The sequence below is a fragment of the Cellulomonas sp. NTE-D12 genome (assembly GCF_027923705.1).
Lineage (GTDB): Bacteria > Actinomycetota > Actinomycetes > Actinomycetales > Cellulomonadaceae > Cellulomonas.
In genome coordinates, this window is the sequence record NZ_AP026442.1 from 114,431 (window position 1) to 171,697 (window position 57,267).

Annotated in this window: 49 protein-coding genes, 1 tRNA gene and 1 pseudogene (1 of these 51 running past the window's edge); 36 read left to right on the plus strand and 15 right to left on the minus strand. The window is 72.0% G+C overall.

Features of this window, described 5'->3' with window-relative positions; genetic code table 11:
• From QMF98_RS00500 to QMF98_RS00515, 4 genes are all read left to right on the plus strand, one after another.
• Positions 1 to 53, plus strand: partial view of a dipeptide ABC transporter ATP-binding protein gene (locus QMF98_RS00500; protein ID WP_337974156.1) — the final stretch only. Its footprint begins 1,672 nt before the window's first position; only the last 53 of its 1,725 coding nucleotides appear in the window; its start codon lies off the left edge, out of view; it ends in the stop codon at positions 51 to 53.
• Positions 54 to 324: 271 nt separating this feature from the next.
• Positions 325 to 1,347, plus strand: a complete 1,023-nt coding sequence (locus QMF98_RS00505; RefSeq protein ID WP_490715675.1) for an iron-containing redox enzyme family protein — start codon at positions 325 to 327, stop codon at positions 1,345 to 1,347.
• On the plus strand, positions 1,344 to 1,598 hold the full coding sequence (locus tag QMF98_RS00510; RefSeq protein ID WP_337974158.1) for a CDGSH iron-sulfur domain-containing protein: 255 nt from the start codon (positions 1,344 to 1,346) through the stop codon (positions 1,596 to 1,598). The genes QMF98_RS00505 and QMF98_RS00510 overlap by 4 nt, the downstream gene beginning before the upstream one ends.
• Positions 1,599 to 1,656: 58 nt before the next feature.
• Positions 1,657 to 2,094, plus strand: a complete 438-nt coding sequence (locus QMF98_RS00515) for an SRPBCC family protein (RefSeq protein WP_337974159.1) — start codon at positions 1,657 to 1,659, stop codon at positions 2,092 to 2,094.
• A gap of 35 nt (positions 2,095 to 2,129) precedes the next feature.
• Here the strand turns inward: QMF98_RS00515 and QMF98_RS00520 are convergent, their stop codons facing one another.
• Together QMF98_RS00520 and QMF98_RS00525 are read right to left on the minus strand one after the other, a co-directional pair.
• Entirely contained in the window at positions 2,130 to 3,725 is a 1,596-nt protein-coding gene (locus tag QMF98_RS00520; protein WP_337974160.1) for a phytoene desaturase family protein, read from the minus strand.
• Between the two features lie 139 nt (positions 3,726 to 3,864).
• Positions 3,865 to 4,086, minus strand: a complete 222-nt coding sequence (locus tag QMF98_RS00525; protein ID WP_337974161.1) for a hypothetical protein — start codon at positions 4,084 to 4,086, stop codon at positions 3,865 to 3,867.
• 342 nt (positions 4,087 to 4,428) lie between these two features.
• Here QMF98_RS00525 and QMF98_RS00530 point away from each other — a divergent pair, with 342 nt between their 5' ends.
• The 5 genes from QMF98_RS00530 to QMF98_RS00550 all read left to right on the plus strand — a co-directional run bounded on the left by QMF98_RS00530 (position 4,429) and on the right by QMF98_RS00550 (position 10,790).
• Positions 4,429 to 4,647, plus strand: coding sequence for a hypothetical protein (locus QMF98_RS00530; protein WP_337974162.1), 219 nt, complete (start codon positions 4,429 to 4,431; stop codon positions 4,645 to 4,647).
• Positions 4,648 to 4,713: 66 nt separating this feature from the next.
• The gene (locus tag QMF98_RS00535) at positions 4,714 to 6,783 is read left to right on the plus strand and encodes a bifunctional copper resistance protein CopD/cytochrome c oxidase assembly protein (protein ID WP_337974163.1); all 2,070 of its coding nucleotides are present in this window, start codon (positions 4,714 to 4,716) and stop codon (positions 6,781 to 6,783) included.
• A complete protein-coding gene (locus QMF98_RS00540; protein ID WP_337974164.1) occupies positions 6,780 to 8,876 on the plus strand; it encodes a S9 family peptidase in 2,097 nt (698 codons plus the stop codon). The genes QMF98_RS00535 and QMF98_RS00540 overlap by 4 nt, the downstream gene beginning before the upstream one ends.
• Positions 8,877 to 8,999: 123 nt before the next feature.
• On the plus strand, positions 9,000 to 9,224 hold the full coding sequence (locus tag QMF98_RS00545) for a DUF6458 family protein (protein ID WP_263731948.1): 225 nt from the start codon (positions 9,000 to 9,002) through the stop codon (positions 9,222 to 9,224).
• A 144-nt stretch (positions 9,225 to 9,368) separates the two neighbouring features.
• On the plus strand, positions 9,369 to 10,790 hold the full coding sequence (locus QMF98_RS00550; protein WP_337974165.1) for a GGDEF domain-containing protein: 1,422 nt from the start codon (positions 9,369 to 9,371) through the stop codon (positions 10,788 to 10,790).
• 15 nt (positions 10,791 to 10,805) lie between these two features.
• Here the strand turns inward: QMF98_RS00550 and QMF98_RS00555 are convergent, their stop codons facing one another.
• Positions 10,806 to 12,719 carry an NHL domain-containing thioredoxin family protein gene (locus QMF98_RS00555; RefSeq protein ID WP_337974166.1) on the minus strand — a complete coding sequence of 638 codons (1,914 nt, stop codon included), beginning with the start codon at positions 12,717 to 12,719 and terminating at the stop codon, positions 10,806 to 10,808.
• A gap of 448 nt (positions 12,720 to 13,167) precedes the next feature.
• On the opposite strand from QMF98_RS00555, the gene QMF98_RS00560 reads away from it, so the two are divergent.
• The 4 genes from QMF98_RS00560 to QMF98_RS00575 all read left to right on the plus strand — a co-directional run bounded on the left by QMF98_RS00560 (position 13,168) and on the right by QMF98_RS00575 (position 17,796).
• Positions 13,168 to 14,505, plus strand: coding sequence for a helix-turn-helix domain-containing protein (locus QMF98_RS00560; protein ID WP_337974167.1), 1,338 nt, complete (start codon positions 13,168 to 13,170; stop codon positions 14,503 to 14,505).
• A 162-nt stretch (positions 14,506 to 14,667) separates the two neighbouring features.
• Positions 14,668 to 16,191, plus strand: coding sequence for an aldehyde dehydrogenase (gene adh / locus QMF98_RS00565; RefSeq protein WP_337974168.1), 1,524 nt, complete (start codon positions 14,668 to 14,670; stop codon positions 16,189 to 16,191).
• 160 nt (positions 16,192 to 16,351) lie between these two features.
• The gene (locus tag QMF98_RS00570) at positions 16,352 to 16,807 is read left to right on the plus strand and encodes a DUF779 domain-containing protein (protein WP_337974169.1); all 456 of its coding nucleotides are present in this window, start codon (positions 16,352 to 16,354) and stop codon (positions 16,805 to 16,807) included.
• Positions 16,808 to 17,094: 287 nt separating this feature from the next.
• The gene (locus QMF98_RS00575; protein ID WP_337974170.1) at positions 17,095 to 17,796 is read left to right on the plus strand and encodes a hypothetical protein; all 702 of its coding nucleotides are present in this window, start codon (positions 17,095 to 17,097) and stop codon (positions 17,794 to 17,796) included.
• A 90-nt stretch (positions 17,797 to 17,886) separates the two neighbouring features.
• On the opposite strand, the gene QMF98_RS00580 is transcribed toward QMF98_RS00575, so the two are convergent.
• The 3 genes from QMF98_RS00580 to QMF98_RS00590 form a co-directional block, all read right to left on the minus strand.
• Positions 17,887 to 18,783 (minus strand): alpha/beta hydrolase, encoded by an 897-nt coding sequence (locus QMF98_RS00580; protein ID WP_337974171.1) that lies wholly within the window; start codon positions 18,781 to 18,783, stop codon positions 17,887 to 17,889.
• A gap of 32 nt (positions 18,784 to 18,815) precedes the next feature.
• On the minus strand, positions 18,816 to 19,829 hold the full coding sequence (locus tag QMF98_RS00585; RefSeq protein WP_337974172.1) for a TRM11 family SAM-dependent methyltransferase: 1,014 nt from the start codon (positions 19,827 to 19,829) through the stop codon (positions 18,816 to 18,818).
• A gap of 265 nt (positions 19,830 to 20,094) precedes the next feature.
• On the minus strand, positions 20,095 to 20,697 hold the full coding sequence (locus QMF98_RS00590) for a TetR/AcrR family transcriptional regulator (protein ID WP_337974173.1): 603 nt from the start codon (positions 20,695 to 20,697) through the stop codon (positions 20,095 to 20,097).
• Between the two features lie 129 nt (positions 20,698 to 20,826).
• Here QMF98_RS00590 and QMF98_RS00595 point away from each other — a divergent pair, with 129 nt between their 5' ends.
• Positions 20,827 to 21,351, plus strand: a complete 525-nt coding sequence (locus tag QMF98_RS00595; RefSeq protein ID WP_337974174.1) for a DinB family protein — start codon at positions 20,827 to 20,829, stop codon at positions 21,349 to 21,351.
• 10 nt (positions 21,352 to 21,361) lie between these two features.
• On the opposite strand, the gene QMF98_RS00600 is transcribed toward QMF98_RS00595, so the two are convergent.
• Both QMF98_RS00600 and QMF98_RS00605 read right to left on the minus strand, forming a co-directional pair.
• Complete coding sequence (locus tag QMF98_RS00600; RefSeq protein WP_337974175.1) at positions 21,362 to 23,575, minus strand: SpoIIE family protein phosphatase; 2,214 nt, start codon at positions 23,573 to 23,575, stop codon at positions 21,362 to 21,364.
• 54 nt (positions 23,576 to 23,629) lie between these two features.
• Positions 23,630 to 23,875, minus strand: a pseudogene (locus tag QMF98_RS00605) (glutathione-dependent formaldehyde dehydrogenase); the annotation flags it as partial.
• A gap of 310 nt (positions 23,876 to 24,185) precedes the next feature.
• Between QMF98_RS00605 and QMF98_RS00610 the strand changes: the two are divergent.
• The 8 genes from QMF98_RS00610 to QMF98_RS00645 all read left to right on the plus strand — a co-directional run bounded on the left by QMF98_RS00610 (position 24,186) and on the right by QMF98_RS00645 (position 31,959).
• The gene (locus QMF98_RS00610; RefSeq protein WP_337974176.1) at positions 24,186 to 24,422 is read left to right on the plus strand and encodes a hypothetical protein; all 237 of its coding nucleotides are present in this window, start codon (positions 24,186 to 24,188) and stop codon (positions 24,420 to 24,422) included.
• A gap of 100 nt (positions 24,423 to 24,522) precedes the next feature.
• The gene (locus QMF98_RS00615) at positions 24,523 to 25,218 is read left to right on the plus strand and encodes a TetR/AcrR family transcriptional regulator (RefSeq protein ID WP_337974177.1); all 696 of its coding nucleotides are present in this window, start codon (positions 24,523 to 24,525) and stop codon (positions 25,216 to 25,218) included.
• An 87-nt stretch (positions 25,219 to 25,305) separates the two neighbouring features.
• Entirely contained in the window at positions 25,306 to 26,256 is a 951-nt protein-coding gene (locus QMF98_RS00620; RefSeq protein WP_337974178.1) for an ABC transporter ATP-binding protein, read from the plus strand.
• Positions 26,253 to 27,911 (plus strand): ABC transporter permease, encoded by a 1,659-nt coding sequence (locus QMF98_RS00625; RefSeq protein WP_337974179.1) that lies wholly within the window; start codon positions 26,253 to 26,255, stop codon positions 27,909 to 27,911. Before QMF98_RS00620 ends, QMF98_RS00625 begins: the two co-directional genes overlap by 4 nt.
• A 131-nt stretch (positions 27,912 to 28,042) precedes the next feature.
• A complete protein-coding gene (locus QMF98_RS00630) occupies positions 28,043 to 29,632 on the plus strand; it encodes a DHA2 family efflux MFS transporter permease subunit (RefSeq protein ID WP_337974180.1) in 1,590 nt (529 codons plus the stop codon).
• 60 nt (positions 29,633 to 29,692) lie between these two features.
• Positions 29,693 to 30,301, plus strand: coding sequence for a TetR/AcrR family transcriptional regulator (locus QMF98_RS00635; RefSeq protein WP_337974181.1), 609 nt, complete (start codon positions 29,693 to 29,695; stop codon positions 30,299 to 30,301).
• A 118-nt stretch (positions 30,302 to 30,419) separates the two neighbouring features.
• Positions 30,420 to 30,490: transfer RNA gene (locus QMF98_RS00640), tRNA-Gly, on the plus strand.
• A gap of 140 nt (positions 30,491 to 30,630) precedes the next feature.
• Positions 30,631 to 31,959, plus strand: coding sequence for a site-specific integrase (locus QMF98_RS00645; protein WP_337974182.1), 1,329 nt, complete (start codon positions 30,631 to 30,633; stop codon positions 31,957 to 31,959).
• A 130-nt stretch (positions 31,960 to 32,089) separates the two neighbouring features.
• Here QMF98_RS00645 and QMF98_RS00650 read toward each other — a convergent pair whose 3' ends face one another.
• A complete protein-coding gene (locus QMF98_RS00650) occupies positions 32,090 to 32,944 on the minus strand; it encodes a DUF2971 domain-containing protein (RefSeq protein WP_337974183.1) in 855 nt (284 codons plus the stop codon).
• A 366-nt stretch (positions 32,945 to 33,310) separates the two neighbouring features.
• On the opposite strand from QMF98_RS00650, the gene QMF98_RS00655 reads away from it, so the two are divergent.
• The 3 genes from QMF98_RS00655 (at position 33,311) to QMF98_RS00665 (ending at position 37,940) form a co-directional block, all read left to right on the plus strand.
• The gene (locus tag QMF98_RS00655; protein WP_337974184.1) at positions 33,311 to 34,231 is read left to right on the plus strand and encodes an HNH endonuclease; all 921 of its coding nucleotides are present in this window, start codon (positions 33,311 to 33,313) and stop codon (positions 34,229 to 34,231) included.
• Positions 34,232 to 34,282: 51 nt separating this feature from the next.
• Positions 34,283 to 36,793, plus strand: a complete 2,511-nt coding sequence (locus QMF98_RS00660; RefSeq protein ID WP_337974185.1) for a UvrD-helicase domain-containing protein — start codon at positions 34,283 to 34,285, stop codon at positions 36,791 to 36,793.
• Positions 36,794 to 37,214: 421 nt separating this feature from the next.
• Positions 37,215 to 37,940, plus strand: a complete 726-nt coding sequence (locus QMF98_RS00665; RefSeq protein ID WP_337974186.1) for a DnaB-like helicase C-terminal domain-containing protein — start codon at positions 37,215 to 37,217, stop codon at positions 37,938 to 37,940.
• Positions 37,941 to 37,957: 17 nt separating this feature from the next.
• On the opposite strand, the gene QMF98_RS00670 is transcribed toward QMF98_RS00665, so the two are convergent.
• The gene (locus QMF98_RS00670) at positions 37,958 to 38,644 is read right to left on the minus strand and encodes a DUF6308 family protein (RefSeq protein WP_337974187.1); all 687 of its coding nucleotides are present in this window, start codon (positions 38,642 to 38,644) and stop codon (positions 37,958 to 37,960) included.
• Between the two features lie 397 nt (positions 38,645 to 39,041).
• Between QMF98_RS00670 and mobF the strand changes: the two genes are divergently transcribed.
• Positions 39,042 to 41,954, plus strand: a complete 2,913-nt coding sequence (gene mobF, locus QMF98_RS00675) for a MobF family relaxase (RefSeq protein WP_337974188.1) — start codon at positions 39,042 to 39,044, stop codon at positions 41,952 to 41,954.
• Between the two features lie 61 nt (positions 41,955 to 42,015).
• Positions 42,016 to 42,234, plus strand: coding sequence for a helix-turn-helix domain-containing protein (locus QMF98_RS00680; RefSeq protein WP_337974189.1), 219 nt, complete (start codon positions 42,016 to 42,018; stop codon positions 42,232 to 42,234).
• Positions 42,235 to 42,254: 20 nt separating this feature from the next.
• Here QMF98_RS00680 and QMF98_RS00685 read toward each other — a convergent pair whose 3' ends face one another.
• The gene (locus QMF98_RS00685) at positions 42,255 to 42,926 is read right to left on the minus strand and encodes a hypothetical protein (protein ID WP_337974190.1); all 672 of its coding nucleotides are present in this window, start codon (positions 42,924 to 42,926) and stop codon (positions 42,255 to 42,257) included.
• A 205-nt stretch (positions 42,927 to 43,131) separates the two neighbouring features.
• Positions 43,132 to 43,641 (minus strand): helix-turn-helix domain-containing protein, encoded by a 510-nt coding sequence (locus QMF98_RS00690; RefSeq protein ID WP_337974191.1) that lies wholly within the window; start codon positions 43,639 to 43,641, stop codon positions 43,132 to 43,134.
• 176 nt (positions 43,642 to 43,817) lie between these two features.
• Here QMF98_RS00690 and QMF98_RS00695 point away from each other — a divergent pair, with 176 nt between their 5' ends.
• The 4 genes from QMF98_RS00695 (at position 43,818) to QMF98_RS00710 (ending at position 46,557) form a co-directional block, all read left to right on the plus strand.
• Positions 43,818 to 44,345 (plus strand): hypothetical protein, encoded by a 528-nt coding sequence (locus tag QMF98_RS00695; RefSeq protein WP_337974192.1) that lies wholly within the window; start codon positions 43,818 to 43,820, stop codon positions 44,343 to 44,345.
• A gap of 162 nt (positions 44,346 to 44,507) precedes the next feature.
• The gene (locus tag QMF98_RS00700) at positions 44,508 to 45,749 is read left to right on the plus strand and encodes an ATP-binding protein (protein WP_337974193.1); all 1,242 of its coding nucleotides are present in this window, start codon (positions 44,508 to 44,510) and stop codon (positions 45,747 to 45,749) included.
• 182 nt (positions 45,750 to 45,931) lie between these two features.
• A complete protein-coding gene (locus tag QMF98_RS00705) occupies positions 45,932 to 46,288 on the plus strand; it encodes a hypothetical protein (RefSeq protein WP_337974194.1) in 357 nt (118 codons plus the stop codon).
• A gap of 2 nt (positions 46,289 to 46,290) precedes the next feature.
• Positions 46,291 to 46,557: a hypothetical protein gene (locus QMF98_RS00710; RefSeq protein ID WP_337974195.1), complete on the plus strand. Its 267-nt coding sequence runs from the start codon at positions 46,291 to 46,293 to the stop codon at positions 46,555 to 46,557.
• Positions 46,558 to 47,411: 854 nt separating this feature from the next.
• Here the strand turns inward: QMF98_RS00710 and QMF98_RS00715 are convergent.
• A complete protein-coding gene (locus QMF98_RS00715; protein ID WP_337974196.1) occupies positions 47,412 to 48,098 on the minus strand; it encodes a DUF4304 domain-containing protein in 687 nt (228 codons plus the stop codon).
• Between the two features lie 78 nt (positions 48,099 to 48,176).
• Between QMF98_RS00715 and QMF98_RS00720 the strand changes: the two genes are divergently transcribed.
• Positions 48,177 to 49,085 carry a DUF4238 domain-containing protein gene (locus QMF98_RS00720; RefSeq protein WP_337974197.1) on the plus strand — a complete coding sequence of 303 codons (909 nt, stop codon included), beginning with the start codon at positions 48,177 to 48,179 and terminating at the stop codon, positions 49,083 to 49,085.
• Positions 49,086 to 49,402: 317 nt separating this feature from the next.
• Here the strand turns inward: QMF98_RS00720 and QMF98_RS00725 are convergent, their stop codons facing one another.
• Positions 49,403 to 51,388 (minus strand): SPFH domain-containing protein, encoded by a 1,986-nt coding sequence (locus tag QMF98_RS00725; protein WP_337974198.1) that lies wholly within the window; start codon positions 51,386 to 51,388, stop codon positions 49,403 to 49,405.
• Between the two features lie 455 nt (positions 51,389 to 51,843).
• Here QMF98_RS00725 and QMF98_RS00730 point away from each other — a divergent pair, with 455 nt between their 5' ends.
• On the plus strand, positions 51,844 to 52,911 hold the full coding sequence (locus tag QMF98_RS00730; RefSeq protein ID WP_337974199.1) for a PH domain-containing protein: 1,068 nt from the start codon (positions 51,844 to 51,846) through the stop codon (positions 52,909 to 52,911).
• Positions 52,912 to 53,454: 543 nt separating this feature from the next.
• Here QMF98_RS00730 and QMF98_RS00735 read toward each other — a convergent pair.
• A complete protein-coding gene (locus QMF98_RS00735) occupies positions 53,455 to 54,726 on the minus strand; it encodes an ATP-binding protein (RefSeq protein WP_337974200.1) in 1,272 nt (423 codons plus the stop codon).
• Positions 54,727 to 55,035: 309 nt separating this feature from the next.
• On the opposite strand from QMF98_RS00735, the gene QMF98_RS00740 reads away from it, so the two are divergent.
• The 3 genes from QMF98_RS00740 (at position 55,036) to QMF98_RS00750 (ending at position 57,222) form a co-directional block, all read left to right on the plus strand.
• Positions 55,036 to 55,815 carry an ABC transporter ATP-binding protein gene (locus QMF98_RS00740; protein WP_337974201.1) on the plus strand — a complete coding sequence of 260 codons (780 nt, stop codon included), beginning with the start codon at positions 55,036 to 55,038 and terminating at the stop codon, positions 55,813 to 55,815.
• Positions 55,808 to 56,578 carry an ABC transporter permease gene (locus tag QMF98_RS00745; RefSeq protein ID WP_337974202.1) on the plus strand — a complete coding sequence of 257 codons (771 nt, stop codon included), beginning with the start codon at positions 55,808 to 55,810 and terminating at the stop codon, positions 56,576 to 56,578. Before QMF98_RS00740 ends, QMF98_RS00745 begins: the two co-directional genes overlap by 8 nt.
• A 263-nt stretch (positions 56,579 to 56,841) precedes the next feature.
• Complete coding sequence (locus QMF98_RS00750) at positions 56,842 to 57,222, plus strand: ATP-binding protein (RefSeq protein ID WP_337974203.1); 381 nt, start codon at positions 56,842 to 56,844, stop codon at positions 57,220 to 57,222.
• The last annotated feature ends 45 nt before the right edge of the window (positions 57,223 to 57,267 follow it).

Genomic DNA, 57,267 nt, shown 5'->3' on the forward strand with positions numbered 1-57,267 from the left:
ACACCGCCGAGCTGGTCGCCGCAGCGCCGCGGCTGCGGACCGCGGGCGCCTGAGCTCCGGGGGTCGCTCCCGGCGCGGTCGCGGCTCGTCCGGGCCGCGCGCACGATGGACCGCATGCCACCCGTCGAGGCTCCGACGACGACGCCGTCCACCGGCGTCGCCGCCTCCGTCGAGCCCTCCTCGGGGATGGCACCCTCGGTCGAGCCGTCGTCGGGCGCCGCACCCACACCCGCTGGCGAGGCCTCGTCGAGCGTCGCACCCACACCCGCTGGCGAGGCCTCGTCGAGCGTCGCACCCACGTTGCCGTCCCGGGCGGCCGTCCCCCTGCCCCGGCCGGCGCCGCGCGGCCCGATCAGCACCGCCCTGCTCGCCGCGCTGAGCCGCTCGCCCGGGGCCGTCGACCTGGGCCCGCTGCGCGCCGCCGTCACCGCCCGGCTCACCGATCCCACCGACTGGCGGACCGACGAGGACGTGCAGCTCGCCCTGCTGTGCCTCTACGAGCTGCACTACCGCGGCATCGCAGGCGTCGACGACGACTGGGAGTGGGACCCGGACCTGCTGGCCGTCCGCGCCGAGCTCGAGGGGCCGTTCGAGGCCGAGCTGCGCCGCACGGTCCCGGTGCCGGAGTGCGACCGCCGCGACCGGACCGGTGTCGCCGAGCGGCTGTTCGCCCTGACCGCCGCCGACGGTGGCCCGAGCCTGTCCCGGTACGTCGCCCGCAAGGCCACCGAGCCGCAGCTGCGCGAGCTGCTGGTGCACTGTTCGATCTACCAGCTCAAGGAGGCCGACCCGCACACCTGGGCGATCCCGCGGCTGGCCGGCGGACCCAAGGCGGCGCTGGTGGAGATCCAGGCCGACGAGTACGGCGACGGCGACCCGCACCGCATGCACGCCGAGCTGTTCGCCCTGGCCATGCGGGCGTTCGGGCTCGACGACACGTACGGCGCCTACGTGGACCACGTGCCGGCGGCGACGCTGGCCTCCCTGAACGCGATGTCCCTGTTCGGGCTGCACCGGCGGTTGCGCGGAGCGATCGTCGGGCACCTGGCGGCCTTCGAGATGACGTCCTCGCTGCCGAGCCGGCTGTACGGCAACGGGGTGCGGCGGCTGGGTCACGACGACGTGGCCGCGACCTGGTACTTCGACGAGCACGTCGCGGCCGACGCGGTGCACGAGCAGATCGCCGGTCGCGACCTGGCCGGGGCTCTGGCCGAGCAGGAGCCGGAGCTGGTGGACGACATCCTGTTCGGCGCCGCCTGCTGCCTCGCGCTCGACGGTGGCGCTGCCGCCCGGATGATGCAGGCCTGGGGCGCCGGTGAGACGGCGCTGCTGCGGCCGTTGCCGTGACGACGACCAGCCGGGGGCACGCGGCTGCCCCTGACGGCACTGCCCGTGAGCTGCCGCCTCGCGGAGCGAGCATCGTCGCGTGCCCTGACGGCCCCCTGCTGGTGCGTGGTGACGTCGATGTGCTCGACGCCGAGGGCCAACCGCTGGACAAGGGTCGACGCACCGTGGCGCTGTGCCGCTGCGGGGGCTCGTCGATCAAGCCGTGGTGCGACGGGACCCACAAGGTGAACGGGTTCTCGTCGTCCACCTGACGGCCGGGTGCCGCACGCTGCCCGCGCGGGCCGGGCGGACCGATGCGACGCTGAGGCGATGTCCGTCGTCTCGCGTGACCTGCCCTGCCCTCCCGAGGACGTGCTCCGCGTGCTCGCCGACGGGTGGAACTACGCCACGTGGGTGGTGGGGACCAGCCGCATCCGCGGTGTCGACGCCGAGTGGCCGGCGCCGGGTTCGCGCATCGCGCACTCGGCCGGCCTGTGGCCGATGGTGCTGCAGGACGTGAGCGTCAGCCGCCGCTGGGACCCCGAGCGGGGCATCGAGCTGGAGGCGAAGGGCTCGTTCGTCGGCGACGCCAACGTCGCGATCTCCGTGGTCCCGACGGACGGCGGCTGCCGGGTCCGCATCGCGGAGGACGCGGTGCGCGGGCCGGCCAGGCTGGTGCCCGAGCCGCTGCGCGACGCGCTGATCTCCTGGCGCAACCGCGAGACGCTCTACCGCCTGGGCGCGCTGGCCTGCCGCCCGTCGACCTGACGGGCCGAAGCGGCCGCCCGGCGGAAGACCCGCGCTCAGCGCTCGGGGAGCACCCGGTCCCACGCGGTGCGCACCAGCGCCCGCCGCAGGGCGCCCGTCGGACCTGCCTGACCGAGCGCCGCGCGCGCCGCGTTCCAGCCGCAGGCGCCGTGCACGCCACCGCCCGGGTGCGCACCGGCGCTCGCCAGGTACAGGCCCGTGACCGGCGTCTCCGGCCGACCCAGCCCGGTGGTGGGCCGGAACACCAGCTGCTGGTGGATCGACGCCGTGCCGCCGTTGGTCGCCCCGTCGACGAGGTTCGCGTCGGCCGCCTCGATGTCCGTCGGGCTCTGCACGTACCGGCCGACGATGTGCGACGTGAACCCCGGCGCCGCCCGCTCAACGGCCGCCTCGACCCGTCGCACCTGCGCGTCGACCGCCTGCGCGTCCCACACGATGCCGTGCGGCACGTGGGTGTACGCCCACGCCGACTCGGTTCCGGCCGGGGAGCGGCTCGGGTCCGACGTCGTCATCTGGCCGAACAGCAGGAACGGTCGCTCCGGGATGCGGTCCATCGACAGGTCGGCGGCCATCTGCACGAACCCGTGGTCGTCCACCCCGAGGTGCACCGTGCCGGCGCCGCGGGCGCCGTCGGCGTTCCACGGCACCAGCCCGTCCAGCGCCCAGTCCAGCTTGAACGTCGAGTAGTCCCACTGGAACGTCTCCATCCGACGCCGCAGCGCCGCCGGCACGTTCCGCTGGTGCAGCAGCCGGCCGAACAGCGCAGGCGCCGAGACGTCGGCCAGCACGGCCCGTCGGACGCCGACCTCCAGCCCACCGGCGGTCCGCACCCCGACCGCCCGGCCGGCCCGCACCTCGACGTGCGTCACCTCGGCGCCCGTCAGCACCTCGCCGCCGGCCGCCTCGAACCTCCGCCGCATCGCCTCGGCCAGCTCACCGGCACCGCCCTCCGGCACCGGGAAGCCGACGTCCTGACCGAGCATCACCAGCAGCCATCCGTACAGCCCGCTGCCGGCGGCGTCCGGCGGGATGTCCGCGTGCAGCGCGTTGCCGGTCAGCAGCAGCCTGCCGCCCTCGCCCCGGAACGTCTCCTGGCCCAGCCGGCGCACCGGCAGCGCGGCCAGCCGGGCGACCTCCAGGGCACCCGCCGCTCGGGTGCGGGCGAGGATCCGCGCCAGCGCCCGCACCGGCGGGATCGGGGTGAACAGGGCATCCAGCAGCGGGTCCCGCAACCGGCGGTAGCCGTCGACCATCCGGCGCCACGCGTCACCGTCGCCGACGGCCCACTCGTCGAGCCCGGCCGCGGTGTCGTCGACGTCGTGGTGCAGCACCGCCGCCCGGCCGTCGTCCAACGCGTGCGCCAGCACCGCGGGCGCGTGCAGCCAGCGCAACCCGTACCGCTCGAGCTCGAGCGCGCGGATCGCCGGCGACGCCGCCGCGAGCGGGTAGAAGGCGCTGAACAGGTCGCTGCGGAAGCCCGGCACCGTCACCTCGGCGCTGCGGACCGCCCCGCCGACCTCGTCGTTCGCCTCGAGCAGCAGCACGTCCCAGCCCGCGTCGGCCAGTGCGTTGGCCGCGACCAGGCCGTTGGGACCGGCCCCGACGACGACGGCGTCCACGGTGCGGCGCATGGGGCTCCCCGGGTCGACGATGTCCGATCGAGCATCGCAGCGACCGCGCGGCCCTGCCATCCGGGGTCGTGGTGCGCCGAGCCGCGCGCGCCCCACCAGCCAGGGTGTGCGGGCGGCCGGCGGGTGTCGCGGAGACGGGTCAGGCGCGGCCGCGCCGCGCGCGGAACTCGTCGGCAAGCTGCCGCGCCTGCAGGCTGATGAGGGCGCGGTAGTACTCGAACAGGAGGGCGACACGTTCGGGTGGCACGTCCGCGTCGGCGTCCCGTGCCGCGAGCCAGTCGTACCTGGCCGCGTGGATCTCGTCGTCGGAGATGAACAACGGCGGGTTCACCGCCATCGAGTGCTCGTCGCCCGCGTCCATCCTCGGAGTCTTGCGGTGCGGCCCGGCGAGCGTGGCGGGCCCGAAGTCTTCACCCGCTGTGACCTGCGGTCCGAGGTGGAGTCACGGTCGACCGATTCGGCGGCACCTGTCCGAGTTGCCGTCCCTCGGGCAGGTGGCGCATCGGTCGCGCCGCTGTCACGACGGGTCGTGGTGACTTCACCCGCGGCAGGCGTAGCCGTGCCGCGGACAGCCGTGCAGGCGCAGTGGCGCCAGCGCTGTGCCGCGCGGGAATCGGCGCGGTCGGGTGCCCGTTGAGCGGTCGGGGGCGCCGCAGCCACACGCTGAGCGGTGCGGACGCACCAGACGGGACGAGGGACACGGATGACGACGACGGCGGGCACCACGACGGCGGCGGGCACGACAGACGGCACCCTCCGCTGGCAGGACCCGCGGGAGCTGACGGACGTCGGCGTGCTCCTGACGAACGGCCGACTCGCCCCCCGACGGTTCGCCAGTCTCGCGGAGGCGCAGGCGTGGGCTCGGCCGGACGCCGGGGAGCAGGTGGTGGAGCTCAACACGGTCTGCCAGTGCGATCTGTGACCGGCGGTGTCTGAGGGGCTGGACCAGCCGCCAGCCGTGCCCGGCACCGCCGCCTAGGCTGGACGGATGCTGACGCGTCGCCCAGTCGTCGCCGTGCGCGGGCTCGCGGTGCTGGGCGCCGTCGCGGTGGTGGCCGTGCTGGTCGCGGTCTCGTTCAGCGGTGCCGCGGCGGCCACCGCGCTGGCAGATCCGGGTGCGGCGGTCCGCTGGGGGCTGCCGGTGGTGGACGTGCTCACCGACCTGGCGGTGGCGGTGACGCTCGGCGCGCTGGCCCTGGTGATCGGCATCGTGCCGCGGCGGGCGGCGGTGGAGGCGCACCCGGAGCGCCGGTCGACCGCGCCCGGCGGCACGGCAGCGGTCGGTGCCGCCTGGCCGGCCGGGACCACGGTGACCGCTGTCGCCGCCGGCGTGTGGACGGTGCTGGCCGTGGTGCGCGTCGTGCTGACGTACGCGCAGGTGTCCGGCAGCCCGGTGGATCTCGGCTCCTCGGGCGCGCAGCTGTGGCTGTTCGTCACGCAGGTGGACCTCGGACGGGCGTATGCCGGCATCGTGCTGGTCGCCGCCGCGGTCACCGCCCTGGCGCTGGTGGTCGGCACCCCGACAGGCGCCGGCTGGACCGGCGCGTTGGCGCTCGTGGCGCTGTGGATGCAGTCCGGCACCGGCCACGCGTCCGGCGCCGCCCACCACGAGGTGGCCACCGAGGCGCTGCTGCTGCACCTGCTGGGCGCCGCCGTCTGGATCGGGGCGCTCGCCGCACTGGCCCTGCTCGCGCGCAGGCTCGGCACCGACCTGCCGGTGGCGGTGCGCCGCTACTCGGTCGTCGCGGGCTGGTGCCTGGCGGCGGTGGGTGTGTCCGGCCTGGTCAACGGCTTCATCCGGGTGGGCGGCTGGTCCGACCTGGGTACCCGGTACGGGCTGCTGCTGATCACCAAGGCGGTGCTGCTGGTCGCGCTCGGCGCGCTGGGGCTGGCGCACCGTCGGGCGACCATCCCGCACCTGAGCGCCGGAGCCGGCGCCGCCTTCGCCCGGCTGGTGCTGGTCGAGCTCGCCGTGATGGGGGCCGTGTCCGGCGTCGCCGTCGCGCTGTCGTCGTCCGCGCCGCCCGTCCCCAACGTCCCCGTGGCGGACACGTCGCCCGCGTTCCGGGTGATCGGCCACTCGCTGCCGCCGGAGCTGACCGGCGCCCGCTGGTTCACGGTGTGGAACTGGGACGTGGTGATGGCCGCCGCCGCAGCCGCCGGCCTGGTGGTGTACCTGCGCTGGGTGTGGCGGCTGCGCCGGCGCGGCGACCGCTGGCCCGTCGGTCGGACCGCCGCCTGGGTCACCGCGATGGTCGTCTTCGTCTGGACGACGTCCGGCGGCCCGAACGCCTACGGGCACGTGCTGTTCAGCGCGCACATGGTGCAGCACATGGTCCTGGCGACGGTGGTGCCGGTGTTCCTGGCCCTGTCGGCGCCGGTGTCGCTCGCGTTGCGCGCGCTGCCGGCCCGGTCCACCCGGCTCGCCGGCGACACGTCCCGCGGTCCCCGCGAGTGGATCCTGGTGCTGGTGCACAGCCGGGTCGGCCGGTTCTTCGCGAACCCGGTGGTCGCGGCGGCGAACTTCGTCGCCTCGATGATCGTCTTCTACTACAGCGGCGTGTTCGAGTGGTCGCTGCGGACCACCGAGGGCCACCTGTTCATGGTGGTGCACTTCTCGCTGGTCGGGTACCTGTTCGCCAACGCGCTGATCGGTGTGGACCCCGGTCCGCAGCGTCCCGGCTACCCGCAGCGGCTGCTGCTGCTGTTCGCGACGATGGGGTTCCACGCCTTCTTCGGCATCTCGCTGATGAGCGGCGACGGGCTGCTGGTGGCCGACTGGTTCGGCCTGCTCGGCCGGCCGTGGGGACCGAGTGCGATCGCCGATCAGCAGGCCGGTGGCGGCATCGCGTGGGGGATCGGCGAGCTGCCCACGTTGGCGCTGGCCATCGCGGTGGCGGTCGCTTGGGCGCGCGACGACGAGCGGCTGGCCCGACGCCGCGACCGGCAGGTGGACCGGACCGGCGACACCGAGATGGACGAGTACAACGCGATGCTCGCGCGGCTGGCGGGCCGCGACGCACCACATGACGAACCGCAGGGGGAGACGGACCGATGACCTCGCAGACCGACAGCCAGCTCGGCGATCTCGACCAGTACGTGGCGCTGCCGCGCCTGTCCGGCCTGCGCCTCTCACCGGACGGCACGCGCCTGGTCACCGCCGTCGCCACCCTGGACACCAAGGGCACCCGGTACGTCACCGCCCTGTGGGAGGTGGACCCGAGCGGCGCCCGGCCGGCTCGTCGCCTCACCCGCAGCGGCCGCGGCGAGTCGAGTGCGGCGTTCACGCCGGACGGCGACCTGCTGTTCACCTCCGCCCGCCCCGACCCGGACGCCGAGTCTGGCAAGGACGGGTCCGATGACGACGTCGCGGCGCTGTGGCTGCTGCCGCACGACGGTGCCGAGGCCCGCGTGGTGGCCCATCGGCACTCCGGCCTGGGCGACGTGCACGTCGCGGCCGACGCCGGGGTGCTGCTGGTCGCGTCCGACGTGCTGCCGACGGCGCAGGACGCCGCCGACGACGAGAAGCTGCGCACCGAGCGCAAGGACGCCAAGGTGGCGGCGATCCTGCACGACTCGTACCCGGTCCGGTACTGGGACCACGACCTCGGACCGCAGTCGCCGCACTGGTTCGTCGGACGTGTCACGCCCGGGCTGGTCGCACCCGCCGCCGGTGTCGCCGAGCCACGTGTGGAGCTGACGGACGTCACGCCGGCCGCGCGCGCGGCGCTCGTCGAGCAGCGCGGCGACGTCACGCCGGACGGGACGACGGTGGTCACCACCTGGGCCGTTCCGGTGCGCGCGGCGGAGGTGCGCACGCAGCTGGTGGCGATCGACGTCGCCTCCGGTGAGCGGCGGGTGCTGGTGGCGGACGAGGGCTTCGACGTCCTCGACCCGGTGGTGTCGCCGGACGGCCGGTGGGTGGCGTTCGGCCGCGAGACGATCTCGACGCCGCTGCGGGCGCCGCGGGTGGACCTCGCCGTGGTTCCGGTCGCGGGTGGCCCGGTGCGGCCGCTCACCGACGGCTGGGACCGGTGGCCGTCCGGTGCGGTGTGGCTGCCGGGCTCGGACGGGCTGCTCGTGGTGGCCGACGACGACGGCCGTGGGCCGGTGTTCCACGTCGACCTCGCGTCCGGCGCGGTGCGCCGCGTGACGTCCGACGCCGCCGCCTTCAGCGACCTGCAGGTGGCCCCCGACGGTGCGACGGCCTACGCGCTGCGCTCGTCGTACACGGCCCCGCCGCACGCCGTCCGCATCGACCTCGCCCGCGCCGCCGCCACCGGCGCCCCGGTCGCCGCCGAACCGCTCCCCGGGCCGGCGCCGCTCCCCGAGCTGCCGGGACGCCTCGAGGAGCTCCGGGTCCCGGCCGCCGACGGCACGCCGCTGCGCGCCTGGCTGGCCCTGCCGCACACCGCCGGCCCGGACCGCCCGGCGCCGCTGCTGCTGTGGATCCACGGCGGTCCGCTCGGCACGTGGAACGCCTGGTCGTGGCGCTGGAACCCGTGGCTGCTGGTCGCCCACGGCTACGCGGTGGTGCTCCCCGACCCGGGGCTGTCCACCGGGTACGGGCAGGAGTTCGTGCAGCGGGGCTGGGGTGCCTGGGGTGCCGAGCCGTTCACGGACCTGATGACCGTCACCGACGCGGTGGTGGCGCGGGCGGACGTGGACGCGTCGCGGACGGCCGCGATGGGCGGCTCGTTCGGCGGGTACATGGCCAACTGGGTGGCCGGGCACACCGACCGGTTCCGGGCGATCGTCAGCCACGCCGGCCTGTGGGCGCTCGACCAGTTCGGCCCCACCACGGACGCCGCGTACTACTGGCAGCGCGAGATGACCCCGCAGATGACGGCGGACAACTCCCCGCACGCGTCCGTCGGCGCGATCACCACCCCGATGCTGGTGATCCACGGCGACAAGGACTATCGCGTGCCGGTCGGCGAGGCGCTGCGCCTCTGGTACCAGCTGCTGTCGTCGTCGGCCCTCGCCGCGGACGACGACGGCCGCACGCCCCACCGGTTCCTCTACTTCCCGGACGAGAACCACTGGGTGCTGTCGCCGCGCAACGCGACCGTCTGGTACGGCACCGTGCTGGCGTTCCTCTCCGAGCACGTCCTCGGCGAGCCGACCCCGTACCCCCGCCTGCTCGGCTGACCCAGGCGGTCCGGGCGCGGCCGCGCAGCTGTGCGGACGGTCCCGGCTCGGCGTGCGGGCCTTCCGACCTCGGGTGACACTGGCAGCGCCCGGGCCAGACCCGGACGAGGAGAAGGAGCGCACATGTACATCGGAGGCGGCATCACGCTGCTGGTGATCGGCGCGATCCTGTCGTTCGGCGTCCGGGACAGCATCTCCGGCGTGAACCTCACGGTGATCGGCTACATCCTGATGGCGGCGGGCGTCCTGGCGATCATCCTGTCGATCATCTTCAACGCCCAGCGCACCAACACCACGCACCGCGAGGTGATCGAGCGGCACGACGACCGTCCGCTGCCGCCCGTCTGACCAGCGCACGGACCGGCGGCCCGTCGATATGCCCCCGCTCGGGGCATTCGACGGTTCCGCGGCCACGCCGGAGCGGGTGACATCGGCCGGACCTCACCCGGTGGCCCCTCGTGAGCGGTCTTCGGCACCCGCGATCATGGACACGTGGTCCAGTGGCTCACCGCTGAGGACGCGCGCGAGCAGGGTCCGCCCGCGGCGCGTTCCGCAGGCGTGCCCGAGCTGGCCACGGCCGCGAAGCGGCTGGGCTACGCCGCGAGCCTGGACGAGGTCGGCACCGTCGCGACGGTGTGCGCCAAGGAGGTCCTCGCCGCCCAGCACGCCGCGCTGCTGCGCATCGAGCAGCAGACCTGCCGCGTGCTCGCCGTCGCGCCCGGTCTGCGGGACACCCGCGAGATCGACATGTCCCGTGCCGAGTTCCGGGCCGAGGACCGGCCGGCGCTGAACAGCCTGATCCGCGACCGTCTCCCGTGGGTGGCCAGCGCGTACGACGAGGACGGCACCCCGTTCCCGCCCGGTGACCCGCGTGCGGGCGACGAGGTGGAGGTGGAGACGCTGCTCGCGCTCGGCGCCGCCGCCGCGATGGCCGTCCCCGTCGAGGTGAACGGCACCGTGTGGGGCGAGGTGTACGTCACCCGCAACGCACCCGGAGAACGGTTCGGGCCCACCGAGCTCGCGGCGGCGACCGTGCTGGCCGGCCTCGTCGGGGGTGCCGTGGCCCGGGTGGACCTCGAGGCGCAGGTGCGGCACCTGGTCGCCGACGACCCGCTGACGGGTCTGGTGAACCGGCGGATCGCCGATGCCGCCGCCGAGCACGCCCTCGCCTCCGGGGGCGAGACGTGCATCGTCATGTGCGACGTCGACGGCCTCAAGCGGGTCAACGACGAGCTGGGCCACGACGCCGGCGACGACCTGCTCCGTGCCGTGGCCGACGTGCTCCGCCGCATCTCCGAGGGCCTGCCCGGTGCGACCGCCGCCCGGCTCGGTGGCGACGAGTTCTGCGTGATCACGTCCGGCCACCCGCTGGCGACGGTGCGCGAGGTGACCGCCCGCACGGTCGACACGTTCCCGCTGCCGCACGCCGCCACCCTGTCGTTCGGCATCTCGTCCACTGCCATCGCTGGCGCGGTCCCGGCCAGCCAGCTGTTCCGCCGCGCCGACCAGGCGCAGTACCGCGCCAAGCGGGCACACGCACGGGTGCGGGCGGCCGCCGGACCGGTGACCGCCGACCCTGCGGTGACGGCGGAGCGCCTGGTGGTGAGCGTGTCGGCGGCGCTCGCCGACGTGCGGGGTGGACCGGTGGCTCGGCTGTGCGCGCTGGCGGCCGCGGCGGCGGACACCCTCGGCGCCGGCGAGTGGGCCGTGCTGCGGCGGCGGGACGACGACGAGTCGGCGGACACGGTGGCCCGCGGTGGCGACGACGGCAGCAGGGGCGAGCACGTCCGCCTCGAGGCGGCGTACGGCACGTGGCTGATCGAGGTGTCCGCGTCGGCGACCGCCGCGATCGCCGAACCGGTGCCGACCACGCTCACGGCGCTCACGGCGCTCGCGGTGGTCGGCGCCGCCTGACGGTCCGGCCGGTCCTCAGCCCAGCAGCGGCAGCGTCAGCACGTCGGGCGCACCGGCCTCGAGCCGTACCGGCACGCCCCAGTCCTGGCTGGCCAGGTGACACGCCGGGTACTCGATCGCCGGGTCGGCGTCGCAGGACGCGGCCTGCGCGGTCACGTGCAGCACGCCCTCGCCGACGACGGGGTCGAGCGTGAGCACCCTGGTCAGCGGCACGTCGTCACCCGCGCCGTCGAGCAGCAGCCCGGCGGGGGACGACGAGACGCGCAGCCGCGTCGACGGCCCGTACCGGTCGTCCTGCTTCTGACCAGGGGCGGGGGTGAAGACGACGTCCAGCCGCACCTGTCCCGGTGCGAGGACGGTCACGGGCCGCTGGGTGCGGTGCGCACCGTCGTCGACCCGCCGGCCGACCCCCGCCGGCAGCGGCACGCGGACCAGCCGGTGGACGGCGGACTCGACGACCAGCAGCTGCGGTGCCGAGGCGTCGTCGGCCAGCACGACGAGCCCGCTCGGCTCGGCCAGTCCCGTGGCGACGGTGCTGACCTCCTCGGTGACGGCGTCGTACCGGCGGATCGCACCGTTGTACGTGTCGGCGACCAGCACGGTGCCGTCCGGCAGCGTGGCGACGCCGAGCGGGTGCTGCAGTCGGGCCTGTGCGGCAGGACCGTCCACGTGACCGAAGTCGAACAGCCCCTCGCCGACCAGCGTGCGCACCCTGCCGCCCTCCACCACGCGCAGCGCCGAGGTCTCGGAGTCCGCGACCCAGAGCCGTCCGCCCTCGTCCACCGCCAGGCCTGAGGGCTGGGCGAACCACGCCTCACGGGCGGGCCCGTCCAGCAGCCCCTCGGTCATGGTGCCGGCGGCGTGCCGCACGGTCCCGGCCACCGGGTCGAACGCCCACAGGGTGTGGTGCCCGGCCATCGCCACGGCGAACGCCTGCCACGGCTCGAACCACACGACGTCCCACGGCGACGACAGCCGCACGCCCGTCGCGGGCCCGTCGTACCCGACACCGCGCCGGTCCGCGCCGGCCGCTCCGCCGCCCAGCACGCCCTCCACCACGTTGTCCGGGGCGCCGACCAGGAACTGCGTCCCGGTACCGGCCACCGTGGTCACCGTCCCGTCGGACAGCCGCACGCCGCGCAGCACGTGGTTGGCGGTGTCCGCCACGAGCACCTCCCAGCCCACCGTCGCCCGCAGGCCCTCCGGCAGCAGGGCCAGCCCGTTCGGCTCGGCGAAGCGCGCCTCGTCGGGACCGCCGTCCACGAGTCCGCGCGTGCCGACGCCGATCCGCCGCACCAGCGTCTCGCCATCCGCCTCCAGCTCCGCGAGCCCGTGGTGCCCGGCGTCCGCCACCAGCAGGTGCCCGTCGGGCAGCACGATCGCTCGCGCCGGGAACCGGAGCGTCCCGGGCTCCGGCTCCGGGATCACCACCGGCCCGTCGCCGCGGCGCAGCGTGCCCTTCGCCTCGTGCTCGGTCACCAGCTCGCCGACCAGCGCCTCGAGGTTGTGCGCGTGCCCCTCGCCGGCCAGCTGCGCGACGACGTACCCCTCGGGGTCGATCACCACCAGCGTCGGCCAGGCGCGGGCCGTGTACGCCTGCCACGTGACCAGCTCGGGGTCGTCCAGCACCGGGTGGTGCACCTCGTACCGCTGCACGGCGGCCGCGAGGGCCGCCGGATCGGCCTCGTGCACGAACTTCGGCGAGTGCACCCCGACGGTCACCAGCACGTCCGAGAACCGCGCCTCGAGGTCCCGCAGCTCGTCCAGGACGTGCAGGCAGTTGATGCAGCAGAACGTCCAGAAGTCGAGCACCACCACCTTGCCCCGCAGGTCCGCGAGGGTGACCGTCCGTCCCCCGGTGTTCAGCCACCCGCGCCCGACGAGCTCGGACGCACGGACACGGGGCAGACGGGCGGTGCTGGTGCTCACGGCACAAGTCAACAGGACGCCGCGACGTCCTCATCCCCGCCGAGGCGCACCGCATGCTGCGGCCGCTGCGGTCGGCGGCACCGGGGGCCCTGCGGTCGGCGCTGCGTGTCGTATCCAGGGGTGGCGTACCTCTTTCCGGTGTACGCCCCGTGTGCGTACACCAGGCGTACATCCGAAAACCGGTCCCCATCCCCGTTCGGGTCTCCGCCGAGATGGTGACCCGGTGCGTTCCGGACCGTGACGAGCGCTCGCATCGGGTGCGTTCGTCGCGGCCCTGGCGTGGTTCGCCTGTCAGATCGCACTCGCGACCAGTGCCGGCGACTCCGTGAGTGCGGCGATGCGAGCGGCCCAGGCCGGTGCAGCCGGCGTCGGCTCCTCCCGGGATCTGTGACGCGCGGCATAGGTGTGCCTACACTCGCCCCGCCGACGACGAGGTCGAGGAGGCGGTGTGACCCGACGCGCAGCGGGTGCCGACCCGGGCCGGTCCCCGCTCCCGACCGAGACGAGCCGGTCCACAGCGGCCGAGCCGACCTCGAGGCTGCGCGACGCGCACGAGCGATTCGTCAGCACCGGTAGCGCGCCGGCTCGGCTGGTCCGACGGGTCGTCGTCGACTCGTGGCGGCGCAGCGCACGCATCGGCATCGACCCGGACCGGGTCAGCGCGCCGGTGGACCTGTCGGACCCCGAGCTGGCGGCGGTCCGCCGGTCCCATCCGCTGGCGGCCGGCATCCCGACGGCCCGCCGGCTGCTGCTGCAGCCCGACGCCGGCTGGGTCGCGGCGCTGACGGACCACACCGGCCGGCTGCTGTGGGTCGAGGGGGACCGGTCGGTGCGGCGGTCGATCGAGCAGATCGGGTTCGTCGAGGGCGGGGTGTGGCGGGAGGACACCGCCGGCACCAACGCCCCCGGCACCGCGTTGGCCACCGATGCCGAGGTGCAGGTGGTCGGTGCGGAGCACTGGGCGCGGTCCGTGCACCCGTGGAGCTGCGCGGCGGCACCGGTGCACGCGCCGGACGGCCGGGTGGTCGGTGTGCTGGACGTCACCGGGGGACCGGCGGCGGGTACGCCGATGGCGATGTCCCTGGTCAGGGCGACCGCGGCGGTACTCGAGGCGGGGCTCGCGGCACTGCCCGCGGGCGGACGCCTGCCGGGTGGAGCGGGTGCGGGCCTGGGTGCGCAGCCGGTGGACGTGCACGAGCCGCGGCTGCAGGTGCTCGGCGCGCACGCCGGGGTGCTGCACCTGCCCGTGGACGCCGGGGGTGGGCGCGTGCGGCTGTCCCGCCGGCACACCGAGATCCTGCTGCTGCTCGCCGAGCACCCCGCGGGGCTGTCCGGTGACGAGCTGGCCGTGCTGCTGTCCGAGGACGAGCTCTCGGACGTCACCGTGCGGGCCGAGGTGTCGCGGCTGCGCCGTGCCGTCGGACCGCTGCTGTCCGAGTCGCGCCCGTACCGGCTGACCCGCGCCCTGCGCACCGACACCGACACGGTGCGGGACGCGCTGGCACTGGGGGACACCGCCGCCGCGCTCGCCGCCTATGCCGGGCCGGTGCTGCCGCGGTCGGAGGCGCCGGGCGTCGACCGGGTGCGTGCCGACCTGTCCACCGACGTGCGGGCGGCGGTGCTCGCCTCGCGGGACGCGGAACTGCTGTGCCGGTGGGTCGCGTCCGACGAGGGCGCCGACGACTGGGCCGTCTGGCGTGCGCTGGCGGCGTGCACCCCGTCGGGGTCGGCGGCGCACCTGCGTGCCGTCGCGCGGCTGCACGCCGTGGAGCAGCGCCTCGGCTGACCTCGACGCCTCGATCCGCAGGCCGGGACCTTCGTCCTCCTAGGTGCAACCTTCCTGCAACGATGCGCGACCTAACGTCCTGCCTCGTCGCGACGAAGAGGTCGCGCCCCGCGCCCCGCCGCCCCGCGACGGCCCGCGGCCCCTGTCACAGGAGGGTGGACGATGACCGTCTACGCAGCCCCCGGTCAGCCCGGCAGCCCCGCCCGCTACCGCGACCGGTACGACCACTGGATCGGCGGCGAGTGGGTGGCTCCCGCGTCCGGCCGGTACTTCGAGAACCCCACGCCGATCACCGGCCGCACGTTCACCGAGGTGGCGCGCGGCGACGCGGACGACGTCGAGCGGGCGCTGGACGCCGCGCACGGTGCAGCCCGGTCCTGGGGCCGGACCACTGCCACCGAGCGGGCCGTGATCCTCAACAAGATCGCCGACCGCATGGAGCAGCACCTCGAGGAGATCGCCGTCGCCGAGTCGTGGGAGAACGGCAAGCCGGTGCGCGAGACGCTGGCTGCCGACATCCCCCTGGCCATCGACCACTTCCGGTACTTCGCCGGTGCGGTACGGGCCCAGGAGGGGTCGATCTCCGAGATCGACGCCGACACCATCGCGTACCACTTCCACGAGCCCCTGGGTGTCGTCGGGCAGATCATCCCGTGGAACTTCCCGCTGCTGATGGCGGTGTGGAAGCTGGCGCCGGCCCTGGCCGCCGGCAACACCGTGGTGCTCAAGCCCGCCGAGCAGACGCCGGCGTCGATCCTCTACCTGATGGAGCTGATCCACGACCTGCTGCCCGCGGGCGTGGTCAACGTCGTCAACGGGTTCGGCGTCGAGGCCGGCAAGCCGCTCGCCTCGAGCAGCCGCATCCGCAAGATCGCCTTCACCGGCGAGACCACCACGGGCCGGCTGATCATGCAGTACGCCAGCCAGAACATCATCCCGGTCACCCTGGAGCTGGGCGGCAAGAGCCCGAACATCTTCTTCGACGACGTCGCCCGCACCAAGGACGACTACTACGACAAGGCGCTCGAGGGCTTCACCATGTTCGCCCTCAACCAGGGCGAGGTGTGCACCTGCCCGTCCCGCGCGCTGATCCAGGAGTCGATCTACGACGACTTCCTGGCGGACGCCACCGCCCGCACGCAGGCGATCAAGCAGGGCAACCCCCTGGACACCGAGACGATGATCGGCGCCCAGGCGTCGCACGACCAGCTGGAGAAGATCCTCAGCTACATCGAGATCGGCAAGGCGGAGGGCGCCACCGTCCGCACCGGCGGCGAGCGTGCGCACCTCGACGGCGACCTGGCCGGCGGCTACTACGTGCAGCCGACGATCTTCGAGGGCAAGAACTCGATGCGGATCTTCCAGGAGGAGATCTTCGGGCCCGTCGTGGCCGTCACCAGCTTCGAGGACTACTCGGATGCGATCCACATCGCCAACGACACCCTCTACGGCCTCGGCGCCGGTGTGTGGTCCCGCGAGCAGAACACCGCCTACCGGGCGGGCCGCGACATCGAGGCCGGTCGCGTGTGGACCAACTGCTACCACGCCTACCCGGCAGCGGCGGCGTTCGGTGGCTACAAGGGCTCGGGCGTCGGCCGCGAGAACCACAAGATGATGCTCGACCACTACCAGCAGACCAAGAACCTCCTGGTCAGCTACTCGGGCACCAAGCTCGGCTTCTTCTGATCGAGCGCGCCGCGAGGGTGCCCGCCCGGGCCCGGCAGTCCGGGTGGGCACCCTCGCAGGCTCGACGGCGCGGCGACGGCCGACGATGGGCGTCGGCGAGGTCCGACGAGCGCGACGGTCTGACGACGACGGACGTGACGACGACGGACGAGGAGGTCCGATGACGACGACGACGGTGCAGCGGGTGACCGCGACCGATGCGGCCCTCGACGAGCTGCGGTCGCTCCGCGACCGCCACGGGCCGCTGATGATCCACCAGTCCGGCGGCTGCTGCGACGGCTCGTCGCCCATGTGCTACCCCGCCGGTGACCTGCTGCTGGGCGACGCCGACGTGCACCTCGGCGACCTGCGGCTGGCCGGCATCGAACCGGATCAGGGCGAGCCTGGGGGCGCTGCCGACGTGGTGCCCGTCTGGATGGGCAAGGCGCAGTACGCCTACTGGCAGCACACCCACCTGACCATCGACCTGGTGACGGGGCGCGGCGCCGGCTTCTCCCTCGAGGCGCCGGACGGGGTCCGCTTCATGATCCGCTCCCGCCTGCTGACCGACGACGAGCTCACCACCCTCCGCACCGCCGGCCTGCTGCTGGACCCGCCGGTCGGCCCCGCTACCTGACCCTCCGCTCACCCGCACCGCAGCTCGCACCGGCGAGATGAGCACAACGCACCCAGGTGGGCACAACGACGTGCTCCTCTCGCTGCAAAGTGCTCATCTCGTGCCGGGGTGCCGGGGTGCCGGGGTGCCGGGGTGCCGGGGTGCCGGGGTGCCGGAGCGGGGGCGGGGCCGGCCGACGCCGACCCCGTTGACCGTGCGCCTGGTGCACGTACGCCGGGCGCACGAGCAACGTGTGTTTCGCCCGGGGTGGACCCCATTGCGTCGGCGTTCTGGTGGACAGTGTCACCGTGCCGCGTCGCATCACTCCCGACACCGACCCGAACGGTGCCCCGCTGACGTTCAGCCGGCGGCCGGTGCTGATCGCCTTGGTGGCCTTGCCCGCCTTGGCAGCCGCGCTCTTCGGGGCGGGATGGCCTGACGGCGGGATCATTGGCGGCGCGGTCGCCCTGCTGCTCTTCGGCATCTGGGCGTACGACATGGCCAGGCAGCGCGCGCGCCACCCTGCGATCGTCAGCCGGCGCCCGTACGACGACGTCGTCGAGGTGCTCGGCGCCCAGAACCTGCGCGCGACCATGAAGCGCGCGGGCGTCCTCAAGCCGCACACCGTGGAGGCGGGGATCACACCGTCCTACAGCCTCGTGATCTCGGACGACGGCGTGGAGCTGTGGCGTCGCGGTGGGGACCCTGTCCAGGTCGCCCACATCCGGTGGGCAGACGTCGACGACGTGGGTCCGGCCGAGGCCGCACTCAGCAGTGCAGGGCCCCGGCTGGCCGCGGGCATCCTGCTCACCAACGACTACGTCCTCTGCCTGGTCCCGCTGCGCCGGGTCGGTGGCTTCGTCCCGGGCTCCGTCGGCGCCGCCCAGCGGCTGATCGTCGTCCTGCGCGCGCACCTGGACGCGTACGACAGGGCACACGGCATCGATCGTGAGCACTGGCTCGACGACGCGGACCTTGACGACCAGGACGACGCAGCGGCGTCCCGCTGACCGTCGACCGGCGAGACGAGCACAACGCACTCAGGTGAGCACAACGCACCCAGATGAGCACAACGAAGTGCGCGTCTCAGTGCAGAGTGCTCATCCCGCGCGGGCGCGGGCGCGGTGGCTGTGCAGGAGGGCGCCGACCATCGGCACCAGGGCGCGCGAGGCCTCCATCGTCAGTGGCTGCCGCCAGAACGAGTGGACCTGGCCCATCGTCTCGAAGCCCACCACCTCGGCACCGGCCTCCGCCAGCGCGGTGGCGTACGCCCGGCCCTCGGCGGCGAGCGGGTCGTGCTCCGCGGTGACGACGAGCGTCGGCGGCACCTGCGACAGGCCGGGTGCCCGGAGCACCGACACGTCCGGGCTGTCGCCCAGCGAGCCGGGGGCGTAGTGCTCCCAGAACCAGTCCATCTCGGCACCGGTCAGGGCGGCGGTGTCCGCCGCAGGGTCCAGCGGCCAGCGGCGGTCCGTCGGCGGGTACATCAGCACCTGGAAGTCCAGCGCCGAGGGATCGCGCACCGTCAGCCCGGCGAGCAGGTTGGCGCCCGACGAGTCACCGATGCCGGGCAGCCACATCGCGTCGACGTGGTGCTCGGCACCGTGCGACCGGAGCCACCGGGCCGCCGTCTGCACGTCGTCGAGCGGGGCCGGGTAGGGATGCTCGGGCGCACGGCGGAAGTCGACGGCCAGCAGCGCCCACCCGGTGGCGTCCGCGAGGTAGCGGCAGAAGGCGTCGTGCGTCTCGAGGTCGTGGAACATCCACCCGCCGCCGTGCACGTACAGCGCGACCGGTGCACCGAGCCGCGGTCGGTAGAGCCGGACGGGGACACCGTCGGCGTCCAGGTCCGCGACGTGCTCGATCGGCACCCGGTCGGCCTGGGCGAGGGCCGCACTGCGGGCGGCCGCGCGATCGACGTCGACCGTGGACAGGTCCTGCGGACCCGAGTCGGGCAGCTGCTCGATGAGGGCGCGCGCCTGCGGGTGCAACGTCATCCCGGGAGAGTACGTGGCGCCACGCCCCAGGGTCAGCGGCGGCGGAGGAGCCAGATGCGGGGGTGGTGGCCCTTGGCGTAGACGCGCAGCGGGTCGCCGATCGGGGTCCACAGGTCGGCGGCGGCCGCGACGGCGCGCTGCATCACCGTCACCTCGTGGGTGAGCACCGCGAGGCGGGCACCGCGCGCGGCCACCGCGTGCGCGGCGGCGAGCAGTCCTGCGTGGACGGCGGGCGCGTCGGCATGGTTGCCGAGCAGGCCGCCCCACGGCGGGTCGGCCAGCACCACGTCGAACCGCTCGTCGGGGAGCAGCGACCGCAGGGCGACGGGGTCGGCGGCATCGCCCCTGGTCAGACGGGCGGCGCGGCCGAGGCCAGCCGCCTGCAGGTTCTGCTGCGCCCCGGTCAGCACGTCCGCATCCAGGTCGACGCCGACCGCCGTCGCCGCCGGACCCGCCAGCAGCCGCTCGATCAGCAACGTGCCCGACCCGCACATCAGGTTGAGCACGCGGTCCTCGGCCCGGACGCCGGCCAGCCGGCTCATCGCCGCGGCGATGGTGGCGTTCGCGGCACCCGGCAGGTCCACCACCCGCCACCGCCGGGCGGACAGCGGCCGCGGACCGATCCGCACCAGCACGTCCCAGCCCGGGTCCGCCTCGCCGTGCCGTCGGCCGCGGCGCACCTTCACCACCAGCTCGCCGTCGTCGGGCCGGTGCTGCAGCCCGGTCGCCTGGTGCAGCAGCTCGGCCAGCCGGCCGAACACCGCCGAGTCGGCCCCGGCGGCCTCGAAGCGGAAGGACGACGAGCCCGCCACGCGCAACGACGCGTACACCGCGTCGACGATGCGGGACAGGTGGTCGCCGCTGGTCAGCGACCTGGGGCGCGGCACGTCGAAGTGCAGGTGGATCCACGCGGCGACCGCGGTGCGCAGCTCGAGGACGTCCCGCAGGGGACCGGTGTGCTGCACGGCCAGCGCATCGTCCCGGCCGGGCACCCCCGCCGGTGGCTGCGCGACGACCAGCACCTCGGTCGCCTCCGCGGCGAGCACGTCACCGAGACCGGGCAGGAAGGTCAGCTCGAGGGCCGTGCCGCGCGGCCCGCGTGGGGACGGCGCGGAGGTGCGAGGGGTTCGAGCGCGGTCGGCCTTCCGGTCGCCTGGGTGCCTGGGCGCACGCGCACGGTCGTCACCACGTCGCCCGCCGGGATGCTCGTCGCGACCGTGCCCGCTGGTTCGCCCGTCACGACCGCGCCCGCCGGAACGCTCGTCCCGACCGTGCCCGCCGCCGCGGCGCGCGGGTGGCTGCGCCACGCCGTCAGGCCGAGACGGCGTCGAGCGCGCCGACCGCCCGCAGCACGAACTGCTCGGTCTGCTGGATCGCCCGTGCCCGCGCGGCGCCCTCACCGGGCACGCCACGGCCGGACAGGCACGCGTTGACCAGGGGGACCGTCGTGGACAGGTCCTGCTCGGGGAACACCCCGGCGGCGATGCCGCGGGACAGCACGCCGCGCAGCACGCGCTCGAAGTCGGTGACGTGCTCACGCAGCCGCGCCTGGGTGGCCCGGGACAGCATCGACCGCAGCTCCGAGCCGGGCAGGTGGTGGTCGTGCTTGAGCTGCACCATCGCGCGCACGTAGCTGCGCAGCTGCTCCACGGGGTCGTCCACGTCCGCCAGCGACTCCTCGAGCGCGTCGGCGTAGGCCTCGGTCGAGTGGGCGATGTACCCGACGAGCAGCGCCTCCTTGTCGGCGAAGTGGTTGTAGACGGCCGTGCGGCCCACCCCGGCGGCGGAGGCGATGTCGGCGAGGGTGATGGTGTCGAACCCACGGTCGTTCAGCTGCTCGGCCAGGGCCGCGAACAGTCGTCGACGCGTCTCCTCGCGGTGCTCGCGGAGCGACCCGCCGATGATCTTGGGCATGCTGACATCGTCGCACACGTCGTCAGCAAAGCCTTCCCTCAGTGCGGCGGCCGGGTGTGGCGCCGGGCACGTCTGAGGCAGACTCGAGCCGACCGCCGGGCCGTGCCGGCGCCGGAGGAGGAGGACCGCGTGGCCGCCGAGATCGAGCCGGACACCAAGGACTGGACCTGGGTGCTGCAGCAGCCGTGCCCCGAGTGCGGGTTCGACGCGACGACGGTGGACCCGCGCTCGATCGGCGCGACCGTCCGTGCGCTGGTGCCCCGGTGGCAGGTCGCGCTGGCCCGCGACGACGTCCGCGACCGTCCCGAGCCGGCCACGTGGTCCACCCTCGAGTACGGCGCCCACGTCCGGGACGTGTTCCGGGTGATGGACCAGCGGTTGGCGCTGATCCTCGAGCACGACGACCCGCAGTTCGCCAACTGGGACCAGGACGCCACCGCGGTGGCCGAGCGGTACGACCTGCAGGACCCGGCGCTCGTCTCGCACGAGCTCGGGGGTGCGGCCGCCGTGCTCGCCGACCGCTACGACTCCGTCCCGGACGACGCCTGGCAGCGACCGGGCCGCCGGTCCAACGGCTCGGTGTTCACCGTCGACACGCTCGGTCGCTACATGCTGCACGACGTGCTGCACCACCTGCACGACGTGCGCGGCTGACACCTCCGCGCTAGGGCGCCGCGGGGTCCGGCGGCACGTCGGGCGGCACCTCCACGGGACCGGCCTCGGGCGGCCGTGGCTCGTCCTGCGGGTGCAGCCGCACGGCCACGAGGGCGACGTCGTCCTCCCGCCGCCCGGGCAGCACGCGCTTCAGGAGCTCGTCGCACAGCTCCGCGAGCCCGAGGTCCTTCGCGGCCAGCTCGGCGAGGAGGGCTTCCAGCCGCGCCATCCCGTCGCGCACGGGCATGTCCCGCCGTTCCACCAGACCGTCGGTGTACAGCAGCAGGGTGCTGTCCCGCTCGAGCACCACCTCGGTCTCGTGCCGGGGGACGTCCGGCATGATCCCCAGCAGCGGGTCCGGCTGGCCGTCGTGCAGCGGTTCGACGGTGCCGTCGGCGTGCAGCAGCATCGGCATCGGGTGGCCGGCGTTGGACCACCGCACGCGGGTCCGGTGCTGAGCCAGGTCCTCCGGCGTCTGCTCCAGGCGCGCGACGACGGCGGTGGCGATGGACTCGGTCTGCAGCGTGCGCATCGCCTTGTCGACCGTGCTGAGCACCTCCGCCGGCGCACCACCGGTCGCCACGGCGATCCCCCGAAGGATCGAGCGGACCTGGCCCATCTCGGCCGCCGCCAGCACGTCGTGCCCCACCACGTCGCCGATCACCAGCACCGTGGCGCCGTCGGACTGGAGGAACGCGTCGTACCAGTCGCCCCCCACCCGGGCCGCCTCAGCTGCCGGCTCGTACCGCACCTCGATCTGCAGGTGGTCCGGCGACGGCGGCTTGGTCAGCAGCGACCGCTGCAGCCCCTCGGCCAGCGTCAGCTGCTCCTTGTAGAGCCGGGCGTTGTCCAGGGCGAGGCCGGCACGGCCGGCCACGTCGGCCGCCAGCTGCAGGTCCTCGTCCGTCAAGGGCGCCCGGCCGCGGTCGTGGAACAGCGACAGCACGCCGACGGTGCGCCCGCGGCCGCGCAGCGGAAGCACCACGGCGTTGCCCGGGTCGAGGTGGCGCAGCAGCTCGCTGGCCTCACCTGGCACCAGCACCTCGAGCATCGACGCGGTGGCGTCGCCGGGGACGATCACCGTCTCGCCGGTGCGCGCCGCGCGGTTGAGGAACGACTGCGGGGTCAGCGACGCCAGCCGCTGGGTGGCGTACCGCTCCACCAGCGCCCGTCGTCCCGGGTCGTGGTGCCACGAGCCGACGTCGCGGAGCCGCGGGCCGCGGCGCGGCTCGCCCGGCTCCACCAGCGTGACCACGCTCCAGTCGGCCAGCACGGGCACCACCAGCTTGGCCAGCCGCCCGACGGCCTCCTCGGCCTGCAGCGTCTCGGACAGCTCCACCGCCACGGTCGACGCGAGCTGGGCGCGGCGGGCGGCGGCTGCCGCGAGGGCGGCGTCGCGGCGGCGGCCGGTCACGTCGAGGAAGTACACCGACAGCCCGTCGGGCGTCGGCCACGCGTGCACCTCGTACCAGGCGTCCAGCGGTGCGGGGTAGTACGCGTCGAAGTTCACCGGCTCGCCCGTGTCGACGGCCAGCCGGTAGCTCTTCTCGAACTGGGAGCCGACCGCCGCGGGGAACAGCTCCCACAGGTCCTGGCCCAGCAGCTCGTCGCGGCTGCGCTGCAGCAGGTGCTCGGCGGAGGAGTTCACGTAGGTGAACCGCCAGTGGGTGTCCACCGAGAAGAACGCCGTCGGCATCGCCTCGAGCACCCGGGCGACGCGCACCTCGTGGTCCCGCTCGGCGGTGGAGTCGAAGGCGGCGCCGAGCAGGCGGACCGCAGTCCCGTCCGGGCCGGGCAGCGCCAGGCCGCGCGCGGTGACCCAGCGGGTGACGCCGCCGGGCCGCACCACCCGGTACTCGGCGGCGTACTCACCGGTGCTCTCGATCGCCTCCCGGATCGCCCGGTGCACCATCGGGACGTCGTCCGGGTGCACCGCGGAGTCGAAGCTCTCGATGGTGCCGCCGAAGGTCTCGCGGTCGTAGCCGAACATCTCCAGCAGCCGCTCGTCCCACGCCAGCACGCCGGTGCGCAGGTCCCAGTCGAAGATGCCGATGCCGGCGGCGGCGATGGCCGCGCGGCCCAGGGCGCGGGCGGGATCGAGGTGGTCGACGCCGCCGTCCTGGTCCGCGCCGGCCCGCTCCATGGCGACGGCCAGCGCTTCGATCTCGATCCGGTACGGGGGCGACAGCGGGAGGTTGGGCTCGTCGTCGTCCTGCGTCGTCATCCTGCCCCCAGTGCCCTGGCGACCTGATCATCGCTCGGTGCGATCATCCCCTGCTCACCCCTCCGGGTCGAGGACGACCTTGATGCAGCCCTCCTCCTTGCGCTGGAACATCGCGTACGCGCCGGGAGCCTGCGCCAGCGGAAGCCGGTGGGTGCGCAGGTCGAGCACTCCCCGCGGGTCGGTCGGGTCGCTGACCAGGGGCATCAGGTCGTCCACCCACCGGCGCACGTTGGCCTGGCCGAACCGCAGCGCCAGCTGCTTGTCGAAGATGTCCATCATCGGCATCGGGCCGACGGCCCCCGGCAGCGGGCTGGCGCCCTTCGTCTCGACGCGCACGTCCTGGCGGCCCGGCCGGGTCAGCGCGCGCACCGCGCACCCCTGGGCGGCGTGTCGGTGAGGTGCGTTCCGCGAGGCGGCTCGGAGGTGCGGGTCGCATCCATCGGGCCACGGTGCCATCCGGGCTCGACCCTCGCATTCCGGACGTGGGTGCGGCCTCGGCGCGGGGCGTCGGCCAGCAGCAACGACCCGGGACCTCTTACCCATTGACATCCATCGATACTTGGAGCAGTGTCGCCATACATCGACAGACATCAATGAATGGAGCCCAGAGATGCACCCCGAGCTGTTCCTGCTCCTCTACCAGCAGCGCGAGCGTCAGCTCGAGCAGCTGCACGCCCGTCGTGCGGCCGCTGCCGAGCGGTTCGAGCTCACCGGCGTGACCGTCACCCCGCCCGTCCTGCGGGCGCACCGCGTCCCGGAGGCCCGGACCGGCCTGGTCGCGCGGCTGCGCACCGCCGCGTCGCCGTCGTCGGCGGCCGTCGCTCCGGCCTGCTGCCCGGCCTTCTGAGCCCCGGCGCACCCGGCGGCCGCGTCGGCTCGACACCAGTCGGTGAGCAGGGACCCGAGCCCCTTGCTCACCGACTGGTCGCGTGTATAGCCTGCTGGTCGTGCGTACAGCCGAGCCGTCGGACCACCGTCCGTCGTCGGACCTCACCGCCCGCGCCCGCATCCGAGACGCGGCCATCGCGTGCTTCGCGGAGGACGGGTTCACCGCCTCCTTCCGCACCATCGCGGCCCGCGCCGACGTCTCGCCCGGCCTGATCACGCACCACTTCGCCTCCAAGGTCGCGCTGCGCGCGGAGTGCGATGCCGAGGTGCTGCGCCGCTACCAGTCGCTCAAGACGGACAGCCTCGGCGACCCGAGCGGCTTCCTCGTCGCGAACCTCTCGGAGCCCGGTCCGGCCGCCGAGCTGACGCTCTACATGCTGCGCGCCATCCACGCCGGAGGCCGTCCCGCGCAGCAGTTCCTGGAGCGGCTCGTCGACAACGCCCGCGGCGTGATGCAGGCCAGCGTCGAGGCCGGGCTGGTGCGCCCCTCGCGCGACGAGGAGGCCCGGCTGCGGCTGCTGGTCAACCAGGCGATGGGCGGACTGCTCATCCAGCTGCTGATCGCGCCCGAGGCCACCCCCGAGACCTTCGGTACGTCGGTGCTGGAGCTGCAGCGCGCGCAGATCCTGCCGCTCCTCGAGCTCTACACCGAGGGCTTCCTCGCGACGCCTCGCATGCTCGACGACTACCTCGCCTACCTCGGCGACCCGCCCCCTGCCGAGGCAGACGCCGAGAACGACGAGCGCACCGCCTGAGGGCGTCGCCGCCACCGTCTCGCCGCCACGGCCCATCGGGCCGTACCGCGCTGTTCCATGCACGTTCCCCACCCACAAGGAAGTCCCATGCCCACCAACCAGCCGGCCGTCCAGATCGAGGGCCTGACCAAGAGCTTCGGCAACGTCCACGCGCTGCGCGGCCTCGACCTCACCGTCCCGTCCGGCCAGGTGACCGGCTTCCTCGGGCCCAACGGCTCGGGCAAGACGACGACGATCCGCATCCTGCTCGGCCTGCTCCGCTCCGACGGCGGCCGGGCCACCGTGCTCGGCGGCGACCCGTGGGCCGACGCCGTCCGGCTGCACCGGTCCATCGCCTACGTCCCCGGCGACGTCACCCTGTGGCCCAACCTCACGGGCGGCGAGGCGATCGACATCCTCTGCCGGCTGTCCGGCCCGCTGGACCCGCGGCGCAAGCAGCAGATGCTCGACCGCTTCGAGCTGGACCCCACCAAGAAGGCCCGCACGTACTCGAAGGGCAACCGGCAGAAGGTCGCCCTGGTCGCGGCGCTGGCGTCCGACGCGGAGCTCCTCCTGCTCGACGAGCCCACCAGCGGCCTCGACCCGATCATGGAGACCGCGTTCACCGAGTCGATCACCGAGGTGAAGGCGCAGGGCCGGTCCGTGCTGCTGTCCAGCCACATCTTCGCCGAGGTGGAGAAGCTGGCGGACACCGTCACGATCATCCGCAACGGGGTCACCGTCGAGACGGGCAGCATCGCCCAGCTGCGGCAGCGGCTGCGCACGCAGGTCACTGCCGTGCTGGCCGGCGGGTCGGCGGCCCTGGCCGCGGTCGACGGGGTTCACGACCTGGTCCAGGTGGACGGGCAGACCCGGTTCACCGTGGACGAGGAGTCCCTGCCGGCCGTGCTGGCGCAGGTGGCCCGGCTGCAGCCCCGGTCGCTGGTGGCCAACCCGCCGTCGCTGGAGGAGCTGTTCCTGCGGCACTACGGCGAGGAGCTGGCGGCCGTCAACGGAGCCGACTCGAACGGTGCCGGGCGGAACGGGGCGCAGAAGTGACCACCGTCGCGCCCCGGACACGCGCTGCCGCGGTGGCGCTGCCGACGCGGGGGCGGCCGGCGGACACGCTGGCGGGGCTCGGTGCGATGGTGCGCTTCGTCGTGCGCCGCAACCGCGTGCGGCTGGCGGTATGGCTCGTCGTGCTCGTCGGGATGTTCGCCTACGTCGGCGCCTACTACAAGAGCCTGTTCACCACGCAGCAGGCGCTCGACGACTTCGCCAAGGTCAGCGACACCCCCGGCATCCGGGCGCTGACCGGCCTGGCGGCGGCGCCGAACACCCTCGGCGGGGCCGTCTGGACCAAGGTCTGGATGACGTGCGCGCTGGCGCTGGCGTTCGGCGTCGTCTTCCTGGTCACCCGCAACGGGCGGGCGGACGAGGAGGTGGGCCGCACGGAGCTGCTGCGCTCGCGGGAGCTGGGGCTGCACGCGTACCCGGCGGCGTCGTGGCTGGTCTGCGCGGTGCTGTCCGTGCTGGTCGGCGCCCTGATCGCCGCCGTCTCGGCCGCCTCGGGCCTCGACCCGTACGGCACCGGCATCACCGGCTCGCTGATCGTCGGCGCCTCCGTCACCGGCGTGGGGCTGGTGGGCCTCGGGGTCGGGGCCGTGGCCGGTCAGGTCGCCTCCACGTCCCGCGGCGCCAACGCCCTGGGGTCCGCGGTGCTGGGCGTGCTGTACGTGATGCGGATGGTCGGCGACCTGGGCGACGGGCGGCTGACGTGGGCGTCGCCGGTGGGCTGGGGCCAGGAGATGCAGCCGTGGGGTGCCGACCGGTGGTGGCCGTTCGGGCTGCTCGTCGTGCTCGCCGTCGTGCTGCTGGCGCTGGCGACCGTGCTCGAGGCGCACCGCGACCACGGTGCCGGCCTGATGCCGCAGCGTCCCGGGCCGGCCGGTGCGCCGGCGCGGTACGCGACCCCGCTGGGTCTGGGGCTGCGGCTGCAGCGCGGGCCTGTGGTCGGCTGGAGCGTCACCGTCGTGCTGTGCGGGCTGCTGTTCGGCTCGGTGGTGCACGCGATGGACAACCTGCTCAACGATGCCGGCACCCCGCTGCCCGCCATCCTGCGCGGCCGCGGCATCGACGCCCTGATGGCGGTGCTCGCCGGGATGATCGCCCTGATCGTGGCCGTGTACGCGGTGCAGTCGGCGACGACGCTGCGGGCCGACGAGGCCTCCGGCCTGGTGGAGACGCAGCTGGCCGGGGCGCTGTCGCGGTGGCGGTGGGCGCTGCAGCGGCTGCTGATCCCGGCCGTCGGCGGCGCGGTGCTGCTCGCCGCGGGCGGTGCCCTGCTCGGCGCCAGCTACGGGGCCACGGTGCACGACGGCTCGTGGACCGGCCGGATGGCCGTCGCGTCGCTCGTCTACTGGCCGGCGGTGATGGTGCTGGTCGGGGTGGCTGTGGCGCTGTTCGGCTGGCTGCCGCGGGTGGCGATCGCGCTGACGTGGGGGCTGCTGGCGGCGCTGTGGTTCGTCATGCTGATCGGCGACGCCCTGCACCTGCCCCACTGGGTGCTCGGGGTGCTGCCGTTCTCCGCGACCCCCTACATGCCGCTGGACCCGATGCGGTGGACGCCCGTGGTGGTGATGACGGCCGTCGCCGCGCTCCTGGTGTGGGCCGGGATCGACCGGTTCGCGCGGCGGGACGTCGTCCCCGGCTGACCGGTCGAACGGACCCCCGCCCGGGAGGCGGTCCCGCGCTCGATCGGGATCGCCTCTCGGGCTGGACTCTGCCGCGCTCCGGGTTCATGCTAGTCACTGTCATTTGGCAGTGACTATCAGCGGAGGCAGCGATGAACCGGACGACGAGCGGCACGGTGGGGTCGCGCCGGTGGTGGGCGCTGGGCGGCGTCACCCTGGCGGTGCTGGCCGTGTCGATGGACGTGACGATCCTCAGCGTCGCGCTGCCGACGCTGGCCGGAGCGTTGTCGGCGACTGCCGCGGACCTGCAGTGGTTCTCCGCCGGCTACGCCCTGGTGCTGGCGGCGCTGACCCTGCCGGCCGGCTGGCTGGGTGACCGGCTCGGCCGCAAGCGGGTGCTGATGGGCTCGCTGCTGGTGTTCGCGGCAGGCTCCGCGGCCTGCGCCTACGCCGGGTCGGCGGCGTGGTTCGTCGTCGCGCGCATGCTGCTCGGCGTCGGCGGGGCCGGGGTGGTCGTGATGGCCGTCTCCGCGCTGACGGTGCTGTTCGACGACGCCGAGCGTCCCCGCGCTGTGGCGGTGTGGGGCGCCGCGAACCTCGTCGCGTTCCCCGTCGGCCCCATCCTGGGCGGCTGGCTGCTGTCCCACGTCTGGTGGGGCTGGGTGTTCCTGCTCAACGTGCCGGTCAGCCTGCTGGGCCTCGCGGCGGTCGCGGCGTGGGTCCCGGAGAGCTCCGCGGACCGGCCGCCTCGGCTCGACGGCGTGGGGCTGGTCGCCTCGAGCGCCGGGCTCGCGGCGCTGACGTGGGGGTTCATCCAGGCCGGTCAGGACGGGTGGAGCTCGGCTCGGGCGTGGGCCCTGATGGTCACCGGGCTGCTGGCGCTGGTCGGGTTCGGCGGCTGGGAGGCGCGGCTGGCACGGCGTGGGGGACAGCCGCTGGTGGACCCCGCCCTGTTCCGCTCGGCGTCGTTCAGCTGGGGCGTGACGCTGTTCGCCGTGCTGACCCTGGCGCTGATCGGCCTGATCTTCGCGCTGCCGCAGTACTTCCAGGCGGTGCTGGGCACCGACCCCCAGGGCTCGGGGCTCCGGTTGCTGCCCCTGGTCGGAGGCCTGCTGGTGGGGCTGGGGCCGTCCCGCGCCCTGGCGGTGCGGGTGGGGGTGAAGACGACGGTGGCGGCCGGCTTCGTCGTGCTGGCCGCCGGTCTCGCGATCGGTGCGACGACGACGACCGCCTCCGGCACCGGGTTCGCGGCGCTCTGGACGGCGGTCAGCGGGGTCGGCACCGGCATGGTGATGGCGACGGTCGCCGCCGCGGCCCTCGCCGAGATCCCGGCGGAGCGGGCGGGCGTCGGCTCGGCGGTGATGCAGGCCGTCAAGGGGGTCGGCGCGCCGCTCGGTGCCGCCGTGCTCGGCAGCGTGCTGGCCGCCGGCTACCGGAACCACCTGCCTGTGGTGACCACCCCCGGTGGTGCCGGTGAGGCGATGCGCGCCAACGTGTTCGCCGGGCTGCGGGTCGCACGGCAGCTGCACGACGCGCAGCTCGGCCGGCAGGTGCAGGCGGCGTTCGTGCACGGGGTGACCGGCACGTTGCTGGTGTCGCTCGCGGTGGCCGTGGCCGGCGCTGTGCTCGCGGTGCTGTTCCTGCCTCGTCGTGCCGCCGTCGTCCCTGCGCCTGGTGGCGACGCCGTGCAAGGCGTTGCGGCCGATCGGGTGCCCGGGGACGTGCCGGCGAGCACTCGATGAGGCGTTCGCGGGGTGCGGCGCGGCCGTCGCGCCCCGCGGGGCAGGCAGCACAATGGGCACGTGCCCGCTGACGCCGCCCCCGCCACCGGCCTGCGGGAGCGCAAGAAGGCCCGCACCCGCACGGCCATCCAGCACCACGCCCTGCGGCTGTTCACCGAGCAGGGCTACGCGGCGACGACGGTGGAGCAGGTGGCCGAGGCCGCCGACGTGTCTCCCAGCACCGTGTTCCGCTACTTCCCCACCAAGGACGACCTGGTCCTGACGGACGAGCTGGACCCCGCGCTCATCGCCGCGATCCGCTCCCAGCCGGCCGAGCTGGCCCCGGTGTCCGCGTTCCGCGCGGCGCTGCGGCAGGTGTTCGGCGCCGTCGACGCGGGCCTGCTGGTCGACGTCAAGACGCGCGCCACCCTGATCCTCTCGGTGCCGGAGCTGCGCGCCGCGATGCTGGACCAGCTGGCGCAGAGCATCACCTGGCTCACCGAGCTGATCGCCGAACGTGCCGGGCGCCCGGCAGACGACCCGGCGGCCCGGGCGCTGGCCGGCGCGATGGTCGGCGTCTGGATCGCCGCCGCGACCGACTGGGTGGCCCACCCCGACGACGACCTGCTCGGCGCGCTGGACACCGCGCTCGCGTACCTGGAGAACGGCCTGACGCTCGACGTGCCGTGAGCCGGCGGGGGCTCGCGCCCGCGTGTCGGCGGCGACGGGCCATGGGCTAGCATGGGCCGCGCGTTGGGGGGACCGGGTCGGTCCCGCCGGGTGCACGACCAGCGAAAGTGCTGGTCACGCGGGTGTAGTTCAATGGTAGAACTTCAGCTTCCCAAGCTGAGAGCGCGGGTTCGATTCCCGTCACCCGCTCCGCGTTTTCGCAGGTCAGGGCCCCACAGTGGCTCTGTCGGACCTCCTTGAGACCCTCTGCTGGTCGGCTCGTGCCTATACGTGCCTTAAAGAGAGGTCCGGCCATGCCTACCCGACACCATCGACGTGTATCCGGCACCGTGCGGCGGCTCCCCAGCGGGAGATGGCAGGCCCGGTACACCGGACCGGACGGCGCGCAGCGCGCGGTCGGGGTCTATCCGACGAAGGCGGAGGCCGACCAGGCGCTCGCCTTCGAGATCTCCGAGATTGCCCGCGGCACCTGGCGGGACCCGCGGCGCGGGGACCAGCCGCTCGCGGACTTCCTGCGGACCTGGATCGCGACCCGCGCCGATCTGGCCCCGAGCACCCGTGCGCTGTATGAGCGGATGTTCACGCAGTGGATCGATGCGGACGTGCCGCTGGGCGACCTGTCCCGCAGCGTCTCGCGGCAGACGGTCCGGCTCGGCGAGCGCACCCTGGCGTCGATCGGTCCGGCCGACATCCGGGAGTGGGACGCCGCCGTTCTGGCCGAGGCGCGACGGCGGGCGGGGGCTCGGTGGACGAAGGCGAGCGTCACGCCGGAGCGGGTCAACAAGGCGATCCGGACGTGGGCTGCCGAGCAGGGCCGGCCCGTCGCGCCCACCGGCCGGATGTCGGCGTCGCTGCGTGAGGCGTGGCTGGCCGCGACCGGGGGAGAGGTGCCGCTGGACCCGCGTGCCGAGCGGCACAACCTCGGCCACACCGAGGCGGCGCAGGCCTACCGGTTCCTGCACACCGGGCTGGCCCAGGCGGTGTCCGACGGGCTCATCCTGGCGAACCCGTGCGCGGTCAAGGGCGCGAGCCAACGCGACTCCCGGCACCGGACCGAGCGGCGGGTGCTCGCCGCCGACGAGCTGTGGGCGCTGGCCGACGCGATGCCCGAGCGGTACCGCGCCGCGGTGGTCGTGGCGTTCCTGTCCGGGCTGCGCGCCGGGGAGCTCTTCGCGCTGCAGCGCCGGCACGTCGACCTGACCAAGGGGACGCTGCGGGTCGAGCAGGCGCTCGCGCTGCCGGGGAGCGGATCGGTCTTCTCGACGACGAAGTCGCGCGCCGGCGTGCGGACGGTGGTGCTGCCGTCGGTCGCGGTCGAGGTGCTGGCGGAGCACATGGCGCTGTTCACGCCGGCGGGACGAGACTCGCTGGTGTTCGGGACCTCGTCCGGGCGGCCGGTCAGCAACGGACATCGCTCGATGATGTTCGGACGGGCTCGGAAGACCATCGGTCGCGACGACCTGACATGGCACGACCTCCGGCACTCGGCACTGACGCTCGTCGCCTCAACGGGGGCGACGCTGCCCGAGCTGATGGAGCGGGCCGGGCACTCGACGCCGCGCGCGGCGCTGCACTACCAGCACGCCGCGGACGACTCGCAGCGGCGGATCGCCGAGCGGCTCGATGTCCTAATGGCCGTTAAGCAGCCACGTGGCTAGAGAGCCTGGGCACAGTTCCAAGCCAGATCGTTGATCCTCTGCACCAAGCCCGCGGTACGGGGCGACGCGCGGCCATTTTGGCTCATCGGCGGCCTGTCTTCTCAGGCCACGAGACCTCGGGTTACTTCTCTCAGGCCCGAAGTGGCACCTCTGATCGGCTCACCGCAGCACTTGAGCCTAGTGAAGCCAGAAGCTTCCTGACGCCAGCCTCGCGCACGTCCCCGTAATTGCCGGGGCCAAGCCGAATCGACCGGATCGCGTCGATCGCAAACGGTAGCTCGATGTATGGAACGATAGCCATTGATGTGGACCGGTATTTCACCAAGGACTCTGGAGCACCGGGACCGCCTGCGGGGCCCTCGGGTTCCAGGGCTGCCAGGAGCCGCCATTCCTCTTCCTGCCTGAACGCAGGGTCTTTCACGGTCGCGAGCAGTGCTGAGACTTCAAGCGCCTTGTAGTACGACTTCACTCCCGGATGGTTCAAATTGAAGTCGCCAACAGCCCTGACGGCCTCAGAAGCGATATCAGCCGCGGCCTCGGAGCCATAGCGGACCTCGATGAGGCGACTCGCAGGTGTGTACATCGCGGGACTCCCGGACACCGCCGCCAACTTCGCCGCATCCAGTTCGATCGCGTACCCGTGCTCGGCCCCATAGCCACGCCATTGGCTGAGCAGATCACCGGACTCGCAGAAGCATGCGGCATAGACACCGAAGTCTGTCGAGGCAAGCGTCTCGAAGAAGTACCGCTTGTACTCCTCGAAAGTCTCGACGGCGTAATGGCCTAGGTCATGTGCGAAGTGATCGGGCCTCAAGACCGGGTTATCCATCTGACTGATGGCGTTGAGGACGAGGTCTCGAGCGTAGAGCGCCTCGCGCGCATCATTCAGAAAGCGAACGTCCGTCGCACGAATCGTCTGCGTAGTGAGGATCCCGAGCAATCCCGAGGCTGTGGTGTAGTGATACAGCGACCTATTGGCAGACACGCCTCGCTCCGTTCCATACGTTGTCCTCGAGCATGGCGGGCCATCCCAGGCATCACAGGGAGGCGCGCTGACCTGCGGCGACGGGGCCGCGAGGATCGCTCTGTCGCTGCGGGTCGCGGTCGCCACGGGTACACCTCATTGGCCTCGGGTGGCGTCCCAAGTGTCTGCGGCGCCGAAGTAGTCAGAAGCGGGTCCTGCCCACGGGTGGGTCGGCGCCGGCCGAGGCTCGTGGTCGGCGGTTCTATGGACTTGACGCCGACCGCGCGCAACAGGCAACCGGCGCGAGGGCTGCTCCCATGCCCGAAGGCCGCGAATCATCCGCTTGGCGGGACCGCGGTCTCGCGAGTCCAACTACCGTCAGTCTCCGTGTGGGACGGTGAACTGGATGCGCGTCTGAGGCGCGAACTCATGGCCTGGCTGACGGTCCGGACCCACGACGGGGCTCAGCCGATCGGCACCAGTGAGCTGGCCGACTTCATGTTCGACGGCGAGCAGTTCCGCGTGTTGGATCGCCAGCGGGGCATCACGAAACCGGCGGTTCTTCCGTCGGCTCTTAGCCTAAGAACGACGTATCGCTCACCCGGTCAGCCGCTGCCATACGACGATCACATCGGGGACGATGGACTGGTCCGCTACAAGTGGCGCGGCGACGACGGTGAACACTGGGAGAACCGGGCGCTACGAGCCGCCATGCGCGCAGAAAGCCCGCTCGTGTGGTTCTTTGGCGTGGGACCCGCGTTGTGGCAGCCGGTGTATCCAGTATTCCTCGTAGGCGAGGAACCAGCAGAGCAGCAGTTCATTGTCGACCCTGATGTCGCGCGGGGTTTGATAACGCCAGGCTCGCGAGTGGAAGAACATCTGCGTCGATATGTCGTGGCGCAGACGCGCCGTCGTCTTCACCAGCCCGTCTTCCGTGCGACAGTTCTGCGAGCCTACGAGGGTCGCTGCGCCGTCTGTTCTCTCGCCCACCCGGAACTGCTTGATGCGGCGCACATCGTTCCCGACTCCAGCCCGCGAGGCATTGCATCCGTTCGCAACGGCATGGCCCTATGCAAGCTTCATCACTCAGCGTTCGATGCAAACATCCTCGGCATCGACCCGGACCTCAAAATCGCAATCAGACCGGATCTCTTGGCGGAGATCGACGGACCAACACTTCGCTACGGGCTCCAGGAGCGGCACGGCGAGCACCTGCGCGTACTGCCGCACGTGCGTGCGGAGCGTCCCGACCCCGAGCTGCTGGCCGAGCGGTTCGCAGTGTTTCTCGCGGAGCCGCAGGCAAGCTGACCGGACCAGTGGGGTTGGTCCGGCGCACTGGTTGCCGGGCAGAATGCGAGCATGCAGGGGGCTGCGGAGTTGTTGATCGGCGGGTTCGCCGTCGTCGCAATGATCGCGATTGTGCGGATTCGCCATCGTGCCGCCGCGAGGCGACTGGAGGAGTTGCGGGTCGCGGCGGCTCCTTCGCTGGACGAGCTCCGCGGATGGCGAACCTCGGTTGAGACGCGCATCGACGATCTCGTCCACGAGGGTCGCTGGATCTCCCGCGACACATGGACCGACTGGACGAGGTCGGGGCCTCTCCCGGCGGCGGCGCTCCTCAAACTCGCTGGAGTGCCAGGCGCCGGCGAGGAGGCACGTCAGTCCCTCGCATTCCTCCGCGAAGAACTGGCCTCGCTCGTAGCGTCGGCGAACCAGCAGGTGCTCCGAAATGAACTCAGGGCCAGACGCGCCCTCTTCGACAGCATCGAGTCGCAGCCCCTGACCGACGAGCAGGCGGCCGCGGTGGTGACCTTCGACAACCGGGTGCAGGTGATCGCTGCCGCGGGCTCCGGCAAGACGTCGGTGATGGTGGCTCGGGCCGCATACTCGATCCTTCGCGGCTTCGTGCCTGCCGAGCGGATTCTGCTGCTGGCGTTCAACAAGGACGCCGCGACGGAACTGCAGGAACGGGTGACCACCCGGCTCGCTGCTGCTGGCATCGCATCCGACGGATTGCGAGCCGCAACCTTCCACTCCTTCGGCCTCTCGGTGATCGGACAGGCGACTGGGCGGAAGCCGCGCCTGGCCGCCTGGCTGGACGGTGGCGGTGACGTACAGATGGTTGGCCGGATCGTCGACGAGCTTCGTGACCGCTCCCCGTACTTCCGGTTCCGCTGGGACCTGTACCGCCTGCTGTTCGCTCGGATGGCGGACGAGCCGGGCGACGGTGAGCCGGACGCCTACAACTCAGCCAGCAAGGAGACGGGTTACCGCACCTACAACGGTGAGGTCGTCAAGAGCCAGGGCGAGCGGATGATCGCCGACTTCCTCTTCCTCAACGGCGTGCGCTACGAGTACGAGAAGCCCTACGTCTACGACGTCGCGGATGCGACGCACTCGCAGTACCGGCCGGACTTCTTCTACCCCGACATCGACGTCTGGCACGAGCACTGGGCGCTCGACCGTCACGGGAAGCCCCCGGAGGAGTTCGTCGGCTATGCCGAAGGCATCGAGTGGAAGAAGTCGGTGCACCGCAGCCACGGCACGAGCCTGATCGAGACCACGTGGGCGACGATCCTTGACCAAACCGGCTTCCAGCCTCTGGCTGATGAGCTGAAGGCCCGCGGCTTGCCGCTGGACTGGAATCCCGACCGTCCTACCCGGGGCGCGGAACCTCTGAAGCACGAGGACCTGGCGCTGCTGATGCGCACCTTCCTCACTCACGTGAAGTCCAACTCGCTCACCAAGGAGCAACTCGAGGAGCGGCTCCAGGCGAACACGAAGGTCTCGCACTACCGGGCACAGCTCTTCCTCGGAGTGTTCTGGGAGATCTACGCGCAGTGGCAGGCTCGCCTGGCTGCTGACGACTCGATCGACTTCGAGGACATGCTCGTCCAGGCTGCCGATCACCTCGAGGCCCGCCGTGTCGACATGGGTTACGACCTCGTTCTCGTCGACGAGTTCCAAGACGCCAGCCGCGCGCGAGCTCGCCTGACCAGGGCCCTGGTGGACAAGCCGCACCGCTACCTGCTCGCCGTCGGCGACGACTGGCAGTCCATCAACCGCTTCGCCGGCTCCGACCTCTCCCTCATGACCGACTTCGCGAACTGGTTCGGCGAGTCGAAGACGCTGCGGTTGCAGACGACCTTCCGCTCCCCTCAGTCGATCTGCGATACAGCCAGTGGTTTTGTCTCGAAGAACACGCGGCAGTTCGCCAAGCAGGTCAGGTCGGTCCAGCCCGATTACGGGCCGCCGGTGTCGCTCGTTCGCGTTCCGCGTGCGGAAGCGGTCAGGGGAGCGGTCGCCGCAACTCTCGACGAGATCTCCCGGGGAGTCCGGGCCGGGAAGGTCCCACCGGGACTGTCGGGAGCGGTGAGAGTCGACATCCTCGGCCGCTACCGGTTCGACCGCGACGTCATGCCGTTGCAGTCGTATCCCGGTCTGGCCGTCAGCTTCCGGACGGTCCACGCGTCGAAGGGCCTCGAGGCCGACTACGTGATCCTGCCGAACGTGTCAGCGGGGACGTACGGCTTCCCGAGCGAAGTGGTGGACGACCCCGTTCTCTCGCTCGCCATGACCGACGCCGACCCGTACCCCCATGCCGAGGAGCGTCGCCTGTTCTACGTCGCGCTCACCCGTGCTCGACGGGCGGTGACGATCATCGGCATCCAAGGCAAGGAGTCGAGCTTCATCGCCGAGCTGATCGCCGATCACCGCATCGAGCTCTCGCACTTGAGCGCGGTCGAGATGGCGGAAGCGTGCCCGGCATGCGGCAACGGCATCCTCGTCGTCCGACGGCATCGGGCGACCGGCCGTCAGTTCCTCGGGTGCAACGCCTTCCCACGGTGTACCTACACGCGCAACCGGTGACCCGTACTCCTTCCCCTCCTCCTTCTCCTCCTCCTTCCTCCGTCGCCCCCTTCTCCTCCCTCACCCCCTTCTCCTCCCTCACCCCCTTCTCCTCCCTCATCCCCTTCTTCTCCCTCATCCCCTTCTTCTCCCTCATCCCCTTCTTCTCCCTCATCCCCTTCTTCTCCCTCACCCCTTCTTCTCCCTCACCCCTTCTTCTCCCTCACCCCTTCCCTTACCTCCCATCACGACTCGTCTTGCACGGTCGTGCGACGTGGGGCCCGGTGATCCCGTCGTCGATCCCTCGCCTCGTCGATCACCATGAAGGCCTCGGCTCATCCGACGGGACCTGACGTCGGCTGCTCTCGCGCCGGAGCGAGGTCGCGTTCGGCTGCAACCTCGCTTCGAGAGCTCTGTCGGGGGTCGGTGGCACGGTCGCCCCATGCATTTCGACGGCCCGATGATCGCGGGGGGTCACCCCTATGAGCTGGACGCCCTGCTCAACGCGGAGGCTCCGACGATGCTCCCGACTGGCATCGTGGCGCTCGACGAATTCACGGGCGGGATCGAGCGGGGCTCTCTGTGGGCGATCTCAGGCCTTGCCGGTATCGGCGTCAGCGGCCTCGCTTTGGCCCTCGCCGCCAACGCCGCGTCCGACGGCGACGTCATCGTCTGCAACGGCCACATTCCGTCACGTGTGCTCGCGCGTCGCCTCGCCGCGCTCGCCGGCAAAGAGCGACGACTTCGGGTCGCATCCTGGTTCAGCCTGCTACCGGAACCGCCCGACGATCTGGGTGACGGCACTCTCGAACAGGCGGACCTGGTCGTCGTGGACACCTGGGACGAGACGTGGCATGCAGCAACGTGGCCGGCGACTCGTACCGAGCTCACCCGCCGGCTTCGCTGGCTCCGACATCTCGCGCGCGACAACGGCACAGCCATCGTTCTGACATCTCGCATGCCACAGGCCCGGAGCGACGATGTCGTGGGCTGGATGGCCGACGCGTTCGACGACGCGGCGGACGTCTGCATCGCGATCACCGCGATGGAGGACGCCCGCTTCGGAGCCCCGATCGCGGCGCGCGCGATCGTACGAAGCCGCAGCGTTGGACGGAGAGCATTTCGACTTGCAGGCGGGAGCGTGCCCCGGCTGACCCCCGAGCCGTGACGGTGCCCCGCAATTCGTCAGGACCGCGCCTTGAGGGCCTTCCGAGGCTTGACCTGCAGGTCGAGGGACCGGCGAACGTCGCGCGCGTTGTCGGACTCCGAGAAACGCATCCATGTCGCCACGTCGAGCAGCCGGAGCGTGGTCGGCGCCGGGCCGTCCATCGCGGGCGCCATGCCATCGATCGCGGACCGAATCTGCGCGTCTTCGAGTGCGGTCTGAAGCGCGGACCAGGAGCCGGTGCTCCCCAACCCGAGTGCACCGCTGACGACCGAGTCGATGATCGGCAGCAGGTGGGGGCGCTTCCGGGCCAGCAGCTTGCTGGCTCGGGTACGCCCGATGCCGGGAATTGCCCGCACCCGCAGCCACAGCAGCCCTGCGGCTGAGTGCTCGCCGAGGACCGCGTCGTAGTTCGCCTTCCACAGCGGCAGGTCTGTCGGCACGCCCGACAGGAGATCGTCGGCGACGCCTCCCGTCACGAGTGCGCGGACAGCCTCCGGCTTGAAGCGGACGTCAAGCAGGGAGGCTGCCAACAGGTCGTCAGTCGTGAAGTGATCCGGCGGGTTATCCCCGAGGTCGTCGAACAGGGATCCAGCAAACGGCTTGTCGCGGTAGTAGTGGTTGACCAGTTCCGCGCCGCGTTGCTCGACGACGTCGAGAATCGCGCTGCGGATGACGTCCGTCGACGCTGATGGCTGACCAGGCATGGGATCTCCAGATCTGCTCGGGCTTGGGCCGACCGTAGCGCTCCCGACCTGCGGCGATGCGGGAGCAACGCGGTGTGGAGGACTCGCCTCGTCGCATGTTGTAGCCGCGCTGCACACGTCCTCACGTGGGGACCTCACGCGCCTGTCACCGGCTGACCGATAGACGACCCGATAGACGGCCATGTCACCGAGATGTCACCGGCCGGATGTCACCGGTTTGTCTATCGGTCTGTCTATCGCTGCTGAGGATCGTCGCGCGCGTGCCACGACCTCCGCTGCCTTCGTCGTCCGCGACGCCCTCCGGTCATCCGCTCGCCGTCGCGTGTTGCTCGTCGTCCCGCACTCCCGCTTCTAGGGGGGCCACACCGTGGCGCCCCTCGAGAGGGGGTGCGTCGCGATGCTGGCGATCGCCAAGCTGACGGTCGGCGACGGGTACGAGTACCTCTCGCGCCAGGTTGCGACCGGTGACATCGAGATGTCCCGCAGCCAGGCGCTGGCCGCCTACTACGCCGCGTCGGGCACGGAACAGGGCGTGTGGCTCGGCCGCGGCCTGGAGGGTCTGGCCGACGTGCGTCGCGGCGACCCGGTCACCCGAGAGGCGATGACCCGCCTGTTCCGCGACGGTCGCGACCCGTCGACCGGGGACGCGCTCGGCATCCCGTTCGACGCGCTGCACGTGGGCCGGGGCAAGCCCGTCGCCGGCTTCGACCTCGTCTTCACCGTGCCCAAGTCCGCCTCCGTGCTGTGGGCGCTCGGAGACGCGGCCACCCGCGAGGCTGTCGTCGGAGCGCACCGCAGCGCGCGGGCCCAGGCGCTGACGTTCCTCGAGGACAAGGCGATCCGGACCCGCGTCGGGGCCGGCGGGTCGCGCCAGGTGCGGACCCTCGGGGTGGTGGCGGCGGGGTTCGAGCACGTCGACTCGCGGCTGAACGACCCGAACCTGCACACGCACCTGGTGATCGCCAACAAGGTGCAGACCCCGGATGGGACGTGGCGGGCGCTGGACGGGCGGACGCTGCTGCAGGCCACGGTCTCCGCCAGCGAGCTGTACGACGGGTTCCTTGCCGACGAGCTGAGCCGGCGGCTGGGGGTGAGGTGGGAGCTGCGCGACCGCGGTCCGCGGCGAAACCCGACGTTGGCGCTGCAGGGCCTGTCCGACGAGGTGCTCGACCTGTTCTCCCGCCGCGGCGCGCAGGTGGACGCCGCCCAGCAGGCGTGGGAGACGACGTTCGTCCTGAAGCATGGCCGCACGCCGGACCCGGTCGAGGTCACCAAGGCCCGCGGGCTGCTGACCCGCTCGACCCGCCCGGCGAAGGTGCTGCGGCCGCTCGGAGAGCTGTTCGAGGAGTGGGCCAACCGCGCTCGGGCGCTGACCGGGCTGGAGCCGCGGGACCTGGCCGCGCGGGCACTGGTCGGGGACTACGGGCGGAGCCTGCACGTGCACGACGTGGCCGGGCCGATGCGCGCCGCTCTGGTGGACCAGGTGCTTGCGGACGTGCAGGGTCGTGCCGCCGTCTTCAGCACCTGGACGCTGACCGCGGCCGCGGCGCGCGCCACGCGGGTGCTGCCGATGGCCTCGCCCGACGAGCGGATCGCGCTGGTCGGAACCCTGGTCACCGCGGCGGCGGGGTGCTGCGTGCGGCTGGACGACGGGCAGGTCCGCCGGATAGGGGAGGAGAAGTTCACCACCCCGGCGATCCTCGCGGCCGAGCAGGAGCTGTTGAACCGGGCTATGGCGCCGACGGGCCTCGGAGTTCCGCATCCGGTCCAGATCGCGCGGCAGCTGGCCCGCTACCCCGGCTTGAGCGAGGACCAGCGCCGGGCGGCGGCCGCGGTGCTCGGGTCCGGGCAGGTGATCGACACCGTGGTCGGCCCGGCCGGGTCGGGCAAGACGACCACGCTGCGGGCGGTGATCGGCGCCTGGCAGTCGGTCTACGGGTCGTCGGTGATCGCCCTGGCGCCGTCGGCGACGGCAGCGCACGTGCTCGGCGAGGCGCTCGGGATCCGCGCCGAGACCACGGCCAAGTGGCTGTTCGAGCAGCCCCGGAACGACGAACGAGCGGCCGAGGCGCGCGAGCTGGCGGCCCGGTTGCCGCTGACGCCGACTGAGGCGAGCGACCAGCTCGAGGCGCGGATCGTCGACCTGATGTCGCAGGTGCAGGCATGGCGGCTGTCCCGCGGGCAGCTCGTCGTGCTCGACGAGGCGTCCCTGGCCGACACGCCCACGCTGGCCACACTCGCCGGCCAGGCGCAGGACGCCGGCGCCAAGATCGTGCTGGTCGGCGACCCGGAGCAACGGCCCGCCGTCGGCCCCGGCGGCGGGTTCGGCATGCTCGTGCACCGGCACGCCACCGCGCAGCTGACCGCGCTGCACCGGTTCACCCAGCCGTGGGAGGCCGCTGCCGTCCTGCAGATCCGCGCCGGCGACGCCCGCGCCATCGCGGTCTACCGGTCGCAGGGCCGGATCACCGTGGGGGCGCCCGACGAGGTCCTGGACACCGCCGTGCTCGCCGCCGGGCAGGACGCGGTCGCGGGGAAGGTGGTGCTGCTGCAGGCCGCCGACACCCGCACCGTCCACGAGCTCAACGCCCGCGCCCACGCCGCGGCGGTCCTGGACGGCCGCGCCCGCCGCGACGGCGGTGTCCCACTGGCCGACCAGACCGTGGCCACCGTGGGGGACCGGGTGGTGACCCGGCACAACGACCGCCGGCTGCGCACCACCGACGGGTTCGTCCGCAACGGCGCGCTGTGGGACGTGACCGCCACCGCGCCCGACGGGTCGCTGACCGTCCGACCCGCCGACCATCGGGACCAGCCAGGTGCCGACGTCCGGCTGCCGGCCGGCTACGTCCGCGAGCACGTCGAGCTCGGCTACGCCACCACCACCGCCCGCTCCCAGGGGCGCACCGTCGACACCACCCACACCGTCGTCAGCGCCGCGATGGCCCGCGAAGACCTCTACGTGGCGGTCACCCGCGGCCGCGACCACAACCAGCTCTACGTCCCAACCGGTCCGTTCGACGCCGACTGCCCACCCGGCCCGTCCCGACGTCAGGAGGCCGACGAGACGCTGCGCACCGTCCTGGCCACCAACCGCATCCCGGCCACCGCGACCGAGACGTGGGCCGCGAACCACCCGGGGGAACCGGTCCCGGTGCCATCGCGGGTGCCGACATGGCGACCCGAGCCCGTCGTCGTCGGCGGTGCCGAGCGTCGCCCGGTCCAGCCGCGGCGCGCGGCACCGCCCGCCGCCCTGCCACCGCCGCCGGTCCGGCCTGCCCACGCCCTCGACCGCTCACTCGGCCGCTGACCGCCCCGCCACTACTCCGACCGATCGCTACCGGAAGCACCATCACCGAAGGAGACCCGCGATGACCCTCACTACCACCAACCCGTCCCGCGCCCCGTACCTGACGGTCGCCCAGGCTGCCGACGAGCTCGCCGTCACCGACCGCTTCATCCGCAAGCTCATCGCCGAGGGCCAGCTCCGCGCCGTCAAGGTCGGCGACCGGGTCCTCCGCATCCGCCGCACGGACCTAGAGGACTTCCTGCGACCGGCGCGCGTCGTCCCGCACCTCGGGCGGCGGTGAGGCTGGAGCCAGACTGGGCGTCAGCCGCCGCTCTCAGTAGCCAGGTAGATCGGATGCGACGTTGGGTAACGCCGACGGGTCGCCGCAGGGTCGAAGTTCGCCGCCGACACGACATTCGCCGCCGGCCTCGGACCGTTCCGGACGAGGGCCGCGCGATCCACGGCCTCTATCTCTGCCATGAGCCGGCTCCGGACCGGCTCGATCGCCTTGTCGAGCAGCTCTTGAACTGTGGTGACGAGCTCGAAGAAGTCCCGCACCCGCTCGGAGGGCATCGTGCTCAAGACCGTTGGCGCGGTGACGTCGCGGACTTCAAGCGTCTCGGCGTCGAGCACGGCGACCGCATAGGTGACCGACAACTCCGACTGGGAGTGCGCGATAGTGCGGTTCCTGAACATCCTGACGAGCTGATGGGTGTCGCGGAGCGCTTCAGGAATCTTGACGAAGTCGGTCACCAGACGACGCCGCTCGGAGTGGAAGAAAGCGCGGCAATAGGCCATGGCGGCCGTGGCTATAAGGGCTTCCGTGGCGCGGTCGAGCGTCGAACTGACGTCATCCTTGCTTCGTACTGCCAACTCCAGCGCTTCCCGCGCCTGCACCAGATCGGCCGCGTGGCTGGACATCTCGACGAAGTCACGCGCGTCCTTCGAATCGGGGACCATCACGAACTCGAACCGCGGCGCGTCGGCGCTCATCGCATGAGTATGTCCGGCGCCGCCTGCGTCTGTTGCAGGAAGCGCACTTAGTCGGCGTCGGCTACGAGCGGCGCCTCACACGCTGTGCGGAGGCGGTCCGCCGATCGTGGCCCGGACTGGCTGTACCGCTGCGCAATCACCTCGGCGCGGTCGATAGCGTCGATCGCCGTGAGGATGTCACCGAGCCGGTACCGGTCCGAGCGGCTCACAGTGGCACCGCCTCGGCCAGCGCCGTTTCGGCGACGTGCGGCGCCAGCGCGTCGGCCGGCGCGACGTCGACACGCTCTCCGAGAAGCACCGAGAGGTCGTCGGCGATCGCGGCGAGCGGGAGCAGGCCGCGGGTGCGGACGTCGAGGTCGACGAGGATGTCGACGTCGGAGTCCGGGCCGTCCTCGCCGCGAGCGACCGACCCGAAGACCCGCACGTTGGAGGCGCCGTGCCGGTGAGCGACGCGGCGGACGCGCTCGCGGTTCGCGCGCAGCTTCGCCATCCGCGGTGTGCGTACGTCCAGGTGGCGTGGGGCGGCCGCGACGCTCAGCTCCAGGCGCGCTCCCATCGCCGCGAGGAGCCGGTCGAGCGTCTCGACCGATGGCGAGCTGGCACCGGCCTCATACCGCGAGACTGCCGGCTGCGAGGTGCCGGCTCGTGCCGCCAAGGCGCCCTGACTGAGGCCCGCGGCCTCGCGGCTCGTGCGGATCAGCGTGGCGGCTTCCACGCGAACAGCATACTGCTAGAGGTATAAGGCGTCGTCTATTGATGCCAGCGATGGAGTCTGGGGACCTGACGATGTGTAGCGCAGATCGCCTCGTTGTGGTCGGCACCTGTTCACCGATCGGCCTCGGCGCAAGGTGTCGGCGGCATTGACTACCGTCAGGCTCGGAGGTGGTCCCTGTGCCTATCCGCAACAATCCGTTCGGCGTCGGCTTCTCTGGCGAGGAGAAATGGGTCGAGGGCGAGCTGCGCTGCCAGTGCTGCGCGCTGCCGTTTGCCGCCAGGTACAACAGTGCCGACCCCGTGCCACCCACCTGGTGCCCGCAATGTGTCGACCACCATCCCGCCCCGCATGAACCCTTGCCGCAGCGGCTGGCGCGTGCGGAGGCACATTCCGCGGTCTACAAGCAGCGCATGGTCACGATGGCCCGGGCGCTTTCGGCTACGAGACGCGAGCTCCGGCACGTCGCCGCGGAGATCGACCACGCACGCCGCGACGGGCGGCAACAGGCGGCCGCCGCCTACGAATCACGCGACGAACTCCAGGAGGTCCTCGTCGCCGTCGCACGCGAGCACGTCCCGGCGCGCGGGGCATGCTCATGCGGGAAGCGGGTCTGCCCCACTGCGGCAGCGATCGACGGCAGCGGTCGAGCTGGGCGCCGCGTGCGCACTGCGGCCGAAGACCTCGAGATGCGCGAGTACGACTGACGAACCGACCTCGACCAGAAGCACTCGCCAGCCGCCGTCGTGGACCGTCGTTCGACTCCTACCGGATGGAATCGCGCAAGGCGTGGCCGCGGTGGTCGAGCACACGAACCAAGGCGCTAGTGTGGTGCTCAAGGTCAACTATTATCGGCATCTGAGGGGAAGATGGCTACCTACCTCCCGAGGCTGGTGGACGACCAGCTCGCCCGAGGCCTTCGCTCCGCGGGTGCCGTCGTGCTCGAAGGTCCGAAGGCGTGCGGCAAGACGACCACGGCGCGGCAGCAGGCCGCCAGCCTCGTGCGCCTCGATGCGTCTCCGCAGCTTCGTGCAGCCGGCCAGGTCGACCCCGGCCTGCTGCTCGCGGGGGAGACGCCCCGGCTGATCGACGAGTGGCAGCTGGTTCCTGAGGTGTGGAACGCCGTGCGTCACTCGGTCGACGACCGACAAGCCAGCGGACAGTTCATCCTCACGGGGTCCGCCACCCCTACGGACGACGTCACGCGGCACACCGGCACGGGCCGGTTCTCCCGGGTGCGGATGTTGCCGATGTCGCTGTACGAGCAGCAACGGTCGAATGGCCAGGTGTCGCTGCGGGCGCTTCTCGACGGCGAGCCCGCCACCAGTGCGGGCAGCGACGTCGACCTGCTTGGCGTGGCGCAGCTGCTGTGCCGAGGCGGTTGGCCGGGGAACCTCGACCGGGACCTGGGGGATGCGCTCAACGCCAATCGCGACTACCTGGCCACGATCGCCGGCGCCGACATCGTCACGCTCGACGGCGTCCGCCGGGACCCCCGCAAGGTCACCGCGCTGATCTTCGCGCTGGCGCGCAACGCCGGAACCTACGTGACCAACCGGACGCTGCAGGCGGACATCACCGGCGACGGGCAGACCCTTGCGCCCCGGACCTTGGACAACTACCTGGACGCCCTGGCGCGACTGTGGCTGTACGTCGAGCAGCCCGCCTGGGGGCAGCACATGCGGTCGTCCGCGCAGGTGCGGCGAGCGCCCAAGCGCCACCTCGTCGACCCCTCCCTCGCCGCGGCGGCGATGGGCGCCACACCTGAGGCATTGGTGGCCGACCCCGAGACGTTCGGGCAGCTGTTCGAGAGCCTTGTGTTCCGAGACCTGTCGGTCTACGCCCAGGCCGTCGACGCTCACGTCTTCGCCTACCAGGACACCACCGCCGAGTTCGATGCGGTCGTCGTCCGCGACGATCGCTGGATAGGGGTCGAGGTCAAGCTCTCCGGCCGCCCGGAGATCATCGACGGGGCTGCATCGAGCATGCTTCGGCTCGCCGAGCGGATGCGAACTCCGCCATCCGCGCTCGCCGTCGTGACGGCCACCGGGCCTTCCTACCGCCGAGCGGATGGCGTCGTCGTCACCTCGATCCTCAACCTTGGTCCCTGAGGCCAGTCCTTGTGTGGCGCACTGCTGGCGGCCGTCACGGCTGCGGTCGGAAGGCTGCAGCCTGGCTTGGGGCGCGTTATTTGACCACTGTGGTTCATAAGGTGCTTTCAGCTAATTAGGACGACACCAACCACGGCGTCACCACGCGGCAGGGCTGCGAGACAGCCGCTAGCGTCACCCTCATGTCGGCGACGGTGTCGTTGTGGTCGAGCCGCGCCGCGCTTCGCTGGGTGACGCGGCTGGGCCTCGCCGGCGCGGGCCTCGCGGTCCTGATCGCGTGGTGGGTGGCGCTCGGCTACGCGTCCGGCCTCCTTGCCGCCGCCTCCGCAGTGGCCACGGTGGGGTTCGTGGGCGCGGTGACCGGGTACCGCCGACGATGGACGAGCCTGATCGTCATCGGTCTGGTGGTCGCCGCGCTGGCGGCTCCGACCGGGTTCGCGTACCTCGGCAATCTGATCGCGCTTGTCTCCGTCGTCGCGACAGCGGCGCAGCTCGCTCGAGGAACCGCGCGCCACCGTCCCGCGGAACGTCAGGGGTGACCATGTATCCGGACACCCGAGGTGCACAACACCACCTGGTGAGGAGCGTCGTTCGCAGCCCGTGGCTCTGGGGCGGCTTCCTCGCCAGTCTCGTCACGTCGCCTGCGCTGTTCCTCAGCTCACTCGTCGCGGGCGGGGTCGGCGTCGCCCTTGGAGCCTGGCTCTGGTCGGCGCGGCGTCGGATCGTCACGCTCGCGCTGGGCGCCGGGCTGGTTCTGGGGGCGCTCCCATACAGCCTCGCGGCGCTCAGGGCGATGCTGGTCGGCTGACATTGGCTGCCGATCGCCCGGCCGCCCCGGACCCTGAGCCAATCAGCCGCAGGCCGGTGCAGGGACCGTGACGGTGCCAGCTGCGGGGAGTTCGTGGTCCTCATCGACCTCGACGGGGCGCTGTAGACAATCTACTCACAGGTAGAATACTTGTGCCGCAATGAGGTGGTCGCGCCTAAAGTGCGGTGCGGAGAAGCACTCGCACTACTCAATTGGCAGCCGTCGGGAACGGTTGATCGCCGGAGCATCCTCGTGCGATTTGCAGTCGCTAGCGAGCACCACCGGCCCGGGTGAGGCGACTCCCAGGACGTCCTCCGTGCCTGACCGAGCACCGCAGCTCGTCGCCTCGAGCGCACGAGCGTCATCGAACGAGCAGGTCGGCGGCTTGCAGCGGCCCCGAAACACCATGATGTCAGCCCCTTAAGGCATGCCTTTACGTGCCTTAACGGGGTTCCCAGAGGGCCCTACGGGTGCCGCTCGGTGTAGAGTCGCACTCGTCTGACCAGCAGTTTTACCCGGTCTTGAACGTCCGAAACCCCTACTGTGTGGGCTTCCCAAGCTGAGAGCGCGGGTTCGATTCCCGTCACCCGCTCCAGCATCTCCCCAGGTCAGAGCCAACCGGGTATCGAACTGACGGGTGGTACCTCAGCCACGAGGGATCGGGCGACGACGTCCACACGGTGATCATGTCGAAACGACCCTCGAGGATCGTGCCGTCTTGGCTCGACACGCCCAGACCGAGCGCCCTCACGACATCCTGCCCCGGGCATGTACTCGTAGCTGGTCCGGCACATCACCGCAGATCACTCCCAGCCCTGCGTTGCTCAGCGGCTCAAAGCGGTCGCAGCGCACCGCTAAGCCGGGGACCGAGTCGTGATGCGCTCGATGAGATCGCCGTGACCGCGGCGCTGGAGGTGCTCTCTCAGGTAGCTTGCGTGATTTGGCAGGACCGGCGATGCGACGTACTCCTCGAGGGCTCTCCGCTCCCGCCTCACGTCGCCCACGGCGCGGAGCACGTCCGCGATGTCGAGCGGACCCGCTGGGCTCATCCCGATGGCTGTGGCGCCGTGACTCTCGAAGGCCGCGAGCAGAGAGGCGCGGTCCTCGAACTGGGAGAGCCAGGGGAGTCCGTGACGTTCCAGTGCGACACCGGCCGCAGCGGCGGCCGATGGATCGTCCAGCATCCACCAGAAGTCCGAAGCACCGTCGCCTGTCACGAGTTGGCCGATCGTCCGTCGGAGATGACAGTCGTAGTCGTTGATCCACGGACCACGCGGCTGGTGGCTGCGGGTCATCTCCGGCACATAGACACCGAAGTCGAGACGGAAGGACCCGTAGCGCCTCTCGCGCAGTCCCGGGACCGGCGTCCAGGCCAGCGGCTCCTTGGGTGCCATCCAGAAGTAGACGACGTGCACCATCCCGTCGCCCACCGTGCGGTTGAAGCAGTGCCCGCGCTTCCGGAAGCCCAATTCCTTGAGCGTCGGCGCGTGCCGGGTCACGATGTCCCGCATCCGCTCGGACTCCGCGGTCGGCGCTGCCACGAGAGCGATTGTTCCGGATCGGAGCGCTTCACGTCTTGATCACTCTCGGCTCGACGTTCAGGCGCCAGAATCGGTTGCGTGGCAGACAAGCTCGTGCGGCGGCAACACACCGTCTCGCGGTTCTACCTTGCCGGCTTCGCCGCGGAAGGGCGGACGTTGGTCCGCGTTCCACTGGCCGATCCCTCAAGCGCTCACTCGGTGGGGGTCAGCGATGCCACGGTAGTGAAGGACTTCTACTCACTGGACTGGGGTGACGGGGAGCTCGACGACTTCTTCGAGCACGCGTTCGGCGAGGTGGAGGGCCTGGCGGCGCCTGCCCTCCGGCGCGCGTTGGATCCGGCCTCGCGGTGGCCACTCGACAAGGACGACAAAGCCGTCCTCGCGCTGTGGGTCGCGCTCCAGCACCTTCGTTCGGAGAGCATCCGGACGACTCGGACGAACGTCAACGCCCTCATGATCCGGCTCGTCGTCGGGACATCCGGCAAGGCTGCGCTCCGACGCCACATCGAGAAGTCCGAAGGCGAAGCGATTAGTGATGACCGGCTCGACGCTGAGTGGCACGACCTCACCCAGACGGGCGGCACCGAGATGTCGGACGACGTTGCGGGCCACCTGACTTCCATCTCGGAGACGTTGTCGCCCACCGCGCACATGCTCTACGACCAGCAATGGTCACTCGACTACTTCGAGCGGAAGGCCTTGGTGACGTCGGACCACCCCGTCGTCATGCTGCCGCGCCCCGGCGCGGCCGAGTGGGAGGGCATCGGGCTGGCGACCGCTGGTGGCTTCGCGGTACCTCTCGATCGCAGGAGTGCCCTGGTTATCGGTGCTTCGCCAGACCTCCCTGACATGCGTGTCCCGGGGAACGCGGCCCTCGCTAACAGGGTCAACGCTGGCGTCGCAGCCAATGCCCGCCGTGCCGTCTACCACCACCCAGACGACCGAGAGGTCCTTCGCGGTCTGAAGCTCCCGCCCGTACGGAGATAGGAGCTCAACCCACGCACAGGTGAGGACATGGTCAAGGAGGCCGGACTTTTCGCTGGCCTCAGCGCCGAGCAACTACGAGCGTTTCAAGGGCCCGAGAGGCACGACCGTGACGGCCTCAGCCTTTCGGACCTCGTGTGGCCGATTCCGGGGCGCCGCTTCCGGTGGCAGGCGCACGGCGGTCCTCCCGCTGGACACAAGTAGAGGACGCGACGGTCGAGGCGGTCTTCGAGGCGGCCCGACGGTCCACCACCTGGCGGCCTCAGGGCTGAGCGGCTTCCGCGTCGACGGCCCGGCGTCCGTCGACGCCGGGCCGGGCCCTACTCCGCGCTCTCGCCGGCACCCGCCACCGGAGCCGGATCGTCTGCCTCGACGTTCGCGACAGGCTCCGCAGCCACATCTGCCGGCGACAGGATCGACGGCCCACCCCAGTTCCGCAGGGTGCCTGTCAGGGTTGCCGCCAGCCCGGTGATCGCTCCGCTGGCGTCGCCACCTCCGACGAGGACCTCCGGCACGATCTTGATCTGACCGTCGGCGACCGCCCCGGCGACCGCGACGGCCGCAGTCGCGGACTGGCCAAGGGCCTGGACCTGGGCCTCGTAGCCGGCGGCCTTCGCGAGCCCGAGCGCCTCGATCGCCTTCGCCTCGGCCAGGCCGATGGCGCGACGCTTGTCGGCCTCCGCCTGTCCGGTGAGCCGGACGAACGAGGCCTCGCCCTCGGCGGCTGCGCTCCTGGCGGCTGCGCCGGCTTTCTGGATGTCGACGTTGACGTTCGCCTGGGCGAGCTCCTTCTGCATGTCGGCAGTCCCGCGCACCCGCTCGAGGTCGACGCGGACCGCCTGGGCGCGCTGCTGCTCCTCGAACGTCACGCGTTCCTGGTTCGCGATCTCGCGTTCGGTCAGGACGGCCACGAGCTCGGGCGGGAAGATGACGTCCTGGATGTAGACCCCACGTGTCTCGACCTCGTACTTCGTCAGGTAGCCCGTGATGTACTCCTGCGCCTTCTGCTGGACGACATCGCGCGTCTCGATGAACTGCACGGCCGGCAGCTCCTGGAGCGCATTGCGGAAGTAGTTGCCCACTGCCGACTGCAGCACCTCGTTCACCAGGTTCTGCATGGTGCCGACCATGGAGATCACCTTCGGCGCATGCGAGTCGGGCACGTGGATCTGCACCTGGAGGTCGATCCCGAAGACGAATCCTTCGCGGGACTTTCCGTCGATGGGGCTCAGCGCCGCATCCAGGTTGTGAGCGGCCGAGGTCTCGTTGGCCCAGTTGAGCGTGAGGATGGAGGTCGGCACGATCTCCGCGGCATACAGGCGCGGGTTGATCGCGTACTTGCCCGTCCGGAGCGGCTCGTTCCAGATGCCGCGGTGGCCGGGCCGCACGATCGAGCCGAACTTGAAGTCCTCGCCCGACGTGTCCACGGTGGGCAGCCCGACGTACGCCTTGATCACGGCGACCTCGCCCTGGCGCACGACGAGCATCGGCACCAGCTCCACGCTGACCAGGAACGGGTTCAGCAGGTAGGACCCGTACAGCAGCGGGTCGTGCTGCAGGCCGATGCGTCCGCCGTGGTCGAGGAACGCCTGGTAGTCCTGGTAGTTGTTGTGCTGCCCGTTCTTGCTCGCCAGGATCGCCTCGATCTTCTCGGCATCGGGCGCATCCGCCGCCTCGAGGTCCGTGATGTCCTGGAAGCCGCCGAGCCGGCTGGCGATGTCGCCACCCTCCGGTGCGAGGCCCTCGAGGGTCGTCACCACGGCGACCACGTCCTGGTCGGCCTGCGGCTGGACGAACGTGACCCGCAGCTGTTCCGGCATGAGGCCGAAGCTCTCGGCAGCCGGCGCAGCCCGCCGCGCGCCGCCGGACATCGGGACTCCGTACACCCTGCTGGCGGTGAGCACGAGGAAGGCGAGGGGGTGCAGCGGCAGCAGCGAACCCGGCGGGAGCACGGGTCGCTGGACACCCTTCTGGCCGCCCTCGGTCAAGAACGTGTCGAGGTCGGTGAAGTTGGCGAAGACGTCTTTGTACTGTGCGCTCTTGGCACCGATCGGCAGGGGCGCGCCGAGCTGGGAGATGACGACGCCGATCTCTCCGGGCGACACGCGGACCCAGGGGTGCTTGGTCACGGAGAAGACGGGCCACAGCTTGAACCGCAGACCCGGCATCAGCAGCTTGCCCTGATAGCCGGCCTCACCATGGAACGCAATGGCTTGATCGGCGGTCAACCGGCGTCCGAACCTCTTGTTGACCAGTCCGACCTCGGCCGCCCCGATGAATCGGAACGACCGGATGAGAACGACCACCAGAACGACGATGACAATGAGCGCCGCAGCGCCCCCTGGCGACGAGAAAGGCACGTGTTCCTCCTGCAGCGGGGGCGCCCCCTGGCGCCGGCTGAAGTATCCACCTGGCCGCGGTCGCGCGAGGGGGATTCGCCGGCCCGAACCATGCGTGCGCGTCGACACTGCGCAGGGCCAACGACAGCGCATCGCTCCGGCCGGCCGTCGCTTCCGTCGCCGGCCCGAAGACCCCTTCACCTATGGCGGACTCGCACTCGGGGTGAGACTCGTCGGAGGCACTGGCGTCCACGAGCTCAGACGGGCCATCGCCGTGCAGCGGGGCCGACCAGGGTGGTCGCAGTCCCACCGACCGCGAGCGCTGGCCCGCCGAAGGGGCCCGCGCTCGCGGCGCGACGGGTCACCTCCGCGGCCCGTCGAAAGCCACACCTGACGCATCGGCGGCGTCTACGTTCGGCGTCGTGGCGCCGCGCACGGAAGCTGGACCGCAACCTGGTGAAGAGCCGGCGCTGCCTGTCGTCTGGCGCGTCGGCCGCCCCGCGCTGCTCGTCGCCCGGGTCGGCACCGGCCTCAGTCTCGCCGCGATTGCGGCGGTGACCGCCTGGGTGCTCTGGTGGCCGGACGCGGACCGGACAGCAGCCGCGCTCGCCGCGGCCGTCGCCCTGGTCTTCGTCGTGCTCCTCTGGCGAATGGGACTGCACCCCTCGCTCGAGGCGACCGCTGCCGGACTCACCGTCCGCAATCCACTTCAGACCGTCGAGATCCCGTGGGCGGAGGTCCGCGAGACCATCCCCGGGTACGACGGCATCAGGATCACGCGCTACGGCCGTCCCTCCGTCACCGTCTGGGCTGTGCAGAAGGCGAACATCAGCACGTGGTCGCGAGCGCGAACGCGGGCCGATGTGGTGGCGGCGACGATTGACCACCTGGCGCGGGTCCATGGCGCCCACGACCACGCGCACGCGTCGACGATGCGATCCATTTCGAACGAGCCCGAGCCACGCGACGCCGCCGCGCTGCCTCTGCCCTTCCCGTGGACGATGTCTCGCGTCGAAGCGTTCGTCGTCGGCGAGCTGCGGCACTCGTCGTCACCGCTGCTGAGCGGCGCGGTGGCTCTCCTGTTCGCTGCACTCGCGCTGGGGGTCCTCGGATTCCTCGGCGACGACCTGTGGAACAACTACGTGCTGCAGCAGCGCGGAATCGTCGTCCATGCCACGGTGCTGGCCGTCCCCGGCCAGGTGAAGGTCACCTGGCCGGCTATCGCACCGCGCGCCGTCTTCGTCGACCCCGGCCACCCCTCTGGCACCTATGCCGTCGGCGACGTCGTCGAGGTGCAGTCGGATCCGCGAGAGCCGACCCTTGCCCGGCTGGTCGGCGTGAAGCCAGATGCCGGGGACCGGATCAGGTCTGGAGCGGTCGGCGTCGTGGGGTTGTTCCTGGCGGGCGCTTACGCCAAATGGTCACGCTGGTTGCTGTTCGCCCAGCGGCACGCTGCCACCACCGGCTCGGGGCGGCACCGCAAGCCCTGAGCGGGTCACGGTGGCGACCGGGAGCGCACCGCTGAGCTGCGCGCCGGGGACATCGGCACAGCGATCGACCGATCCGTCGCATGTTGCAGCCTCGGTGCACACGTCTCCGCGTGGGGACCTCACGCGCATGTCACCGGCTGACCGATAGCCAACCCGAGAGACGGCCATGTCACCGGCCGGATGTCACCGGTTTGTCTATCGGTCTGTCTATCGCTGCTGAGGATCGTCGCGCGCGTGGCACGACCTTGGCTGCCTTCGTCCTCCGCGACGACCTTCGGTCATCCGCTCGCCGTCGCGTGTTGCTCGTCGTCCCGCGCTCCCGCTTGTAGGGGGACCACACCGTGGCGCCCCTCGGGAGGGGGGGTTCTTCGCCAGCTACACCGCCATCCACCTAGGCAACGCCTCAGACCGGTCAGCCGGCTCGCTCGTTCTCGCGCTCCTCACGCTGGTCCTCGTGGTGGCCGGTCTGTCGAGCCTGATGGCCGCCGTCGCGACGGCGCGCGCGGCCTCCGCTCGGTTCACCTCGGGCTGACCGGGGACGTCTCACGCCGCGATGAGTCCCAAGGGGACCACGCCGATCCCGTCGGGTCGGCGGTAGGCGCTCGGTCCGGTGTTGACGATGATCGCGTCGAGCAGCGCGTCGCCCAGATGGCCGGCGAGCCAGTGCAGGTGAGTGGTGTCGCGGTCGTCGACCGTGGTGGCGAGCTTCACCTCGATGGCGAGGACCTTGCCGTCGTCGCGGACGACGACGAGGTCGATCTCGTGGTCGCCGTTTCGGGTTCGCAGATGGCCGACGTTCGCTTCCGCGGCCTGAGCCGGGACTCGGATGCAGAGAGCGGCGAGCGACTGGAACAGGTGCCCGAGCATCGTGCCCGCCTGCGGGCCGATCGGTGTCCCCTCGCCATCGAGGAGAGCGTCGCTGGTGAGGCCGAGGAGCCGAGCGGCCAGAGCCGGGTCTGCGAGGTGGTGCTGCGGTGCTTGACCAAGACGCGCCAGGGGATTGCCGAGCGGCGCCCATGCAGGTACCGGATCGAGCAGCCACAGCTGAGTGAGCACGTCGCGATACGCGATGCTCGTGCTGCGAGCGGGCTTGTCGTCCTGTCCGGGGGTCGCGGCGTCCAGCAGGCTCGAGTAGCTGGCGGTCGACGACGTGGCCGCGGCGTAGGCGCGGAGCCAGGCCAGCATGGAGTCCGGCTTGCGCACTGCCAAGCCCTGCTCGGGGACGTCACGATCGACCGCGTTGCGCAGGTAGGAGTCGAGCTGGAACTTCAAGGCGCGTGGGGTCAGGCCCCGCAGACCGGGAAAGCCGGACGCGAGGATCTCCTCCGTGTAGTCGGCCAGGCGCAGTGGGCACGAGCCGTCCAGTGGGCCCCGCGCTCCCGACAGCAGGCCACGCAGGCTCACCGTCGGTTCGCTGACGCCTCGCTCGGAGAGCGTCATCGGCCGCATCCTCAGGCGGCCGATGCGGCCGGCGCCGGAGTGAGCGGTGGCGCCGGGTGCCGGTGCCGCGCTTCCGACCAGCAGGTACTGGCCCCCGCTGCGGTCCTCGTCGACGGCCCTGCGTACGACGTCCCACACCTCGGGGACCTTCTGCCATTCGTCGATCAGCAGCGGGCGCGCTCTGGTCAGGACCAGCTCGGGGTCGGCTTGGATCGATTCCCGGTTAGCACGCGAGTCCAGTCGGAGCAGCCCGTGGGCCCGCTGCTCCGCCGTGGTCGTCTTGCCGACCGCCTTCGGGCCGTCGATGGCGATGGCGGGGACCTGCGGGAACAGCTCGTCCAGCTCATCATCGACGATCCGCCGGACGTAGGGCATGCGGCTATCCTACAGGTGGCACGCGGTGAATCAGTCAGTTAGCAGTGGTCGAATCAGACAGTTCGCACGTCGCGAGCACGACAGCTAGCAGCGTGGCCGGCACGACACGGGCGGATACTCGCCGCCCCCACGCGTCGTGGGAAGACCGGGCCCTGGCGAGTCGTCGAGCTCATCTGAGTCCCGGGCCAAGAGGCCGCTCGACCGTCGTTGCGAACGGCGACGATCACCCTCTCGGCTCTCGGGAAATTCACAGGCTGCGGCGCCACGATTTCGCAGGTCATTTCCGGCGTGGGCGAGAGAGGTCGGCCTGTGGCTGACGCGGCAGGAGCTCCGATCCTCGAGGTCGACGGTCTCGTCGTGCGGTACGGGTCGTACACCGCGGTCGACGGTCTGAGCCTCAGCGTCGGGCGTGGTGAGATCTTCGGTCTGCTCGGGCCGAACGGCGCCGGGAAGACGAGCACGCTCTCGGCGATCGAGGGGCTGCTGAACCCCGCGGCCGGGGCGGTGAAGGTCGTGGGACACGTCGCGACGAGCGAGCCGCTCGCCGTGCGCGCGCTCATCGGCGTCCAGCTGCAGGCGTCCAGCTTCCAGGCGGAGCTGACGCTCACCGAGATCCTGCGCCTGTACTCGGGGCTCTACGGGCTCACGCTGTCCGGCGACGAGCTGAACCAGCGGCTCCGCCGTGCCGGCCTGGCGGACGAGGCGGGCAAGCGCTACAAGCAGACGTCCGGCGGACAGCAGCAGCGCTTCTCGCTGCTCGTCGCGATGCTGCACGACCCGCCACTGCTCCTCCTCGACGAGCCCACCTCAGGCCTGGATCCGCAGGCCCGGCGCCAGCTGTGGTCGCAGATCGAGCGGGCGCGAGGCGAGGGCGGCTCGATCCTGCTGACCACCCACTCGATGGAGGAGGCCTCGGCCGTGTGCGACCGGGTCGCGATCATCGACCACGGTCGGCTCGTCGCGCTGGGCACGCCCGCCGAGCTGGTCGACCAGCACCGCACCGACCCGCGGGTGCTGCGCGCGGCGCACGGCGACGTCACGCTCGAGGACGTGTTCATCGGCCTGACGGGGGACGAGATCCGTGACTGAGACGACCCTCCTGAAGCCGCCGCCGGTCGGCCTGGCGATGCGCACGCTGCTGCGCGCCGACGCCACCGTGCTGCTGCGCAACCGGCAGGCGCTGCTGCTGTCGATCGTGCTGCCGGTCGCGATGCTGTTCATCACCGGTGCGGGCAGCGGGCGACGACAGGTTCTCGATCCGGGGTACCTGATCGGCCTGGCGATCACGTACGGGCTGATGGCGTCGGGCCTGTTCGGGTACCCGATGGCCGTGGCGCGTGACCGCGAGTCCGGCGTGTTCCAGCGGATGCGCGTGACGCCCGTGCCGATGTGGACGGTCTCGGTGAGCCGGATCGTCGTGCAGCTGGTGCTCTCGCTGGTCATGTCGCTGGTGGTCCTCGGCCTCGGCGGCGTGCGCCACCACCTCACGTTCGGCTTCTCGAACTGGCTCCTGGTCCTGGCGATCTCGCTGCTGGGCGCGCTCGTGTTCCTGGCGATCGGGCAGGCGATCGTCGGCCTCACCACGACCTCGGGCCAGGTGAACGCGTTCAGCCGGGTGCTGTTCGCGCTGCTGCTCGTCGTCGGCCTCGTCGGCTCCTCCGGCCTGCTGGGGACCACGTTCAAGACGATCGCCGGCTGGACGCCCGTCGGCGGCCTGTCCAACCTCTTCAGCGCCGCCACCGGCAGCGTCGCCTGGGGTTCCGACCAGGTGATCGGGCTGGTCGCGTCGGTCGGGTACGCCGTGGTGTTCGGGTTCATCGGCGTCCGGTGGTTCCGCTGGACGGTCCGCTGAGTCCCGACGAGGCACGCTCGGATGTGGTCCGCCGCGTCGCCGAGGGGCTGCCGTTCCTCGCCACGCACCTCGCGCGGGTAGCCGCCGGCAGGGCCGCCACGGATGCACCCGTGTTCTCAAGAGGTGCGGACCGCGGCGGCGGGCCATGATCGATCGATGGCTCGTGTGCGGGGGGACACGCCGGGGGACGGGCGCACCCGTGCACGGACGTCGGTGGGGAGCCGTGCCGGTGTCCCGACCGCCTGCAGACGGGGAGACGGGTCGTGGACTCTCTGAGCTTCACGGCCGCCCTCGACGGCATCCCCACAAGCCGCCGGTGGGTGGTGGCGTGGGCTCGTCGTGCCGGCTGCCCGGAGGCCTGCGTCAGCACCATCGCCCTGCTGACCACCGAGGCCGTCACCAACGCGGTCCGGCACGGGCCGGACCGCGGGACGGTGACCGTCGCGGTGTCGCAGGTGCGCGGGCAGTGGCGGGTGGCGGTGACGGACCAGAGCCGTGGTCGGCCCGTGGTCCGGGACGTGGAGCCGTGGGCGCTCGGCGGCCGCGGCGTCATGCTGATCGACCGCCTGGCGGCCGCGTGGGGCGTCGACAGCGGGCGCGGCGGGGCCAAGACGGTGTGGTTCCACGTCGCGTGCGCCGATTGATCCGGAGGCCGCGCGACCCGCTCGATCATCGACGTGCCGGCCGCC

Bases quoted from the DNA above. Each gene is read 5' to 3' on its own strand.
- QMF98_RS00515 (WP_337974159.1), top strand. From the start codon at position 1,657: ATGTCCGTCGTCTCGCGTGACCTGCCCTGCCCTCCCGAGGACGTGCTC.
- QMF98_RS00520 (WP_337974160.1), bottom strand. From the start codon at position 3,725: ATGCGCCGCACCGTGGACGCCGTCGTCGTCGGGGCCGGTCCCAACGGC.
- QMF98_RS00525 (WP_337974161.1), bottom strand. From the start codon at position 4,086: ATGGACGCGGGCGACGAGCACTCGATGGCGGTGAACCCGCCGTTGTTC.
- QMF98_RS00530 (WP_337974162.1), top strand. From the start codon at position 4,429: ATGACGACGACGGCGGGCACCACGACGGCGGCGGGCACGACAGACGGC.
- QMF98_RS00535 (WP_337974163.1), top strand. From the start codon at position 4,714: ATGCTGACGCGTCGCCCAGTCGTCGCCGTGCGCGGGCTCGCGGTGCTG.
- QMF98_RS00540 (WP_337974164.1), top strand. From the start codon at position 6,780: ATGACCTCGCAGACCGACAGCCAGCTCGGCGATCTCGACCAGTACGTG.
- QMF98_RS00545 (WP_263731948.1), top strand. From the start codon at position 9,000: ATGTACATCGGAGGCGGCATCACGCTGCTGGTGATCGGCGCGATCCTG.
- adh (WP_337974168.1), top strand. From the start codon at position 14,668: ATGACCGTCTACGCAGCCCCCGGTCAGCCCGGCAGCCCCGCCCGCTAC.
- QMF98_RS00570 (WP_337974169.1), top strand. From the start codon at position 16,352: ATGACGACGACGACGGTGCAGCGGGTGACCGCGACCGATGCGGCCCTC.
- QMF98_RS00580 (WP_337974171.1), bottom strand. From the start codon at position 18,783: ATGACGTTGCACCCGCAGGCGCGCGCCCTCATCGAGCAGCTGCCCGAC.
- QMF98_RS00590 (WP_337974173.1), bottom strand. From the start codon at position 20,697: ATGCCCAAGATCATCGGCGGGTCGCTCCGCGAGCACCGCGAGGAGACG.
- QMF98_RS00600 (WP_337974175.1), bottom strand. From the start codon at position 23,575: ATGACGACGCAGGACGACGACGAGCCCAACCTCCCGCTGTCGCCCCCG.
- QMF98_RS00610 (WP_337974176.1), top strand. From the start codon at position 24,186: ATGCACCCCGAGCTGTTCCTGCTCCTCTACCAGCAGCGCGAGCGTCAG.
- QMF98_RS00620 (WP_337974178.1), top strand. From the start codon at position 25,306: ATGCCCACCAACCAGCCGGCCGTCCAGATCGAGGGCCTGACCAAGAGC.
- QMF98_RS00630 (WP_337974180.1), top strand. From the start codon at position 28,043: ATGAACCGGACGACGAGCGGCACGGTGGGGTCGCGCCGGTGGTGGGCG.
- QMF98_RS00660 (WP_337974185.1), top strand. From the start codon at position 34,283: ATGCAGGGGGCTGCGGAGTTGTTGATCGGCGGGTTCGCCGTCGTCGCA.
- QMF98_RS00665 (WP_337974186.1), top strand. From the start codon at position 37,215: ATGCATTTCGACGGCCCGATGATCGCGGGGGGTCACCCCTATGAGCTG.
- QMF98_RS00670 (WP_337974187.1), bottom strand. From the start codon at position 38,644: ATGCCTGGTCAGCCATCAGCGTCGACGGACGTCATCCGCAGCGCGATT.
- mobF (WP_337974188.1), top strand. From the start codon at position 39,042: ATGCTGGCGATCGCCAAGCTGACGGTCGGCGACGGGTACGAGTACCTC.
- QMF98_RS00680 (WP_337974189.1), top strand. From the start codon at position 42,016: ATGACCCTCACTACCACCAACCCGTCCCGCGCCCCGTACCTGACGGTC.
- QMF98_RS00685 (WP_337974190.1), bottom strand. From the start codon at position 42,926: ATGAGCGCCGACGCGCCGCGGTTCGAGTTCGTGATGGTCCCCGATTCG.
- QMF98_RS00700 (WP_337974193.1), top strand. From the start codon at position 44,508: ATGGCTACCTACCTCCCGAGGCTGGTGGACGACCAGCTCGCCCGAGGC.
- QMF98_RS00705 (WP_337974194.1), top strand. From the start codon at position 45,932: ATGTCGGCGACGGTGTCGTTGTGGTCGAGCCGCGCCGCGCTTCGCTGG.
- QMF98_RS00710 (WP_337974195.1), top strand. From the start codon at position 46,291: ATGTATCCGGACACCCGAGGTGCACAACACCACCTGGTGAGGAGCGTC.
- QMF98_RS00735 (WP_337974200.1), bottom strand. From the start codon at position 54,726: ATGCCCTACGTCCGGCGGATCGTCGATGATGAGCTGGACGAGCTGTTC.